Source organism: Streptomyces sp. NPDC044003, assembly GCF_056435185.1.
Genome location: NZ_JBWKFA010000008.1, coordinates 1 through 56,330, shown reverse-complemented (window position 1 = coordinate 56,330; position 56,330 = coordinate 1). Strand labels below are relative to the sequence as shown.

Here is a 56,330-nt window from a genome sequence, read left to right as displayed (position 1 = left end):
GAGGCCTTCGTGCCCTTCTTGGCGTACGTGACGACGGCGTCGACGCCCTTGGCGGCCATGAGGAGCGGGTACTGCTGCGAGGTGGCCGCGATCTTCCCGTCCTTGACGGCCGCGGTGCCGGTGCAGCCGCCGTCGACGGAGACGATCAGGACGTCCTTCTCCCGGCCCTTGGCCTTGAGCGCGGTGTACGCGCCGAGTGCGGCGGGTTCGTTGATGGTGTAGACGACGTTGACGTCGGGCGCCTTCTGGAGGCAGTTCTCCATGGCCGTCTGGCCCTTGGCCTGGTCGCCGCCCGTGTCCTGGGAGCAGACCACGGACGGGTCGCCCGCCGGGACGCCGAAGCCCTTGAGGAAGCCGTCGTGGCGCAGCTGTCCGACGGCGACGCCCGGCGCGAGGTCCAGGGTGGCGATCTTCGCGGGCTTGCCGGCCATGGCGGCCTTGGCGTACCGGCCGATCAGCTCGCCGGCCTTGAGGTTGTCGGTGGCGAAGAGCGCGTCGGCGGCGTCCTGCGGGTCGGTGGGGCTGTCGAGGGCGATCACGAGGACGCCCTTCTTCCGGGCCTGCTCGATGGCGGGGACGATCGCCTTGGAGTCGTTGGGCGTGATGAGGATGCCCTTGACGCCCGCGGCGACCATGTTCTCGATGGCCGTGACCTGGCCTTCGTTGTCTCCGTCGAACTTTCCGGCCGCCGTGGACAGTTCGGCGCCCGACTTCTTCGCGGCCTGCTCGGCTCCCTCCTTCATCTTCACGAAGAACGGGTTGGTGTCGGTCTTCGTGATCAGGCCGACCTTCACCGTGCCGTTGCCGCCGTCGGAGGCGGAGCCCTTGGCGCCCTCGCCGCAGGCGGTGAGCAGCAGGGCGGCCGACGCGGTGGCGGCGACGAGGGTCAGGTGCGTACGGAAGGTGCGCTCGGTGCGCTTCATGGCGCGGCTCCTCAGGGATGCAGGGGTGTCGCTGAAGACTCATGTCATCGATGACTTATGTCAACGTTGACATCGACTGAGCCAGGATGATGGACTCCGCCGCGAGCAACGTCAATGCCCCCTACTCGTGACGAGTTGGCAACGGAGGCTTCCGGATGAGCCGCTGGAAAGCACCGCACACCACCCTTCTCGCGGCGGCGCTCGTCGCCGCGAGCATCCCCCTCACCGCACCCTTCCCCGCCCGTGCCGCCACCCCGGCCAGGCCCGCCGCCCTGGCATCAGGGCCGGTCAATCCCGGTTTCGAGACCGGTGACCTCACCGGCTGGACCGTCACCGACGGCACCGCCTTCGGGCCCGGCGCCGTCAGCACCGCCACCACCTACTGGGGCGGCCCCTTCCACCACCGGGGCGGCCACCACCTCTGGGGCTACGCCGCCGCGGGCGACGACGCCACCGGCACCCTCGCCTCCTCCAGCTTCGCCGCCCCCACCCGCCTCAGCTTCCTCGTCTCCGGCGGCTGGGACCCCGAACGACTCCAGGTCGCCCTCGTCAGGGACGGCGACGGCGCCCGGCTGCTCACCCAGACGGGCATTGACGACGAGGCGTACATGCGCGTCGTCTGGGACACGACGCCCTGGCGCGGCCAGGCCGTCCACCTCGAAGTCGTCGACCGCAAGACCGGCGGCTGGGGACACATCAACCTCGACGACGTCCGCGTCGGCGACGCCGCCACACGTGACGACAACGGCCTCACCTTCCGCACTCTCGGCCAGGCCAACCAGCCCACCGCCACCAGGGACCACACCGCCGACCCGCTGCGACCCCAGTTCCACTACACGCCCTACCAAGGCTGGATCAACGACCCCAACGGCCTGATCCAATGGCGCGGCCGCCACCAGCTCTTCAGCCAGCACTATCCGGGCGCCCCCAAGTGGGGCCCGATGCACTGGGCGCACGCCGACAGCCCCGACGCCGTCCACTGGCGCGAACTGCCCGTCGCGCTCACCCCGCCCGCCCCGGCGGCCCCCGCCGACAACAGCGGGATCTTCAGCGGCAGCGCCGTCGACGACGACGGCATCCTCACCGTCGCGTACACGCGGTTCACCGACACCGCCGCCCACCCCGGCGCCACCCCCGAGACCGTCGAGATCGCCACCAGCACCGACGGCACCGCCTTCACCCCCGGCACCGAGGTCATCTCCCAGCCGCCGCCCGGCTCCACCGCCGGCTTCCGCGACCCCAGGCTCTTCCGCGACCCCGTCGACGGCCGCTGGAAGATGGCCGTCGGCTCCGGCGATGCCGGCCGCGGCAAGGTGCACCTGTACGCCTCCGACGACCTGCGCACCTGGACGTACAGCGGCGTCCTCGCCGAGGGCGACGGCACCACCGGCGCGATGTGGGAGTGCCCCGACCTCTTCCCGCTCGACGGCAAGTGGGTCCTGCTGTACTCGACCAACGAGGGTGGCCAGTCCCTCCAGAGGTACGCCGTCGGCGCCTACGACGGCAGCCGCTTCACGGCCGAACGCCACGGGATCCTCGACGGCGGCGGTGACATCTACGCCGCCCAGAGCTACCGGGACGACGTCGGCCGACGGCTCATGACCGCCTGGATGAGCGACTGGAACGCCATGGAACCCACCCGGATCGGTGGCTGGGCCGGCGCCCAGGCCCTCCACCGCGAACTCTTCCTGACCGCCGACGGCAGGCTCGGCCAGCGGCCCGTCGCCGCCGTCGACACCCTCGCCTCGGGACCCTCCATCATGGTCAAGGACAAGACGGTCCAGGGGAGTTGGCGCATCGGACGCGGCGACGCCGTCCGGCTGAGGACCGTCCTCGACCTGACCCGCACCACCGCCGACACGGTCACCCTCCGCCTCAAGGCCTCCACCGCCGAAGCGACGGTCCTCCGGTACGAGAAGACCACCGGCACCCTCACCCTCGACACCACCGACGCGGGGTACGGCACCCCCGCCACGTACACCACCCACGCCGTCCCCGCCGCCGACGGCACCCTCGCGCTCGACGTCCTCGTCGACCGCTCCTCGGTCGAGGTCTTCACCGGTGACGGTGCGGCGCTCACCGCCAGGACGTACCCGCGCTACCGGGAGTCCGACGCGGTCGAGTTCACGACGGGCTCCGGCCAACTGCGCCTGAAGGGCGCCACCTTGACCCCGCTCGGCTCGGCCGTCCTGACCGACTGAGCTCCGTCCCCACCGAAAGGCACCCCCGCATGACCGCGACCCGCCGCCCCGTGGCCGTACTCGGCGAATGCGTCGCCGACGCCTTCGTCGCCCCCGCCGGGACCGAAGGCCCCGGCCTCCGGCTCGACGTACTGCCCGGCGGCGGGCCCGCGAACACCGCCGTCGCGCTCGCCCGCCTCGGCACCCCCACGCACCTCGTCGCCCGCCTCTCCGGTGACGTCTTCGGCGGCCTCTTCCGCCGCCGCCTCGCCGAGTCGGCCGTCCGCACCGACCTCTGCCCCGCCGCCGGCGAACCCAGCACCCTCGCCGTCGCGGGCCTGGGCCCCGACGGCGCCGCCGAGTACTCCTTCCACGCCGAGGCCACCGCCGACTGGCAGTGGACGCGCGAGGAACTGGCCCCTGTCGCCGCAGCGGACCCCGCCGCCCTCCACACCGGCTCCCTCGCCCTCGTCCGCGCCCCCGGCGCCGCGGCCGTCGAGGAACTGCTCGCCCGGCTGCGCCCCACCACCACGATCTCCCTCGACCCCAACGTCCGCCCGCTCCTCGTCGACCCTGCCGCCTACCGGGCCCGCCTCCCGCGCTGGTGCGCCCTCGCCGACCTGCTGCGCCTGAGCGAGGACGACCTCGCCCACCTCCATCCCGGGCTCGCCCCCGAGGACGCCTGCGACAGCTGGCACCGTGCGGGCGTCCCCCTCGTGGTCGTCACCCTCGGCGGGGCCGGCGCCCTCGTCTCGTACGACGGGAAGCGCGAGTACGTCCCCGCCCCGCCCGTCCGGGTCGTCGACACCGTCGGCGCGGGCGACGCCTTCACCGCGGGCCTGCTGCACCGTCTCCACGAGGCCGGGGTCCTCGGCGGCCGCCTCGACGCCCTCACACCGCCGCTGCTGAGCGAGGCCGTCGCGTTCGGCACCGCCGTCGCCGCCGCCACCTGCGCCGTGCGCGGCGCCAACCCTCCGTACGCGCACCAGTTGGCGGGGGCCATGACCTGAGAGGTAATCGACCCCCGCCGCGCCGACCGGCAGGGTGATCACACCGGGACGGCAACGGCCTCCCGGCGATCGGACGAGAGGGCAGGAACATGGGTACGGGTCGGCGTGGTCTGGTGGGCATCGCGATGGCGACCGCGGTCGTGGCGGCGGCGGTCACCGTGACGACGGCGCAGGCGCAGCCGGGCGGGGTCACGGACGCCGTCCGGAGCGACTGCCCGGTGGCGCGGGCGAAGGTCGACCGGCTGGAGGGACGGATCACCCCCAACGCCTGCGCGTTCCTGCAGCGGCAGATCACCTTCGGGGAGCTCCCGACCGGGACCCCGCCCGCGTACGGCGACCTTGGTCACCCCCGGGTCCGGGCGTACCTCGACATCTTCGACCCGGAGGCCACCCTCTGGGAGGCCGGCGGCGAGCCGCAGCGCGGGCGCACCGCGATCGGCACCTCCATCACCGGCTCCCTCGCCCTCGCGCCGAGCCTCACCTACCGGGGCACCGACGTCGTCGCCGACGGCAGCACCGTGATGTTCGGCCAGTGGAACGAGGTCACCCTCAAGGGCCGGACCGTCGCCTACCCCCAGATCGCCCGCAACGTCCTCGGCGACGAGGGCCGCACCCTCCAGGCCCGCCGTTACTACGACCGGGCCGTCCTCTTCCGGGACACCCTGCCCGGGGCCGCACCCGCCCCCCTCTTCGAGGGCATCGCCGACAGCGGCGAGCGCGGCGCCGGCACCCCCGCGGGCCTCGGCGCCGAGGAGGTCCCGGACCGCCTCGCCGCCTGGAACACGGAGGACGTCGACGCCCTGCTCGCCCGTACCGCCGGAGCGCGCCTCTCCGGCCCCGGGCTCGACACCCCGCTCACCACCGAGGCCGGCAAGCGGGCCTACCTGGAGCGGCTCTTCGCCACCGCCGACCTCCACCTCAAGGCCGGCCAGGTCGCCGAGGGCACGGCCACGACCTACGTCGAATGGCACGGCACCGTCTCCGGAGCCAAGGGCACCGGCATCCCCTTCGGGATCGTGGAGCGCTTCGGCCCGGCGGGGGAGTGGGAGCTGTACTTCGACACCCTCCCGCTGGTCGCCGACGCCGACACGATCCGCACCCTCTTCAGGAAGCTGGCGTCGTAGGGCCGGTCCGCACGGCCCCGACGGTGCGCCCGGCCCGGACCGCCGGGGCCGTCGAGTGCGGCAGCAGGTCTCCCGGGCGCTCCGGGCGCAGGACCTCCACCGCGACCTCCTCGCGGAAGCGGTACGGGCGGTGTGCCAGGACCCCCGCCAGGTTCCGCCGCACCCGGGACATCTCCGCCCGTACGGTCACCGTCCGCGTACGGTCGCCGAACACGTCGTCGGCCAGCTCCGCCGCCGTCCGGCCGTCGCGGTGCAGCGCCAGTACATAGAGGAGCTCCGCGTGCCGGGGGCTGAGCTCCTGCTGCCAGCTGCCCGCCGCCCCCGAGACGGCCACCGTCCAGCGGCGCGGCCGGCTCAGGTCCAGGACCACCCGGCTCGCCGCCTCCTCCGAGCCCGGCTCCTCGGGCCGGGACTCCTCCTCGACCCGCAGCAGCCAGCCGCCCGGCAGCGGCTCCACCGCGCACACCCCGAGCGAGGGCAGCCAGACCCGGCCGGCCCGGAACGACTTCGGCAGCGGGATCCGGTCCACCGGCGCGAGCCCGGTCACCGCCGCCGTCCAGCCGTGGTCGTCCACCGCGACGGCCCGGCCGCCCACCCGGCACAGGATCGGCGCCGCCACCGCCCGCAGCCGCTCGATCGACCGGTGGTGCCGCTCCCGCATCTCGGCCTCGGCGAGCTGTGCCACCGAGCCGACCAGGGCCAGCATCGCCGGATGGAAGCTGGACGCGGGACCGGACACGTCCAGGATCCCGAGGAGCCGCTGGTCGCGCGGGTCGTGCACGGGCGCGGCGGCGCAGGTCCAGTTGTGCAGCGACTGCACGTAGTGCTCGGCGGAGTGCACCTGCACCGCACGGCCCAGGGCGAGCGCCGTGCCGACCGCGTTCGTCCCGGTGGCGTGCTCGGCCCAGGCCGCGCCCTCCTCCAGACAGATGCCGTGCGCCTTCCGCAGCACGGAGAGGTTCCCCTGGCGCCACAGGACCCGGCCGTGCTCGTCGGTGACCACCATGATCTGGAGGGAGGCGTCGGCGATGCCGGCGATGCCCCCGCTCAGCGTCTGCATCACCTCGGACAGGAGCGTGCTCCTGCGCCGCTGCTCCAGCTCGTCCCGCTGGAGCAGCACGCTGCTGGTGCTCTGGTCCGGGTCGAGGCCGAGCCGGGCCATGCGCTGCCAGGACGCGTCGATCACCGCGCGGGGCGCGATCGGGGGCCTGCGGCCCGCCAGGGTCTCCTCGCGCACCCGATGCAGCAGCCGGGTGGCCTGGGCGGCGTCCATGGCGGCCAGCCGCTTCATGTCGAGCTGCGTGTTGTTCATCGGTCTCTCCCAGCCACCCGGGGTGCTGTATCGGTTCTGCACGGGGCAGATGTCCGGAGTGTCGGTGCCCATCGTGCCGTCCGGGACCCCCCGGCGAGGCCCGGTTCGGGTAATCCTGCAACCCTTTGCAACTCTGGCGATCGACCGGCCCCCTGGGCGAGGCTGGTGCGAGCGGCGGGTGGTGCCGTGTCGGCGCAGCACCACCCCCGCTTTTCCGCGCGTGCCGGCCTGATGAGACACCCCCTCAGGTCCACCCCTGGTACGCGCGGCACACCACTTCCCGGCTCAGCACACGACCCGCGCCCGCTCCACGAGCGCCCGCAGGTCCAGCGTGTGCGGGAGCGTCCCGAACGCCGCGCCGCCGTCCCCGCCGAGCCGCGCCGCGCAGAACGCGTCCGCCACCTCCGGCGGAGCCCACCGCACGAGCAGCGCACCCTGGAGCACCAGTGCGAGGCGCTCCGTGAGCCGCCGCGCCCGCGCCTCGATCCCCTCCAGGTCCGCCAGTTCGACGAGCAGACCCCGGATCGCCCGGTCGAGGCGGTGGTCGGCGCCCCGCACCGCCCCCACCTCCCGGAGCAGCGCGTCGAGCGCGGCGGGCTCGGTCCGCAGCACCCGCACCACGTCGAGCGCCTGCACGTTCCCCGAGCCCTCCCAGACCGAGTTGAGCGGCGACTCCCGCAGCAGCCGGGGCATCCCCGACTCCTCCACGTACCCGTTGCCGCCCAGGCATTCGAGCGCCTCCGCCACCATCGGCGTACACCGCTTCGTCACCCAGTACTTCGCCGCGGGAACGGAGATCCGCAGCAGCGCCGACTCCTCCGGGGTCCCGGCGTCGTACGCCGCCGCCAGGCGCATGCCGAGGACCGTCGCCGCCTCCGACTCCAGGGCCAGATCGGCGAGTACGTTCCGCATCAGCGGCTTCTCGACGAGCAGCCCGCCGAAGGCCGAACGGTACGAGGCGTGGTGCACGGCCTGCGCCACCGCCTGCCGCATCAGCGCGGCCGAGCCGAGCACACAGTCGAGCCGGGTCGCCGCGACCATGCCCATGATGGTCCGGATCCCGCGCCCCTCCTCGCCGACGCGGTGCGCCCAGGTCGTCCCGTCGAACTCCACCTCGGCGGAGGCGTTCGACCGGTTGCCCAGCTTGTCCTTGAGCCGCTGGATCGCGAAGGCGTTGCGCGAGCCGTCCGCCAGCACCCGGGGGACCAGGAAGCAGGTCAGCCCCGCCGGGGCCTGCGCGAGGACCAGGAAGGCGTCCGACATCGGCGCCGAACAGAACCATTTGTGCCCCGTCAGGACGTACTCCCCGTCGGCCGCGAGCGGCCGGGCCTCCGTCGTGTTCGCCCGGACGTCGGAGCCGCCCTGCTTCTCCGTCATCGCCATGCCGAGCAGCGCCCCCGGTTTCTCCGCGACCGGACGCAGCTCCCGCTCGTACACGTGCGAGAGCGCCGCCGGCTCCCAGACCGCCGCGAGCTCCGGCTCGGCGCGCAGCGCGGGCACCGCCGCATGCGTCATCGACACGGGGCAGCCGTGCCCCGCCTCCGCCTGCGAGGCCACCAGGAAGCCGGCGGCCCGCCGCACATGACCGCCCGGCCGGCCCCACGCGTGCGTGAGCCCGGCCGACACGGACCGCCCGAGGAGCCGGTGCCAGGCCGGATGGAACGCGACCTCGTCGATCCGGTGCCCGTACCGGTCGTGGGTGAGCAGCCGGGGCGGATTCGCGTTCGCCTGCTCGCCCCACTCCCGTACCTGCGCCGAACCGGTCGCCCGGCCGAGCAGCGCCAGCTCCTCACGCGCCTCCGTCAGGAGCTCCGGCGCGAGGTGCCGCTCGACCGCCTCCGCGAGGGCCCGATCGCTCGTGAAGACGTCATATCCGACCAGGGGAGGAGCCTGATTGGTCACGGTGTGGGTGCTCGCTGCCATGCCGATACGGTAAGCAGGTGCAGGCAGCAAGCGAAACACCCGAACGGCCCGAGCGGCGGCCCTGGAGCAGACTCCACCGCGCGCGCGTCCTCTACCGCAACGTCTCGAAGCGGAAGATGGTCTGGCTGCTCCTCAAGGACACCGTCAACTCGTGCATCGAGTACCGGATCCTCGGCCTCGCCGCCGAGGCCGCGTTCTTCACCCTGCTGTCCCTGCCACCGCTGCTGCTCGGCCTGATCGCGGTCCTCGGCTACGCCGACGACTGGACCAACACCGACACCGTCGCCAGCATCCGGGAGAACATCCTCCACGCGGCCGGCACGGTCCTCTCCGACCGGGGCGTCCACCAGATCGCCGAGCCCCTCCTCGACGACATCACCCAGGGCAAACGGCCCGAGCTGATCTCCCTCGGCTTCGCCATCGCCCTCTGGTCGGGATCGCGCGCGGTGAACGTCTTCATCGACACCATCACCGTCATGTACGGACTCGACGGGCGCCGAGGCATCGTCAAGACCCGGCTCCTCGCCCTGCTCCTCTACATCATCGCGCTGCTCATCGGAGCCGTCGTGCTGCCCCTCGCGGTCGTCGGCCCCGACCGGGTCGTCGAGCTCGTCCCCTGGGGCACCGAGGTCGTCGCCGTCCTCTACTGGCCGGTCGTCATCCTGCTCTCCATCGCCTTCCTCACCACGCTCTACCACGTGTCCGTGCCCGTCAGATCGCCGTGGATCGAGGACATCCCCGGCGCCCTCGTCGCGCTGGGGATGTGGGTCCTCGGCAGCTTCCTGCTGCGCATCTACCTGACCAGCCAGGTCGAGGGCCCGACCATCTACGGCTCCCTCGCCGCCCCCATCGCCGTCCTCCTCTGGATCGGCATCTCGGCCTTCGCGGTCCTCGTCGGCGCCGCCGTGAACGCCGCCATCGACCGCGTCTGGCCCTCCGTCGCCACCGCCGCCGCCCGCGAGGCCAACGAACGGGCCCGCGCCGTCCAGGCCGCCGAACTCGTCGCCCGCGTGCGGGCCGAGGCCGAGGACGTCGACGAGGACGACCCGGACATGCCCTCCGAGTTCCCCGAGCGCTGGTCGAAGTTCCTGCCCCCGGACGACGTGAAGTCCCGCCTCCACTCGGGCTGGGAGAAGGACTGACGCACCTCGGGCCGCCCTGGGGCCTGTCTGACCAATCCCGTCGGATCAGGCCCTAGGCTCGAAGGATGTACGAGGAGCGCCCCGCCCTGCTCGACGGGGCCGTGCTGTGGACCCGCACCGCGGCCGCGGGCCCCACGGCGGAACGGCCCGTCCTGCCCGACGGCTGCATGGACCTGATCTGGGCCGACGGGAGCCTCCTCGTCGCCGGGCCCGACACACGCGCGTACGTACCCGGGGAGTTCGCCGCACGGTACGCGGGCATCCGCTTCGCCCCCGGGGACGCCCCCGGCTTCCTCGGCGTCCCCGCCCACGAACTCCGCGACCGGCGGGTCGCCCTCGGCGCGCTGTGGGGCGAGGCGGAGGCCCGGCGGCTCGGCGAGCGGATCACCGACGCCCCCGACCCGGCCGCCGCCCTGGAGGAGCTCGTCCTGCGCCGGGCCGCCGACGACTTCGCGCCCGATCCGCTGCTGCGGGCCGTCGTGGCGCGCCTCGCCGCCGGCCGGGCGGTCGCCGAGACGGCCGAGGCGGTCGGGCTCGGCGCCCGGCAGCTGCACCGGCGTTCCCTGGCCGCCTTCGGCTACGGCCCGAAAACCCTCGCGCGCGTGCTCCGCCTCCAGCGCGCGCTCGCCCTGGTCCGGGCCGGGGTCCCGTACGCGGAGGCCGCCCTGCGCGCGGGCTGCGCCGACCAGGCCCACCTCGCCCGCGAGACCCGGGCCCTGGCGGGGACCACCCTGAGCGCCTACGCGGCTTCTGTGTCCGCGAACAGCGAGACCCCGCTGCCGTCCGGGTCGAGCACCACCGCGTAACGCTGCCCCCACACGGCGTCCCAGGGCTTCAGACGCCCCCGGTACCCGGCGGCGACCAGCTCCTCGTACACCGCGTCCACCTCCGCCGGGGAACCGCAGCGGAAGGCGAGCTCGACCCGGTTGCCGCCCGCCGGGCGCGTCCAGTCGGGGTCGAAGGAACGGACGACGTCCTCCGTGTCCCAGGCCATCCGCAGCCCGCCGGGCAGCGCCGCCTCCACGTGCGGGGCGGACTCGGCGCCGGCCGGGACGTCCAGGCCGAGGCGCCGGTAGAAGGCGAGCGAGGCGGCCATGTCGGAGACGACGAGACCGACGAGGTCGAAACGGGGCGTGATGCGGGGTGCTGTGTCCATGACGGCACGGTAGGCACGGGGCGCGCGGCCGGTCTTGTACGAATCGGACGCAGGTCCCCGTTGCCTCCCGCGGTGTCCGGCCCGGGGGCTACGGTCGGGCCATGAGCACGCGCGCGTACGGACGGACGTCCTGGCCCTGGGCCGCGGCGGCCGTCCTGCTGTTCTGGCAGACCTGGTTCCTCTTCCACGTGTACGCCACCGAGCACTCGGGCGTGCGCTGGGACTGCGACTCCGAGGGCTGCGGCACGAACGACCTCGCGGGCGCGGCGATCCCCTTCGGGGCGGCCTCGGCGCTCGCCGCCGCCGTGCTCGCCGCCCCGTACCTGGGCCTCGGCGGTGCCGGTGTCGGCCTCCTCCTCGCGGCCTTCGGGCTCCTCGTGCGCCGCGAGGACGACCACGCGCTCCTCGCCGCCTACGGCCTCGCCGCGCTGGGCGTCGCCCTCGTCCTGGCCGGAGCGGTCCGGGCCGTACGCCGCGGGCCGGCGGCCGAGGAGGACGACGGGCCCCCGCGCCCGCGTGGCCGCCCCCGGATCCCCGCCCTGCTGCGCCGCCTCGTCGCACCGGCCACCCTGGTCGCCGCCGTCCCGGGGACCCTCGCGGCCACCGGGCTGGTGCACGGTGCCCTCGACGGGCCGCGCTGGATCATGATGCTCGGGCTCAACGGCACCGCCGCCCTGCTCGTCACACTCGGCTCCGCACGGCTGAACCACCGTCCCGGCGTGGCCCGGGGACCCGTTCCCGCCGAGGTGGCCGCCCACGCGCCGGCCCGGCTGAACGCCCTCACCACCCGCGGGACCGCCTTCGTCTTCGACCTGACCGTCCGGCCCGAGCGCGGCGCCCCGTACCGGATCGCGGTCGAGCACCCGCTCGACCTCCAGGACGTCCGCGTGCACCGCGCGGCCCTCGTCCGGCACGACCCCCGCCGCCCCTGGCTCGTCGACCTGCCCCAGGATCCGCCCGCCGCCGAGCTGGCCCGGGCCCGCGCCGCCGCCCGCGCCGAGGACCCGCTCCCCGCCCCGCACCTCTGGTCCCCGCCCCCGGGCGTCCCGGCCCTGCTGCTCACCGGGGTGCTCACGACGGTCCTCGTGACCCTGCTCGCCTGACCGGACGCCCCGGCCGTGGCCTGAAGAAGGGCCCGCACCGTGGCCTGAAAAAACCGTTGGCGCGTGCCGGACCGCTCCGGCTACGGTGCAACCCGTACGCAAGATCGCGAGAAGACGCGATCGCGAAAGACAACAGGAGGTGTGACCGATGGCTGTCGTCACGAAGGGCCTCGCCCACACGCGGATGTTCATCCACACCACCTCCGCGGCCACCGGCTGACCTCACTCTTCCGTCTTTCAGCGCCGGGGCCGCCCCTGTGAAGGGTCCCCCTTGTCTTTCCCGCTTTCCCCCGTCTCGTCTTCTTCTTCCTCTTCTTCCTCGCTCGACGCCCACGGCTGGGACTCCGGCTGGGCCACCGTCTTCGCGCCCTACGCCGCCCAGGGACTCCTCCCGGGGCGCGTGATCCGCGTCGACCGCGGCCAGTGCGACGTCGCCACCGCCGAAGGCGTCGTCCGCGCCGACACGGCGTTCGTCACCCCGCACGATCCGCTGCGCGTCGTCTGCACCGGCGACTGGGCCGCCGTCGACCCCGAGGGCGCCAGCGACCCCCGGTACGTACGGGCGTGCCTGCCGCGCCGTACGGCCTTCGCGCGGTCCACCTCCTCCAAGCGGTCCGAGGGGCAGATCCTCGCCGCCAACGTCGACCACGCCGTCATCACGGTCTCGCTCGCCGTCGAGCTCGACCTCGGCCGGATCGAACGCTTCCTCGCCCTGGCCTGGGAGTCCGGCGCCCAGCCGACCGTCGTCCTCAGCAAGGCCGACCTCGTGCCCGACCCGGTCGGGCTCTCCTACCTCGTCGAGGACGTGGAGACGGTCGCGCCCGGCGTGCAGGTGCTGCCCGTCAGCTCCGCCACCGGAGAAGGCATCGACGTGCTCTCCGCGACCGTCGCGGGCGGCACGACCGTGCTGCTCGGCGCCTCCGGCGCCGGCAAGTCGACCCTCGCCAACGCACTGGTCGGCGAGGACGTGATGGACGTCCAGGCCGCCCGTGACGTCGACGGCAAGGGCCGGCACACGACGACCACCCGCAACCTCTTCGTCCTGCCCGGCGGGGGAGTCCTCATCGACACCCCCGGACTGCGCGGCGTCGGGCTCTGGGACGCCGAGGCCGGCGTCGGCCAGGTCTTCTCGGAGATCGAGGAGCTGGCCGGGGACTGCCGCTTCCACGACTGCGCCCACGAGTCCGAGCCCGGCTGCGCCGTGGCGGCGGCCATCGAGGAGGGCTCGCTGCCCGTGCGCCGTCTGGAGAGCTACCACAAGCTCATCCGAGAGAACCGGCGGATCGTGGCCAAGACCGACGCCCGGGTGCGCTCCGAGATGCTCAAGGAGTGGAAGCGCATGGGCCGGGAAGGCCGTACGGCCATGGAGATCAAGCGCGGAGGCCGGGGCCGGTAGGCCCGGTCCGTTGCCGTCGTGCCGTCGTGCCGTCGTGCCGTCGTGCCGCCGTCCCCGCCCCGATCGTGGTGTCCGAAAACCGCGAGCCGGGGCGGGGCGGCTCCCGCACACTGGGAGCCATGAGGGACGACGACACCCGCTACGAGGCGGTCAGCAGCAGGGACGCGCGGTTCGACGGAGAGTTCTTCTTCGCCGTCCGGACCACCGGGATCTACTGCCGCCCCAGCTGCCCCGCCGTGACCCCCAAGCGGCAGAACATCTCCTTCTACCCGACGGCCGCCGCCGCGCAGGGCCACGGCTTCCGTGCCTGCCGTCGGTGCCGCCCCGACGCCGTGCCCGGCTCCGCCGAGTGGAACGTACGGGCCGACGTCGTCGGGCGCGCCATGCGGATGATCGGCGACGGCGTCGTCGACCGCGAGGGCGTGCCCGGACTCGCCGGGCGCCTCGGCTACAGCACCCGGCAGGTGCAGCGCCAGCTCACCGCCGAACTGGGCGCAGGACCCGTCGCGCTCGCCCGCGCCCAGCGGGCGCACACCGCGCGGCTGCTGCTCCAGACCACCGGGCTGCCCGTCACCGAGATCGCCTTCGCGGCCGGCTTCGCCAGCGTCCGCCAGTTCAACGAGACGATCCGGGCCGTCTACGCCCGCACCCCCACCGCCCTGCGCGCCGAGGCGGGCAGCGGAGCGGGAGCCCGTACCGCGCTCGCCGCCGGGGTGCCGCTGCGGCTCGCCCACCGGGGCCCGTACGCGGCCGACGAGGTCTTCGACCTGCTGGCCGCCGAGGCCGTGCCCCGGGTGGAGGAGGTCGTCGGCACGCCCGGCGCCCGCACCTACCGGCGTACGCTCCGCCTCCCGTACGGCACCGGCGTCGTCTCCGTCGACGAGCGCTCCGTCGGGCGCTGGCTCGAGGCCCGGATCCACCTCACCGAGCTGCGCGACCTGACCACCGCCGTGCACCGGCTGCGCCGCCTCTTCGACCTCGACGCCGACCCGTACGCGGTCGCCGAGCGGCTCGGGTCGGCCGCCGGGCTCGCCGCCGAGGTGGCCGCCCGGCCGGGGGTGCGCTCCCCGGGCACGGCCGAGCCCGAGGAGTTCGCGCTGCGGACGGTCCTCGGCGCCGAGGAGTCGGCCCGGGTCGTCGAGCTCCACGGCACCCCGCTGGCCACCGCCTGCGGCACCCTCACCCATGTCTTCCCTGAGCCGGCGGCCCTGACCGGCCACCCCGTCGCGGGGCCGCTGGCCCGCGCCCTCGTCGACGGAGCCGTACGCCTCGATCCCGGCGCCGACCGCGACGAGGCCGAGCGCGCCCTGCTCGCCGTCCCCGGAGTGAGCCCCGAGGCCGCCGCGCTGATCCGGATGAGGGCCCTCGGCGACCCGGACGTCGCCCTCGTGGACGGGCGGGAGGCGGAGGAGTGGCGCCCCTGGCGCTCGTACGCCACCCGCTATCTGGGCGCGCTGCTCCCGGGGACGTAGTCCTCCAGGCCCCAGCTGTGCACCCGGCGCGGATGGATCCGGATGACCTCCTGGCTGAAGTGCGGGCCCAGCTCGTGCGGGCCCACGAGCAGTTCCGCCTCGCCGCGGATCTCGACGCCCCGCACCCGCCAGGGGCGGACGCTCGCGAGGTCGTCGACGACCAGCGCCACCTTCGGGTTCTGCCGCAGATTGCGCCATTTCTTCGTCCGGCCCATGCGGAGCCCGCCCACCAGGACGGTGCCGTCCTCCTGCGGGAAGAACCCCACCGGATTGGCCTGGGGCTGCCCGGACGGGTCGACGGTCGCCATCCGGGCGAGCTTGCGGCCCTCGGTGAGGTAGGCGAACTCGGTCGCGCTGAAACCCTCGAAATCCCTCATGTGTCCAGGATCGCGCGCAGCTCCCCGATCCGGACCGATCCGAAGGACGCCTGCTAGCCCCAGATCACCGCGCCCGCCCAGGCCCCCACGATCAGCAGGCAGGCGAAGAGCTCGACGAGCACGCTCGTGCCGGCCGCCCGCATCACGGCCCGGGTCGCCGCCCTCGCCTGGCCGTGGCCGCCGAGGCGGAGCCGCTCCGAGAGGTAGATCCCGCCGACGAAGCCGGGGATCGCGCCGACCACCGGGAGCAGGACGAAGCCCAGAACGGCGCCCACCCCCGCGTACGTCACCATGCGCCGGGTGATGCCGACGCCCCGGAAGCGGCGCGGCGGCAGCTGCCAGACGATCACCTGGGTGAGGAGCAGCAGACCGGTCGAGGAGGCGAGGAGGATCCAGGCGAGGTCCGTCCGCTCGTGCAGCGACCACCAGAGCATCGCCGCCCACACCAGCCACGTCCCCGGCACGCCGGGCGCGAGCACCCCGAACAGACCGAGCAGCATCACCGTCGCGATCATCAGGAGCTGCCACACACCCACGCTGCCCAGCGTGCACGACGGCGCGGATTCCCGCAGGTCGCGCGGGGCGTACGGGGTACGGGAGGGGTCAGGCGGCCAGCGGCAGGGCGGCGGCCACGAGATTGCGCTCCTTGCGGCTGATCAGCGGGAAGATCAGCTTCAGGGCGTTCTCGCTGTTCGGGGAGGAGAGGACGAGCGAGGAGTTCAGGATCCGTTCCTTGATCGCCGAGCGGAACAGGCCGTCGCGCGCGATCGTCATCGTGTGCTCGACCGGCTTCGCGAACACCGGATCCGCCCGGAAGATGAAGAGTCGGCGGTCCGTCATCGCCAGGTACATCGGGACCGGCGTCGGTATCACCGCCATCGCGCCACCGCTGAGGACGGCCGACGCCACGCCGAACGCGGCGGTCCGGCGCACCGACACGGTGCTCAGGCCGACGACACACGTCACCTCGACCCGCTCACCGGGCTCCAGCATCGGGGTCACGGTGGCCAGCAGGGCGCGACGGCGTCGTCCGTTCATGGGGGCGGGAACTCCTGAGGAAGAGGGTGCAAGCGGAACCGGCCGCTCACCTTCCCACACCCCCCGGGCTCAGCCGCGGGCGACCCAGTTCCCACACCCCCCGGGCTCAGCCGCGGGCGACCCAGTTCCCACGCCCCCGGGCTCAGCCGCGGGCGACCCAGCCCTTCTCGTACGCGTGCCAGCCCAGCTGCAGCCGGGTCGTCACCCCGGTCAGCTCCATCAGCCCCTTCACCCGGCGCTGCACGGTCCGCAGCCCCAGATCCAGCTGCTTCGCCACGCTCGCGTCCGTCATCCCGGCGAGCAGCAGCGACAGGATCTCCAGGTCCATCACGTCCGGGCCCGGCGCCTCGTCCTCGGTGATCTGCGCGCCCGCCCCGAGCCGCAGCGGCAGCGCCTCCCGCCACACCGACTCGAAGAGGCCCATCAGCGATTCGAGGAGCCCGCTCGCGTGCACGACGATCGCCGCGGGCTCGGCGCCCCGCCCGGTCAGCGGCACCATGGCCAGGGAGCGGTCGGCGACGACCAGCTTCGTGGGGACCCGGTCCGCGACCCTGATCTTCTCCTCGCGCCCGAGCGCCGCCGACAGTTCGAGCAGCCCGGTCGGCAGGGTGAGCACCTCCCGCTCGATCACCACCCGGTAGCGGACCCCGCGCCCGGCCGCCTGCTCCTCGGCGTGGTTCTCCAGGCCGGAGACCGCGATCGGCTTGCCCGTCACGAGGGCGCAGACCTCCTCCTGGGCGCCCAGCTGGAGCTGGAGGAAGCGGTGGGTGACCGCGCTCGCGCCGACGACCACCTCCACCAGGTCGTGCACGGCCGCCTCCTCGGCCTCCGCCCGGTACTCCTCGGCGAGCAGCGCGGCCGCCAGCTCCGCCTGTTCCAGCTCGTGGCGCTGCTGGGTGAGGAGCGCGCCGAGCGCGACCCCGGGCGGCGCGGCGACCCACCGGCCGGTGCGGGCCGAGGACTGGGCCGCGAGCCCTTGCGACTCCAGACGGCGCAGCGCCCGCTCGGTGTCCTGCTCGGGCAGGGCGAGCCGGTGCGCGAGATCGGTGACCTCGGCCGCGCCCAGCGCGACCAGGGCGCGGTACGCGGACTCCTGGCGCTCGTCGAGACCTATCACTCCCAGCATGGATGCCCCACCCCTCGCCGCACCTCCGGCGGGCGTCCCGGATCTTCCAGGGACGTTCGCCGGAGGGATTCGTTCCGTTGGTGACCTGGCGGGAAACGGCCACGGCGTATTCCCGCCTCACCCATCATCCCTGTACCGCCCTCACCTCTGCCAATGTGGCGCCACCGCAGCACCAACAGCCTCCGGCGAGGGGCGTCTTATGCCCATTTTCCGGATTCAGATGGGGAGAGCGATGCGTCCGATTTCGCGCACGGCCCTGGGGGCGGCGACCGCCGTCGTCCTGGCCGTCACCGCGGTCGCGCCGTCCATGGCCGAAGAGCCGCAGGACGACACGGCCGGCAAGCGACCGCTGGTCGGCAGCGAGGCCTCGGCCCGCACCGGCGACGGGGCCGGGACCGCCACGGTGACCCTGGTCACCGGCGATCGCGTCCTGGTCACCCGCGATGCCGAAGGCAACCCGGCGGCCACCGCCCTGCCCCGCGAGGACGGGACCGTCCCCCTGGTCCAGACCCGCCGCTCCGGCCAGGACCTGTACGTCTATCCCGAGGACGCCACCGCCGCGCTCGCCGCCGGACGCGTCGACGAGGAGCTCTTCAACGTCACCGGCCTGATCCGCCAGGGCTACGACGACTCCGCCACCACCACACTGCCGCTCATCGCGGTCTACGGCTCCGACCTCGCCCGCTCCGTCCCCGCCGCCCCCCGCGGCGCCAGGCGCGGCCAGGTGCTCAAGGCCGTCGACGGCGTCGCGCTCAAGGCGGAGAAGAAGCAGGCCGCCACCTTCTGGGCGGAGATCGGCGCCCCGGACGCCCGCTCCGCCTCCGGCATCGAGAAGCTCTGGCTCGACCGCAAGGTCCACGCCACCCTGGAGCAGTCGACGCAGCAGATCCACGCCCCCGAGGCCTGGGCCGCCGGCTACGACGGCAAGGGCACCAAGGTCGCCGTCCTCGACACCGGCGCCGACGCCGAGCACCCCGACCTCAAGGGCCGCATCGTCGCCTCGGAGAACTTCACCGACTCCGACACCACCGGCGACCACCAGGGCCACGGCACCCACACCATCTCCACCGTCGGCGGCTCCGGCGCGGCGAGCGGCGGCAGGAAGAAGGGCGTCGCCCCCGGCGCGGACCTCCTCAACGGCAAGGTCCTCAACGACTCCGGCTCCGGCGCCGCCTCCTGGATCATCGCCGGCATGGAATGGGCCGTCGCGCAGGGCGCCGACGTCGTCTCCATGAGCCTCGGCAGCTCCGTACCCACCGACTGCACCGACCCGATGAGCGTCGCCGCCGAGGAACTCGCCCAGAACAAGGGCACGCTGTTCGTCATCGCCGCCGGCAACTCGGGCCCCACGCACAACACGGTCTCCTCGCCCGGCTGCGCGCCCGACGTGCTCACCGTCGGCGCCACCGACCGCGACGACTCCACCGCCTGGTTCTCCAGCCGCGGCCCGACGATCGTCCACCACACCCTCAAGCCCGAGATCGCCGCGCCCGGCGTCGGCATCTCCGCCGCGGCGGCCGGCGGCCGGGGCGTCTACGCCTACCAGTCCATGTCCGGTACGTCGATGGCGACCCCGCACGTCGCGGGCGCCGCCGCCATCGTCAAGCAGCGCCACCCCGACTGGACCGCCCAGCAGATCAAGTCCGCGCTCGTCGCCTCCGCCGACAGCTCGGTCCCCGGCGACGTCCGCGAGGTCGGCGGCGGCCGCCTCGACGTCAGGGCCGCCATCGACCAGACCGTCCTCGGCGCCCCCGCCGTCCAGGGCGGCACCTTCAACTGGCCGCAGGACAAGAGCGACCGCGCCACGGTCTCCGTGCCGTACACCAACACCTCCGACGCCCCGGTCACCCTCGACCTGGCCGTCGAGAAGGTCACCGGCAACGACGGCTCCGCCGTCCGCTCGACCGTCGCCCGCCTCGGCAGGCACACCGTCACCGTCCCGGCCGGCGCCACCGTCGAGGTCCCGCTCGACCTCGCCCCCGACGCCCGCCTGGAGCGCGCCCAGTACGGCGACGTCACCGGCCGCGTCGTCGCCACCGGCCCCGGCGGCGTCCACGTCTCCACCCCGTTCTCGCTCTACGTCGAGCCCGAGACGGTCACCCTGCGCGTCAAGCTGATCGACCGTCAGGGAAACCCCGCCTCCGGCGCCTCCTCCCTCGACGTGATCGGCACCGACGACGCCACCGGCGAGCGCCGCTTCAACGAAGGAGCCGCCGACCAGGTCTACCGCCTGCGCCCCGGCAGCTACTTCCTCTCCTCCTTCGTCACCACGCCCGACGCGGGCGAGGGCGCCACGCTGAACGACTCGCTCAGCTACCTCGGCCGCCCGCAGGTCGAGCTGAAGAAGGACACCACCGTCGTCCTCGACGCCCGCCGGGCCCACCGGCTGTCGGTGAAGACCGACAAGTCCTCCGAACTCCGCGGCGCCACCCTCGCGTTCGCCCGCTCCTGGGACGACTTCTGGCTGCACGCCGGAACCGCCCAGGGCCCGCGCAGCATCCGCGGCTACTACGCCTCGGTCGAAGGCGGCGCCGACGAGGGCGACTTCGAGTTCGGCAGCTACTGGCGGGCCGCCGCCCCGCAGATCACCTCGCTGACCACCGGCGACGGAATGACCCTGCACCCGCTCACCGCCTCCCTCGGCTCCGACAACCTCGACGGCACCGGCTCGGCCCGCCTCGTCGACGCCGGAACGGGCACGCCGGACGAGCTCAAGGCCGCCGGAGTGCAGGGCCGCATCGCCCTCGTCCGGCTCCCGGACGGCTCCACCGGCGCGGGCACCCTCGCCCGCAACGCCAAGGCCGCCGGCGCCGTCGCCGTCGTCACGTACCACTCGGCCCCCGGCCGCTGGTACCCCTCGGGCGGCTTCACCGGCCTCGGCTTCCCGGTCCTCTCCGTCCCGTCCACGGAGGCGACCGCCCTCCTCGGCAAGCTGGCCGCCGGCGAGGTCACCCTCGCCTGGAAGGCCACCGCGAAGACCCCGTACCTCTACAACCTGGCCTTCCCCGAGGTCGGCGCGATCCGCGACGACGAGGAGTACCGGGTCCACGACGCGCAGCTGGGCCGCACCGACTCGACCTACGGCTCGGCCGGCATCACCACCGACTTCACCGACTTCCCGGCCGCCTACCGCCCCAGCGGCCTCGGCATCTCCTTCGGCTCCCTGGAGACCGTCCCCGCGCCCGGCACCCGCACCGAGTACTACTCCGCCGGTGACACCGCCTGGCAGCAGATGGTCAACAGCAGCTTCCCGTTCGGGGAGATCATGATCGGCGCCCGCCACGCGTACACCCCCGGCGAGCAGCGCACCGAGAAGTGGTACGACGGCGTCATCGCCCCCACCGCGCCGCGCGACACCACCGGCAAGCCGGTCCTCGTCGCCGAACGGCAGGGAAACCTCATCGGTTTCGCCAACGCCATGTGGGGCGACTCCACCCACCATGCCGAGCCCGGGTCCTTCGGCGACATCGGCAATGTGCGCCTGAGCCGTGACGGCGAGCTCCTCGGCGATTCCAGCTGGCCGTTCGGCGTCTTCGAGGTACCGGCCGAAGCCGGGACGTACACGCTCGAACAGAACACCATGAAGATAGGCAGCAAGGTGTGGGCCCGCTCCACATCCGTCAACTCGGTGTGGAAATTCACCTCCAAGCTTGACGAGAGCGTCTATTCTCAGGGCATCCCGATTCTCTTCCCCCGGTACAACCTTCCGGAGGACGGACTCAAGACCCTCGCCGCGACCGACGGCCAGCACATCGGCCTCACCGCGACGGGTCACGCGGGCTACACTCCCGCAGCGCTCACCTCGGCCAAGCTCTCGTACTCCTACGACGGGGGCACGACCTGGACCGAAGCGCAGGTCTCCCAGCAGGGCGACGGCTGGACCGCGACCGTGAACCACGCGGGCGCGACCGGCAGGCAGGTCACCCTGAAGACCGAACTGACGGACGCCAACGGCAACTCCGTCACCCAGACCGTGGTCCGCGCTTACGACGTGCGTTGACCACGCCGGTCCGCCGGGCGTCCTTCCCGTGGGGGGTGGGGTCGCCCGGCGGACCACCCATTTGCGGCAACGGTTTTCCTGATGTCCCGTTTTCCGGCGCCGTGAGCTGTGGACAATAAGGGCATGACTCAGCAGGGGGACAACTGGTGGGACAAGCTCTACGACGACGCGGCGCCGGACACGGCCGCCCCGACGGCCTCGGGTGACACACTCGACGACCACTTCGACACGACACCCCGCGCGGTACCGAGCCGGGTGCCGACCCCGGACCCGGTGACGGCGCCGCCCCGGGTCACCGCACCCCCGCCGCAGACCCCGGCCCCGCCGCCGGAGCCCCCCGCGCCCCCACCCCCGCCACCGGCGCCCCCCGCGCCGAGCGCCCCCCGGCAGGCGCCGCCCGTGGTCGGGGCCGCGCCCTGGGAGGCGCCCGAGGGTGCGGGACCGCGGACCTTCCCGGGCCCGCCTCCGCCCGCCCCCGTGACCGTCGAGACGGACACCGTTCAGGTGCCGGTGTCCGAGGAGCCGGGCCCCGGCCCCGATCCCACCGTCCAGGTCGCCGCGCCGGCCCCCGACCCCGACCTCACCGTCGAGGTGTCCGTGCCCCGGCCCAGGACCGGGTTCGTCGGGAGCCGGCCGCCCACCTACGAGGCCGAGCCCACCGCGCTGCCCGTCGCCCGGCCCGGTGAGCTCGCCGAGCTCGTCGCCGACACCGTCCTCGACGGCGCCCGGTACGGCACCTGCACCCTGCGCGCCGCCTCCGTACGCGGCGACTCCGCCCGCTACCGGGGCGAACCCCGGCGCGACGCCCTGCTCACCGCCCGCTTCGGCCACGACGAGACCGCGCTCGTCCTCGTCGCCGTCGCCGCCGGCTCCCGCGTCGCCGAGGGCGCCCACCTCGCCGCCGCCGACGCCTGCCACTGGATCGCCGAGGCCGTCTGCCGCAGCCACGCCCGGCTCTCCGAGGACATCAGGTCCGGCCGCCGCGGCGACCTCAAGTCCGGACTGCACCGGCTCACCGACCGGACCTACGGCAAGCTGCGGGCCCGCGCCGCCGAGCGGGGCCTCGCCCCCGACGAGTACACGGCGACGCTCCGCTGCCTCCTCGTCCCCGCCGACCCCGCATGCCGCACGCGCGTGTTCTTCGGCATCGGCGGCGGCGGGCTCTTCCGGCTCCGCGACGGCTCCTGGCAGGACCTCGAACCGCTCCTGCCCGAACAGGCCGCCGTCACCGGCGCCCCCGTCGTCGGCTTCGGCTCGACGCCGCCGGTGCCGGAAGCCACCGAGGAGGGGGACAGGTTCACCATGGACCTCGGCATCACCACCGCCCCACCGCTCATCGAGGAGCCCGTACCACCGCCCGCCGAGCCCTTCCGCTTCCGCGCCTCCGTGGCCCGCGCCGGCGACACCCTCCTCCTCGCCTCGCCCGGCCTCGCCGAGCCGATGCGCGGCGAACCCGCCCTCGCCCACGAGCTCGCCGCCCGCTGGGCCGACGCCGAGCCGCCCGGCCTCGCCGCCTTCCTCGCCGACACCCAGCTGAGGGTGACCGGTTACGCCGACGACCGTACGGGGGTGGCGGTCTGGGAGGCGTAACCCGCCGGGCCGTGTGTTGATGGAGCCATGGCCAAACAGAACGTGGCGGAACAGTTCGTCGACATCCTCGTCCGCGCGGGCGTCCGGCGCCTGTACGGAGTCGTCGGAGACAGCCTCAACCCGGTCGTCGACGCGATCCGCCGTACCCGGGCGATCGACTGGATCCAGGTACGGCACGAGGAGACCGCCGCCTTCGCCGCGGGCGCCGAGGCCCAGATCACCGGCAGCCTCGCCGCCTGCGCCGGCTCCTGCGGCCCCGGCAACCTCCACCTCATCAACGGCCTGTACGACGCCCACCGTTCGATGGCCCCGGTGCTCGCGCTCGCCTCGCACATCCCGTCCAGCGAGATCGGCCTCTCCTACTTCCAGGAGACCCACCCCGACCAGCTGTTCCGTGAGTGCAGCCACTACAGCGAACTCATCTCCAACCCGAAGCAGATGCCCCGGCTGCTCCACACGGCGATCCAGCACGCCGTCGGCCGCGGTGGAGTCAGCGTCGTCTCGCTGCCCGGCGACATCGCCTCCCAGCAGGCCCCGGAGAAGTCGGCGGAGACCGCCCTCGTCACCACCCGGCCCACCGTCCGCCCCGGGGACGCCGAGATCGACGTCCTCGTCCGGATGATCGACGAGGCCGACCGGGTGACGCTCTTCTGCGGCAGCGGCACGGCGGGGGCGCACCCCGAGGTGATGCAGTTCGCCGAGCGGATCAAGTCACCGGTCGGCCACGCCCTGCGGGGCAAGGAGTGGATCCAGTACGACAATCCGTACGACGTCGGCATGAGCGGTCTGCTCGGGTACGGCGCCGCCTACGAGGCCACCCACGAGTGCGATCTGCTGATCCTGCTCGGTACCGACTTCCCGTACAACGCCTTCCTGCCCGACGACGTCAAGATCGTGCAGGTGGACGTCCGGCCCGAGCACCTCGGCCGCCGCTCCCGGCTCGACCTGGCCGTCTGGGGCGACGTCCGCGAGACCCTGCGCTGTGTGATCCCGCGCGTCCACGCCAAGAACGACCGCCGTTTCCTCGACAAGATGCTGAAGAAGCACGCCGACGCGCTGGAGGGCGTCGTCAAGGCGTACACCCGCAAGGTCGAGAAGCACGTCCCGGTGCACCCCGAGTACGTCGCCTCCGTCATCGACGAACTGGCCGACGACGACGCGGTGTTCACCGTCGACACCGGCATGTGCAACGTCTGGGCGGCCCGCTACCTCTCGCCCAACGGGCGCCGCAGGATCATCGGCTCGTTCAGCCACGGCTCCATGGCGAACGCCCTGCCGCAGGCGATCGGCGCCCAGTTCACGGACCGGAACCGCCAGGTCGTCTCGCTCTCCGGCGACGGCGGCTTCTCGATGCTGATGGGCGACTTCCTGACCCTCGTCCAGTACGACCTGCCCGTGAAGGTGATCGTCTTCAACAACTCGTCCCTCGGGATGGTCGAGCTGGAGATGCTGGTGGCCGGACTCCTCTTGTACGGGACGACGAACAAGAACCCGGACTTCGCCGCGATCGCCCGCGCCGCCGGTGCCTACGGCGTACGGGTCGAGAAGCCCAAGCAGCTCGCGGGCGCGCTCAAGGACGCCTTCAAGCACAGGGGACCGGCCCTGGTCGACGTCGTCACCGACCCCAACGCGCTCTCCATCCCGCCGAAGATCAGCGCCGACATGGTGACCGGCTTCGCGCTCTCCGCCGGCAAGATCGTGCTGGACGGGGGAGTGGGGCGGATGCTCCAGATGGCCCGCTCCAATCTGCGCAACGTACCCAGGCCCTGAGCGGTGTCCGGAAAGCCCCACCTCATGAATGCGGACGGTGACACGGGGCATGCATCCCCGTGAGCCTGTTCGACGCGACCTGTGGGTGGGGGATATGGCCGGGGAGGCACGACAGCCGACTCAACTGCTCAGAAAGGTGGGATGCGCGGATCTCACCGCGGTGCCGGAGGTGCGACATGCCCTGCGTGAACTGCTGCGGAAGTGGGGCGGACCGGGCGCCTCCGACGTGGCCGAACTGCTCACCAGCGAACTGGTGACCAACGCCCTGGTCCATACCGAGCACGGGGCCGTCGTCACCGCGACGGTCGTTCCCGAGCAGTTGAGGGTCGAGGTCCGGGATTTCGTGCCCGGACTCAAGCAGCCGCCCGTACCGCCCGCCGACGACGGTACGCACGGCCGGGGACTCGTCCTCGTCCAGGCCCTCGCCGACTCCTGGGGAGTCGAGGACCACGGGGTGGGCAAGGTGGTGTGGTTCGAACTGAACGGCGGGGCCGCCTGAGAGGCGGCCCCGCCGGATTCCTTCGTCCCGCGCTCAGCCGAACTGCTGCTCCAGATCCTTGAGCTTGCGCTCCAGGGAGTCGAGACGCGGCAGCGCCTGGGTGTCGTCCTCGGCGGTGAGGTCCACCGTCCGGGACTCGCCGGGCCGGGGCTCATCGCCCCTGACGGCTTGCAGGGAGGGCCGGTGTCGAAGCGGCAGCTGTCCGGGGTCCGCTATGGCGGGCTCCGCGACGGCGGCCTGCACGGCGGCCGTCGCGGAGCCCGAACCACTGCCCGCACCCGGGCCCGGGCCGGTGCCGGATGCGGCGCCCAGCGCCGCCATCTCGACCTGGCGTCCGCCGCCGCGGCCGAGCCCGAAGGCGCGGTGCTGACGGTTGATCGCCTTGAGTCTCGCCCGGTCCAGCTTGACCTGGTCGCGCCGGCGGAGCCGGTTCTGCTCCTTCTCCTTCCGGTCCTCGCGCACCTCGTCGACCGCCTCGTCCAGGGTCCGTACGCCCTCCAGGAGCATCAGCGACCAGGCCGCGAAGGTCTCCCTGGGCGCCCTCAGCCAGCGCACGATCCGGATCTGCGGCAGCGGACGGGGCACCAGGCCCTGCTCGCGGAGCGCGGCCCTGCGGGTCTGCTTCAGCGCCCGGTCGAAGAGGACCGCCGCCGAGAGGGACATGCCCGCGAAGAAGTGCGGAGCCCCGTCGTGGCCCATGCCGCGCGGTGCGTGCACCCAGTTGAACCAGGCCGCCGCGCCCGCGAACAGCCAGACGAGCAGGCGCGAGCCGAGGGCCGCGTCGCCGTGGCTGGCCTCGCGGACCGCGAGCACCGAGCAGAACATGGCGGCGCCGTCGAGGCCGAAGGGTACGAGGTACTCCCAGCCCCCGGCGAGGTTCAGGTTCTGCCGGCCGAAGCCCACGAGGCCGTGGAAGGAGAGCGCCGCCGCGACGGCCGCGCACAGGAAGAGCAGCCCGTACGAGGCGAATCCGTAGACGGCCTCCTTGCGTCTGCGACGCTCCTCGCTGCGTTCCCAGGAGTCGTCGGCCGCGGCCTGGTCACCGGCGCGCTTCCCGCGCGCGAGCACCGCCACCGCCGTCAGGACTCCGGCCACCATCACGCCGCCCGGAAGCAGCCAGTCCAGCGATATGTCGGTCAGTCTCATGCGGTGTCCCTTGCATCGCAGTAGGGCGTTTGGCGGCCCATACTGGCCGACCCCGTGGGGCGCTCAAGGGGTTTCCGGGCAAGAGCACGCCATTGGGGTCGCGGGACATACGAATAGGTGCGATCTGGTCGAACGCTCTTACGGGGAACGGGATGTGAGTTCGATTTACGCCACTCGGACGGGTGGCGTAATCCCTCGGGACCCTCAGGCGGTCGCCGTCAGCCGGCGGACGCGCTCGGCGTCACAGGTGCGCGGGCAGGTGAGGCAGGTGTCCTCGGGGCGCAGGGTGTAGAAGAAGCAGCAGGTGGCCCGGTCGCGGGTGGTGCGCCGAGTGTCGTCCGGCCCCTCGGACCCCGCCAGCTCGCGGAAGCCCGCCCCGCCCGCGTACGGCTTGTACGGCTTGGGGGTGCCCGGCAGGAGCAGTTCGAGCTCGGCCGTCGCCCGCGGCTCCTCGCCGAGCAGGGCCCCGATGTACCAGAGGCCCTCGACGATCTCGTCCGTGGCCATCCCCCACAGGGCCCGGCGGCCGCGCCGCATCCGGGGCCCGAAGCCGCCGAGGACGGCCTCGAAGTGCTCGGCGAGCGAGACGCGCACCTCGGCCCGCAGCGCCTCCTCGTCGGCGACGACCCGGGCGCCGGGCAGGGCGGACGCGGGGTCGTCCGGCAGGCAGGCGAACTCCTCCACGCGGACCGCGAGACGGCCGAGCGCGCGCTGGAAGGCCACGTTCCGGGCGGGCAGGCGGGGTACCCGGCGGTCCAGGAACCAGGGGACGGTGACGAGGAGACAGGCCGGCCAGGCGTACCGGTGCAGTCCGAAACCGGCGACGACGTCGGGGCGGGCCCGGGCGCCGTAGTCCCGCAGTACCTGCGCGTCGTCCCAGGCGAGGAAGGCGTCGAGGCCGGGGCCGCCGGCCGCGAGCTCCTCCGCGCCGACCCAGCCCGCGCCGCGCGGCAGCCGCTCGCCCCGGGCGGGTTCCTCTATGCGCAGACCGGGAAAGACCTCGGCGAGCCGGGCGTAGGAGGCCGCGACGGGCGAGGTGAGGGGCGTGGGCAACAGGGCGGGGACGGTCATGCGGACCACCGAATCGCGAGCGTTGGCAGGTTAGCCTTACCTTACCCGATGAGGGGTGGGCTCTCACCACCCGAGAACCCCTCCCACCTGCGGCGGCAGCCCGTATGCCCCGGATGTCGGTCCGTTCGCCTATGGTGCACAGGGGACCCGGGCGACGCGAGCCGGGCCCGGCACGAGGCCGCAGGAGGACCCGGGTGGAGCAGGGCGCAGCGCGCGAGCGGGCGACGGAGAGACCGTCCCCGCCCTTCGGCGACGCCACAGGTCGTCCCGGCGCGTCCGTACGGGTGCCCGAGCAGGCGCGGGGCACGGAGGCGGCCCGGGGCGAGCACACCCACGACGAGCCCGCCCCCCTCGGCCCCCGCACCGTGCAGCGGCACTCCGTCCGCGGCCAGGTCCTCGAAGCCCTCCGCACCGCCCTCGTCGGCGGCGAGCTCCGCCCCGGCGAGGTGTACTCCGCGCCGGCCCTCGCGGAGCGCTTCGGCGTCTCCGCCACCCCCGTGCGCGAGGCCATGCAGCGCCTCGCCGTCGAGGGCGCCGTCGAGGTCGTGCCGAACCGCGGCTTCCGCGTCACCGAGCGCACCCCCCGCGAGCTCGCCGAGCTCGCCGAGGTCCGCGCCCTCATCGAGGTCCCCGTCATGCTGCGGCTCGCCCGCACCGTCCCGGCCGCCCGCTGGGCCGAGCTCCGGCCGCTCGCCGAGGCGACCGCGGCCGCCGCGGCCCGGGGCGACCGCGCCCACTACGCCGAGGCCGACCGGGCCTTCCACCGGGCGGTCCTCTCCCTCGCGGGCAACGAGCAGCTGCTCGCCGTCGCCGACGACCTCCACCGCCGCTCCCAGTGGCCCCTGATCAGCGCCCCCGCCGTCAGCCACGGCGTCCTCGTCGCCGACGCGGCGGAGCACACGGCCCTGCTCGACGCCCTGGTCGCCCAGGACCTGTCCGTCGTCCAGGCCTTGGTACGAGAGCACTTCACCGGATCGGATTCGTGAGCACGTTCCGGACCTGGCGGTCGTCCGGGTCCGGTTCCGAAGGCACTTCACCGGCTGGAGCCCTGAGCACGCCCCGGACCCGGCGGTCGCCCGGGCCTCGGTTCCGGAGGCACTTCACCGGTTGGATCCCTGAGCACGTCCTGGACCCGGCGGTTGTCCAGGCCCCGGTTCCGGGGGCAGTTCACCGGTTGGATCCCTGAGCACGTCCTGGACCCGGCGGTTGTCCAGGCCCCGGTTCCGGGGGCACTTCACCGGATCGGAGTCCTGAGCCTCCCGGGCGACTAAGGTCGAAGACGTCAGCCGTCCGCACCGCGTCGCCCGTGAGGTGTCCCATGACGTCCGCGACCTCGTCCCCGGCCTGGGACGGTACGGAAGCCGAGGCCGTCGCGCTGCTCGGCTGGCTCACCGATCCCGAGGCGCCCCGGCTCTGCCTCGTCACCGGCGCCCCCGGCAGCGGCAAGACGGCCCTCCTCGGCTGGCTCGCCGCGTACGGCCGCCGCTCCGGCCGGGCCCGCCGCCGCACGGCCCGGATGCTCGTCCCGCTCGCCGGGCAGAGCGCGCTCGGCGCGGCCTGGACGATCGCCGACCGTCTCGGCGTGGTGGCCCGCTCGCCCGGCGACCTCGTCCACGCCCTCGCGACCAGCGATCCGCGGCCCGCCGGCCGGACCGTCCTCCTCCTCACGGATCTGCACGCCGCGGCCGAACCCGCCGCGCTCACCCGGCTCATCGCGGAGCTCGCCGGCGTCGGCCGGATCCGGCTCGTGGTGGAGGCCCGGAGCGGCACCCCGGCCCCCGCCGCCCTGCGTGCCGAACGCCGGGTCACCGTCGTCGACCTCGACGGCGAGCCCGAGACCGCCGACGGCGCCGCCGCGGAGCCGGCGGTGCCGCTGCCGGACCTCTCCGACCCGGCGGCCGTCTGCGCGGCCGACCCGCTGCTCGTCACCACGGCGTACGTCACCGGCGCCGCCCTCGCCGGGGTGCCCGGCACCCTCGACGGGCCCGAACCGTCCGGCCGGCCCGGTGAGGGCACCGCCGACGAGCACGGCGGCCTGCGGGCCGCGTGGATGCGCGCCGGCCAGTCGCTCTGCCGCGAACAGGCCCCGGCGGAACGGGCGTTGGTGCTCCTCGCCGCGCTCGGCGACGGCGCCGACCCCCGGCTCCGCCCCGCTCTCGCCGAGCTCGCGGACGGCGCGCCCTGGCGGGTCCGGTGGGCCCGGCACCGCGGCGACCTCAACCCGCCCTGGCCGGGCCCGGTCACCGTGCTCGGCGCGGCCGGCGGCCCGCTGGAGGGCACCCTCCTCGTCGGCGACCCCACCGGCACCGTACGGCTGCTCCACGAGGCCGACGCGAGCCCCGTCGGGCGCCTCGCGCACAGCGTGCCCGGCCGGATCACCGCGCTCGCGCCCGCCCCGGACGGGACGGTGCTGCTCCTGGACGACCGGGGCCGGCTGCACGCCGTACCGGGAAGGGCGCCCCGGCCCCCGTATCTGGAGCGGCTCACCGCGGCGGTCTCGGCGACCCTGGCCCGCCACCCGGGCACCGCCCTCGCGGCGATCGCGGGCTCGGTGGTGGTGGGGGACCGACTGGGCTCCGTCCACGCCTTCGGCCTGACGGGCCTTCACCAGTCGGCCTCGCACAGCGGCCGGGTCACCGCCGTCGCGGCGGTCGAGTCCGAGACCCCGTTCGTCTGCTCCGGCGGCGCCGACGGGAGCGTCCGGCTCTGGATCCCGGGCCGCGACACGCGCCCCGAACCCCTCGTCGAACGCCCCTCGCCGGTCGTCTCCCTGCACGCGACCGAGACCCCGCACGGGCCGCTGGTCGCCGCGGCCTGGGCCGACGGCCTCGTCGAACTCCACCGACCCGAGGGCGGCCCGACGCTCTCCTTCCGGCCGGGCCCCCCGGTCCGCGCGGTCGCGGTCACGGGCGCCGGGTCCCTCCTCGTCGGAACCGACGACAGCCTGGTCTGTCTCGCACCCAAGGAGGAGTGACGAGACGTCACCAGGCCTTCATCGCCCATGACTTCAGGTCGCCGCCCGAGGCGTCAGCTGGGCCGACAGCCAGGTCGGGACCCCGCCGAGGAGCTGGAAGAGCCGTCTCGCCTCGGCGCGCAGACGGCCCGCCTCCGGTTCCGTCTCCGTGGTCGCAAGGGCCGTGAGCGCCGGAGCCGTGCCGACCAGATAGCCCAGCTCCTCACGGATCCGCAGGGACTCCGAGAAACCGTGCCGCGCCTCCGCCAACTCCCCCTCGCGCAGGGCGAGTCCGGCGAGGTGCCGCCAGGTGAAGGAGAGCAGGAGCGAGTCCCCCTGCGCGGTCGCCCCGGCGTGCGCCCTGCGGTACGCGGCGCGGGCCGCCTGCGGGGAGTCGCCGAGGTTCTGGGCGACGAGCCCGCGCCGGAAGTCCAGGAGCGGCCGCCCGTCGGCGGAGGGGCTGATCAGCGCCGCCGCCCGGCCGAGCGCCATCCGGGCCTCGTCGGCCCGGTCGCGTACGCCCAACAGCGTGGAGGCGTAGGCGAGATAGCCGCGTTCGCAGGCCGCGGCCCCGCGTTCCTCGTCGGTGCCGGCCACCGCCTCGGCCGCCCGGAGCGCCTCCTCGGCGTCGGCCCAGCCCTTCTCGGTGTAGAGGCAGCGCTCGATGAGCAGCGCGGCCCTTTCCAGTGCGGCTGCCGGCCGGTCCGCGTGCGGCGCAAGGAGCGCCGCCGCGTCCGTCCAGCAACCTCGGGAGCGGAGCCGCCATATGGCGGTCTCCACGGGTGTCTCCTTGCCGTAGGCGAGGGACGGATCTTCGCCACCCCTTGATTCGGAACCAGACATGGCGGTATCCGCCACATTGCCCTCCCCGAGCGCGCCATTGAGCTGTTGAGTAGGACGGCATCTCAGCACGAACGGCAGCACCCGGCCAAGGGGTCGGGTGAAAGAATTCACAAACTCGCGCCGGGACGGAGACCCCCGCCCCGATCCGGCGCGACGGACCGCCGGCACGCCGATCGGCCCGTGATCACGCCGGTGATCAGGCCCGGACCCGGTCCGCGGGACGCGTCGCGCGGGAGACGCCGAAGGCCCCGGCACCACTCCTCCGGACTCGCCCGAAGGAGTGAATGGCCGGGGCCCCGAACCGTTCGAACCGGCTCTCGCGGCTCAGCTCATCCGCAGCGCGAGGAAGAAGTCGAGCTTGTCCTCCAGACGGGAGAGATCACGGCCCGTGAGCTGCTCGATCCGGCCCACCCGGTAGCGCAGCGTGTTCACGTGCAGGTGGAGGCGGGTCGCACAGCGGGTCCAGGAGCCGTCGCAGTCCAGGAACGCCTCCAGGGTCGGGATGAGCTCCGCCCGGTGGCGCCGGTCGTAGTCCCGCAGCGGGTCGAGCAGCCGGGCCGTGAAGGCCCGCCGCACGTCGTCCGGCACGAACGGCAGCAGCAGCACGTGCGAGGCCAGCTCGTGGTGCCCCGCGGCGCAGACCCGGCCCGGACGGGCGGCGGCCACCCGGCGGGCGTGCCGCGCCTCCTCCAGGGCCCCGCGCAGGCCCTCCGCCGAGTGCACGGCCGCGCTGACGCCCAGCGTGACGCGCCCGTCGTCGGAGAGGCCCGAGGAGAGCGGAGCCCGTACGGAGGCGAGCAGCGCGTCCGCATGCAGCCCGAGGGCGGGCGCCGGGCCGTCGTCCTCGCTCTCCGGCAGCGGCCCCGCGGCCAGCGGGACCAGGGCGATCGCCTCGTCGCCGCTGTGCGCGACCGCTATCCGGTCGGCCGACTCGGCGCCGATGGTCGCCGGGTCGACCAGGATCTCCTCCAGGAGCGCCTGGGCGACCGGCCCGCCGTCCACGGGGGCCTGACCGGCCTCCTGCTCCCACTCGACGCGGGCGACGACCACCTGCCAGTGCGGGGCCGTGCCGAGCCCGGGCAGCAGCACCGGGGCGGCGACCCGCAGCCGGGCGGCGATCTCGGCGGGCGCGGCGCCCGTCTGCACGAGCTCCAGGACCTCCTGGGCGAGCCGGCGCCGTACCGTACGGGCCGCGTCGCGCCGGTCCCGCTCGACGGCGATCAGCTGGGTGACGCCCTGGAGGAGGTCGAGCCGGGCGGCGGGCCACTCCCCGGCGTCCGCCTCGACGGCGAGCAGCCAGTCCGACAGGACCGTCTCGCGCACGTCCCGGGAGGCGGGCGCGGCGCCCCGTCCGGTGTTGCGGATCGGGAAGAGCGAGTACGTGGCTCCGGCGACGTTCAACCGGTGCGGGCCGCGTCGGCCGGTGCGGGTGGCGGCCAGGTGCTCACCGGCCAGGGTGGCGGCGAGCCCGGCCTCCAGGGGCTCTCCCGCGCCCGCGATCTGGCGGCCGGTGGGGGAGAGGACCCAGGCCCGCAGGTCCAGGTCGGAGCCGAGGAGGTCGAGGACGACCTCGGGTCCGCCGCCCGCGGGTCCCGAGGTCATGAGCCGCCGGTGGCGGTCGACGACGGCCGCCAGGTCGCCGGCCCGCTCGCCGGAGACCTGTCGAACAACATGCTCGGTGATCGTCGCGAACGCAACGGACTCGTTCACAGCGAAGAGCGGAAGCCGGTGGCGCAAACACGCCGCCACGAGATCGTCGGGGATGTCGCCGAGCTCGGCCTCGCCGGCGGCGAGGGCCGCCACTCCGGCCGAGGCCAGGATCCGGACGAAGGGCTCGGCGTCGGCCGGTTCCGTACGCCAGGCGAGGCCGGTCAGCACCAGCTCGCCGCCGGACAGGTACCGGCTGGGGTCCTTGAGGTCCGTGGTCATCACGCCTCGGACGGTCCGGTCCAGCTCGTCCTCGCCGCCGAGCAGGCGCAGCCCGAGCGCGTCGTTCTCCAGCAGTGCGCGCAGCCGCATCGTGTCGCCGCCGTTCCTTCGTTCGGTGATGGTGGGTGTCGCGTTGTCGACGGTGGGGTGGTGCCACCGTTTCCAGGGGGAAACGGCGAGGGTTCTGTTCCCCGCCTTTCGTTCGAATCTACAAGACGACGACGGGGACCGGCCAACTCCTTCATGTTTTCGGTGACTGCACCCGGGCGATCGTGGCTTGTGTACTAGGCCACACACCGCGTGAACAGCACATGAACACGATGTCGAGGGCCGGCCGTCCCCCCGGACCCACTAGCTCGACCCCCGATCACCAGAATCACTAGAAGAGAGCCACCATGGACTTCCTTCGCCCCGCCAGCTGGGAGGAGGCGCTCGCCGCCAAGGCCGAGCACCCCACGGCCGTGCCCATCGCCGGTGGTACCGACGTCATGGTCGAGATCAACTTCGACCACCGGCGCCCCGAGTACCTCCTGGACCTGAACCGTATCGAGCTGCTGCGCGAGTGGGAGGTCGGCGAGGAGAACGTCCGCCTCGGCGCCTCCGTTCCGTACACGCAGATCATGGAGAACCTGCGCGCAGAGCTCCCGGGTCTGGCGCTGGCCTCGCACACGGTCGCCTCCCCGCAGATCCGCAACCGCGGCGGCGTGGGCGGCAACCTCGGCACCGCGTCGCCGGCCGGCGACGCCCACCCGGCCCTGCTCGCCGCGGGCGCCGAGGTCGAGGTCGAATCGGTGCGCGGCAACCGCTTCATCCCGATCGACGAGTTCTACACGGGCGTGAAGCGCAACGCGCTCCAGCCCGACGAGCTGATCAAGACCGTCCACATCAAGAAGGCGGACGGCCCCCAGCAGTACTCCAAGGTCGGCACCCGCAACGCGATGGTCATCGCCGTCTGCGCCTTCGGCCTGGCCCTGCACCCGGAGACCCGGACCGTGCGCACCGGCATCGGTTCCGCCGCGCCGACCCCGATCCGCGCCAAGGAGGCCGAGGCCTTCCTGAACGCGGCTCTGGAAGAGGGCGGCTTCTGGGACAACGGCAAGATCATCACCCCCTCGATCGCGAAGCAGTTCGCCGACCTCTGCTCGGCCGCCGCCAACCCGATCGACGACGTCCGCGGCACCGCCAAGTACCGGCGCCACGCCGTCGGCATCATGGCTCGCCGCCAGCTCGGCTGGACCTGGGAGCAGTACCGCGGCGCCGGCCGCACGCTTGAGGGAGCTGCATAACCATGCGCGTCAATTTCACGGTCAACGGTCGTCCGCAGGAAGCCGACGACGTCTGGGAGGGCGAGTCCCTCCTCTACGTTCTGCGTGAGCGCCTGGGTCTGCCCGGCTCCAAGAACGCGTGCGAGCAGGGCGAGTGCGGTTCCTGCACCGTCCGTCTCGACGGCGTGCCGGTCTGCTCGTGTCTCGTCGCCGCCGGCCAGGTCGAGGGCCGCGAGGTCGTCACGGTCGAGGGCCTGGCGGAGTACGCCAAGGAGCGCGAGGCGCACGGTGGTTGCGCCACCGGCGCCTGCGGCACCTCGGTCGACGCCGCCAAGAAGTGGGAGGCCAAGCCCCAGGACTCGCAGACCGGTGAGGGCATCGAACTCTCCCCGATCCAGCAGGCGTTCATCGACGCCGGCGCGGTCCAGTGCGGCTTCTGCACCCCCGGTCTGCTTGTCGCGGCCGACGAGATGCTGGAGCGCAACCCGTCCCCGACGGACGCGGACATCCGCGAGGCGCTCTCCGGCAACCTCTGCCGCTGCACCGGTTACGAGAAGATCCTCGACGCGGTCCGCCTCGCGGCTGCTCGCCAGGAGCGTCAGGGAGAGGCGGTCTGACGATGGCTCAGAACACACTTCCGGTGGGTACGCCCACCGACGTCACCCAGAACCACGTCAAGGGCGGCATCGGCGAGTCCACGCTCCGCCCGGACGGCACCCTCAAGGTCACCGGTGAGTTCGCGTACTCCTCGGACATGTGGCACGAGGACATGCTGTGGGGCCAGATCCTGCGCTCCACCGTCGCGCACGCCGAGATCGTGTCCATCGACACCTCCGAGGCCCTCGCGATGGACGGCGTCTACGCCGTCCTGACCCACGAGGACCTGCCGGCCGCGAAGAACTACGGCATGGAGTTCCAGGACACCCCGGTCCTCGCCTACGGCAAGGTCCGTCACCACGGTGAGCCGGTCGCCCTCGTGGCCGCCGACCACCCGGAGACCGCCCGCCGCGCCGCCGCGAAGATCAAGATCGAGTACCGGGAGCTCCCGGTCATCACGGACGAGGCCTCCGCCCTCGCCCCGGACGCGATCCTGGTCCACGAGAACCGCGACGACCACCACTCCGGCCACGTGCCGCACCCGAACATCGTGCACCGCCAGCCGATCATCCGCGGCAACGCCGACGAGGCCGCCAAGCGCGCCGACGTCATCGTCAAGGGCGAGTACACCTTCGGGATGCAGGACCAGGCCTTCCTCGGCCCCGAGTCCGGCCTCGCCGTACCGGCCGAGGACGGCGGCGTCGACCTGTACGTCGCCACCCAGTGGCTGCACTCGGACCTCAAGCAGATCGCCCCCTGCCTCGGCCTGCCCGAGGAGAAGGTCCGGATGACCATGGCCGGTGTCGGCGGCGCCTTCGGCGGCCGCGAGGACATCTCCATGCAGATCCTCGCCTCCATCCTCGCGCTGCGCACCAACAAGCCGGTCAAGATGGTCTACAACCGGTACGAGTCCTTCTTCGGGCACGTCCACCGGCACCCGGCGAAGCTCTACTACGAGCACGGCGCCACCAAGGACGGCAAGCTCACGCACATGAAGTGCAAGATCGTGCTGGACGGCGGCGCGTACGCGTCGTCCACGGCCTCGGTCGTCGGCAACGCCTCCTCCCTCTCGGTCGGCCCGTACGTCATCGACGACGTCGAGATCGAGGCGATCGGCCTCTACACCAACAACCCGCCCTGCGGTGCCATGCGCGGCTTCGGCGCGGTCCAGGCCTGCTTCGCCTACGAGGCGCAGATGGACAAGCTCGCGGCCAAGCTGGGCATGGACCCGGTGGAGCTGCGCCAGCTCAACGCCATGGAGCAGGGCACGATCATGCCGACCGGCCAGGTCGTGGACTCGCCGGCCCCGGTCGCCGAGCTGCTGCGCCGGGTCAAGGCCCGCCCGATGCCGCCGGAGCGCCAGTGGGAGACCGCCGGCGAGGGCGCGGACGTCCGCGCGCTGCCGGGCGGCCTGTCCAACACCTCGCACGGCGAGGGTGTCGTACGGGGCGTCGGCTACGCCGTCGGCATCAAGAACGTCGGCTTCTCCGAGGGCTTCGACGACTACTCGACCGCCAAGATCCGCATCGAGGTCATCAACGGCGAGGCCGTCGCGACCGTCCACACCGCCATGGCGGAGGTCGGGCAGGGCGGCGTCACCATCCACGCGCAGATCGCCCGTACCGAGCTCGGTGTCCAGCAGGTCACCATCCACCCCGCGGACACGCAGGTGGGCTCGGCCGGTTCGACCTCCGCGGGCCGCCAGACGTACATGACCGGCGGCGCCATCAAGAACTCCTGCGAGATCGTCCGCGAGAAGGTCCTGGAGATCGGGCGGCGCAAGTTCGGCTCGTACCACCCGGCCTGGGCCAACGCCGAACTCCTCCTGGAGGGCGGCAAGGTCGTCACCGACGGCGGCGAGGCCCTCGCCTCCATCGCGGACGTCCTGGAGGACCAGGCCGTGGAGGTCGAGGAGGAGTGGCGCCACCGGCCCACCCAGGCCTTCGACCTCGTCACCGGCCAGGGCGACGGCCACGTCCAGTACGCCTTCGCCGCGCACCGCGCGGTGGTCGAGGTGGACACCGAGCTCGGTCTCGTCAAGGTCATCGAGCTGGCCTGCGCCCAGGACGTCGGCAAGGCGGTCAACCCGCTCTCCGTGGTCGGCCAGATCCAGGGTGGCACCACCCAGGGCCTGGGCGTCGCGGTGATGGAGGAGATCATCGTCGACCCGAAGACCGCGAAGGTGCGCAACCCCTCCTTCACGGACTACCTGATCCCGACGATCCTCGACACGCCGACCATCCCGGTCGACTACCTCGAACTGGCCGACCCCAACGCGCCGTACGGCGTCCGGGGCATCGGCGAGGCCCCGACCCTGTCGTCCACCCCGGCCGTCCTCGCGGCGATCCGGGCGGCGACGGGCCTGGAGCTCAACAAGACGCCGGTCCGCCCCGAGGCGCTCACCGGCACCCTCTAGGACTCTCCGGGCGGTGTGTGCCTCCCAGGAACGTCACACTTCCGCCGCCCGCACCGCCCGGAGCACTCCCCCCTGGGGATACCCGCATCACCGCAGTACCCGCTTCACCTCAGTACCCGCTTCACGGCAGTACCCCGTTCGTCTCGGGCCGTCCCCCGGGTCGTGCAGCCAACGAAATATCCCAAATCCCGCAGATTCAACGTCAGAGCTTCGAAGTCTGATGCGGGTGCCCCTTTGAACCTTGGGAGTAGGCCCCATGACCCAGTCGTCTGTGGAGCCCAAGACCGCCTCGGAGGACGCGGGCTCCGGCTCCAACGTCCCCGCCGGCCGTTCTTGGCTCGACCGGTACTTTCACATCTCGGAGAGAGGATCCACCGTCGCGACGGAGATCCGCGGCGGCGTCACCACCTTCATGGCGATGGCGTACATTCTCCTGCTCAACCCGATCCTCCTCGGGGGCCCGGACGTCGACAAGCACGTCCTCGCCACCTCCGCCGTCATCACGGCGACCGCCTTCGCGGCGGCGGTGACCACTCTGCTGATGGGCTTCGTCGGCAAGGTCCCGCTCGTCCTCGCGGCGGGACTCAGCGTCTCCGGTGTGCTCGCGACCCAGGTCGTGCCCCAGATGACGTGGCCCCAGGCCATGGGCATGTGTGTCGTCTACGGTGTGGTGATCTGCCTTCTGGTGGTCACCGGTCTCCGTGAGATGATCATGAACGCGATTCCGCTGCCGCTCAAGCACGGCATCACCATCGGCATCGGCCTCTTCATCGCGCTGATCGGCTTCAACAAGGCCGGCTTCGTCGGCGCCGGTCCCCAGTTCGGTCCGCCCATCACCATGGGCTCCGGCGGCGAGCTCATCGGCTGGCCCGTACTGATCTTCGCGGTCACCCTGCTCGCCATCTTCGCCCTCCAGGCCCGCAAGATCCCGGGCGCGATCCTCATCGGCATCGTCGGCGGCACCATCATCTCGCTGATCGTCAACGCGGTCGCCGACATCCCGGCCAAGGGCCCGGGCTCCTGGGCCAACGGCGCCCCCGAGCTCAAGGGCAGCGCGGTCTCCAGCCCGGACTTCTCGCTCTTCGGCGACGTCTCCTTCGGCGGCTGGGGCGACGTCGGCTACATCACCGTCGGCGTCATCGTCTTCACCCTCGTCCTCGCCGGCTTCTTCGACGCCATGGCCACCATCATCGGCGTCGGCACCGAGGCCAACCTCGCCGACGACAAGGGCCGGATGCCCGGCCTCTCCAAGGCGCTGTTCATCGACGGCGCGGGCGGTGCGATCGGCGGCGTCTCCGGCGCCTCCGGCCAGACCGTGTTCGTGGAGTCCGCCACCGGCGTCGGCGAAGGCGCCCGGACCGGCCTCTCCTCGACGGTCACCGGCCTGTTCTTCGCGGCCTGCCTCTTCTTCACGCCGATCACCCAGATCGTGCCCCGTGAGGTCGGCTCCGCCGCCCTGGTCGTCATCGGCGCGATGATGATGATGAACGCCAAGCACGTGAACTGGGGCGACAGCTCCGTCGCGATCCCGGTCTTCCTGACCGTCGTCCTGATGCCCTTCACCTACAGCATCACCCCGGGTGTCGCGGCCGGCGTCATCGCCTACACCGTCATCAAGGTGGCGCAGGGCAAGGCGCGCGAGGTCGGTGCCTTCATGTGGGCCCTGACCGCGATCTTCATCGTGTTCTTCGCCCTTCACCCGATCGAGGGTTGGCTCGGCGTCAGCTGACACCCGACAATCACCCTCCGTACACACCCAAGGAGACCGACATGCTGGACATCGCCGAAGAGCTGCACCGGTGGGTCGAGCAGGGACGCACGTTCGCCGTCGCCACCGTGGTGGCCGTCGGTGGCAGCGCGCCCCGGCAGCCGGGAGCCGCACTCGCCGTCGACAGCGACGGCACGGCGATCGGGTCGGTCTCCGGCGGGTGTGTGGAGGGCGCGGTCTACGACCTGTGCGTCCAGGCCCTCGAAGACGGCAGGACCGTCGTCGAGCGCTTCGGCTACAGCGACGAGGACGCCTTCGCGGTCGGCCTGACCTGCGGCGGCATCATCGACATCCTCGTCACCCCGGTGCGCGGCGGGGTCTTCCCCGCCGCGCTGGCCGCCGCCGTCGCGGGGGAGGCGGCGGCCCTGGCCCGGATCGTGGACGGACCGGCGGACCTGTTGGGGCAGGCGCTGCTGGTCCGTCCCGACGGCTCGTACGAGGGGAAGCTCGGCGGCCACCCCGAGCTGGACCGCACCGCGGCCGGCGAGGCCCGCGCGATGCTCGACGCCGGCCGCACCGGCACCGTGGAGATCGGTGAGGACGGCAGCCGCTGCGGACAGCCGCTGACCCTCCTGGTCGAGTCCTCCGTCCCCGCCCCCCGCATGATCGTCTTCGGCGCCATCGACTTCGCCGCCGCCCTCGTCCGGGTCGGCAAGTTCCTCGGCTACCACGTCACCGTCTGCGACGCGCGGCCGATCTTCGCGACCCCCGCCCGCTTCCCCGAGGCCGACGAGATCGTCGTCGACTGGCCCCACCGCTACCTGGAGTCGACCGAGGTCGACGGCCGGACCGTGCTCTGCGTCCTCACGCACGACGCCAAGTTCGACGTGCCCCTCCTCCAGGCCGCCCTCAGGCTTCCCGTCGCCTACATCGGCGCGATGGGCTCCCGCCGCACCCACGAGGACCGCAACGAGCGGCTCCGCGAGGTCGGCGTCACCGAACTCGAACTCGCCCGCCTGCGCTCCCCGATAGGCCTCGACCTCGGCGCGCGCACGCCCGAGGAGACCGCCCTCTCGATCGGCGCCGAGATCGTCGCCAACCGCCGCGGCGGCAGCGGCCTCTCCCTCACGGGCGCCCACACCCCGATCCACCACGACGGACCGCGCGAACCGGACGGACGCATAGGTTCGGTCGCATAGCTCCGTTCCCCGGACCGCGCCGGTACCGGCGGATAGATTCTGGGCGTGGATCCGCTCACTCCCGAAGACCCGACGCACGTAGGCCCGTACCGTCTCATCGCCCGTCTGGGGGCGGGCGGGATGGGCCTCGTCTATCTGGGCCGCGACGACGTCGGCCGTACGGTCGCCGTCAAGGTCGTCCAGTCCGAGTACGCCGCCCAGCCGGAGTTCCGCAGACGCTTCGCCCGCGAGGTGGCGGCCGCCCGGAGAGTGGGCGGGAGCTGGACCGCGGACGTCCTCGACGCGGACACCGAAACCGGGGTCGCGGTGCCCTGGGTCGCCACCCAGTACATCGCCGGTCCCGACCTGACCACCGTGGTCGCCCGGGACTTCGGCCCGTTGCCCGAGCACTCCGTCCGCGTCCTCGCCAACCGCCTCGCCCTCGCGCTGCGCGTCGTGCACGCGGCCGGCCTGATCCACCGCGACCTCAAACCGTCCAACGTCCTGGTGACGGTGGACGGGCCCCGCGTCATCGACTTCGGCATCGCCCGCGCCATGGACAGCCTGGCCGGGGACAGCCTGCACACCCGCACCGGCATGCTGATCGGCTCGCCCGGCTTCATGTCCCCGGAGCAGGTCCGCGGCCTCGAACTCACCCCCGCCAGCGATGTGTTCTGCCTCGGGGCCGTCCTCGTGTACGCCGCCACCGGACGCCTCCTCTTCGGCGCCACCGACACCGGTCTGAACGCCCACCTCTTCCGGGTCGCCGAGGAGGAGCCCGACCTCACCGGCGTCCCCGAGACACTGCTCGGCCTCGTCCGCGCCTGTCTGGAGAAGGACCCGGCCGCACGGCCCACGCCCGAGCGGATCGCCGCCCTGACCGACGGGGACGACGGCGGGGTCTGGCTGCCGGGTGAGGTCCTCGTCCAACTGGGGCGGCACGCGGCCCGGTTGCTGGACTACGTGCCGGCGGCGCGAGCCGGGACGCCCACCGCGCAACCCGTGACGGAGACGGCACCCCGGAGCCCGGCCCCCGCACCCGCCCCGGCGCCCGCACCCGCCCCGGCACCCGACCCCGCGTACACCCCGACGGCTCCGGCCCACGAGGTCGTCGCCCCGCCGCCCCGCCGACGGCGGGGCCTGGCCGTGCTCGTTCTCGCGCAACTGGCGGTGCTCCTCGGGGCCATGGCCCAGGACCCGTTCCACTTCGCCATCGGCCGCAAGAGCCCGGAGTCGTTCGCCTTCGCGGTCTCCTTCGCGGCACTGCTGCTGCTCGGCGGACACCTCGCCGACCGCCTGGGCGGCCGACGGACGCTGTTCGTCGGCCTGACGGGACTCGCGGCGGCCTGCGTGCTCGGCGGCTCGGCCGGCGCGTTCGCCCCCGCCGCGCTGATCACGGCCCGCGCCCTCCAGGGCGGGTTCGGCGCGCTGGTGACGGTCGCGGCGCTGACCCTGGTGGCCACCGGTTTCCCCGAACCAAGGGCACGGATCAGGGCCTTCGGCGTCTACGCCACGGCCGGCATCGGCGGGCCGGTCGTCGCGCTGCCCCTGACCGCCGAGCTGAACCGGGGCCCGGTCCTGGGCGTCGTCGCGCTCCTCGCCCTGATCGCCCTGGCCGGGGCACGTACCCTGCCGGACGACCGTCCGGACCGCACCGGCACCCGCTTCGACCTGCCCGGAGTCCTGCTCGGCACCTTCGGGACCGCCCTGCTCCTCCACGGCTCCGTCGAGGCATGGCCGGACTGGGGCGCCCCCCTGGCCGTGGGCCTGCTCTCGGGAGGAGCGGTGCTGTTCGCGGCCTTCCTGGGGTGGCAGAGCGCCGCGTCGCACCCGCTGCTGCCCCCGTACGTCCTCAAGGACCGCAGCCGGCTGGGCGGTGTCCTCACGATGCTCCTCGTGGGCGTCGGCATCCTGGCCCTCCTGCCGCCCCTGACGGTCATCCTGACGTGGGAACTCGGGTACTCCGGGCCCCTGGTCGCACTGGCCATGCTCCCCATGGTCGCCACGGTCGCCGTCGGTGCCACCCAGGTCGCTCCGCGACTGCTGGGCCGTGGCGTGGCGCCCCGCGCCCTCGTCGTGGCGGGCCTGGTGATCACCCCGCTCGGCGTGGCCCTGACCATCGTCGCCCTCGAGAGCGGCGGCGGATACGCCGTCCTGCTCCCCGCCATGTTGCTCGCGGGCTTCGGGATCGGTCTGGCCTTCACGCCGCTCTTCGCCGCCGCGGTCGGCCCCGGCCTCGGCGGGCACAGCGGCGCGGCCGCCGCCGCCCTCCTCACGGCCCAGACGCTGGGCACGGGCTTCGGCGCGGCACTCGTCGGCGACTACGACGGGCCGCCCTGGTGGGCCATCGGATTCCTGCTGCTCGCGGGTCTCGTCGCAGGCCTGATGGTGACCGCCAGGACCCGCGCCTGATCCCGCTCTACATGCCGAGCAGGCCGCGGAGGTGGGCGCAGGCGGCCGACTCCGTGTCGTGCTCGGCGACCGGTTCGTACGCGCCCCGTTCGTACACCCCGGTCTCCCAGCCGCCGCCGCCCGGCCGCGTCCGCAGATAGACGAAGTCGGGCGGGGTGGGCGCCGGTTCGTGGACGCCCTCGATCCAGTAGTACGCGGCGGGCACCCCGGCCTCCCGGAGTGCCCGCTCCAGCGCGCTGCGGTCGGTCACGCGGGGACGCGCACCAGGTAGCCGTTGTCGAGCAGCCACTTCACGTTGAGGCGCTGGCCCTCGCCCGGGTTCAGGAACGCCGGGTCCAGCTTGATCTGGCGGCCGCCGCCCGGCTGCTCGAACCAGGGCGCGATGGAGCCCTCCCAGACGACGAAGGTCCTCGTCACCTCGTACAGGTGGTAGTCGCAGGGGAAGGCCGCGTCACGGGTGTTGAGGTTCTGCGGGGGCAGCGCCCGCTCGGCGTAGGCGTCGCCGGCCGGGGCCAGGTAGGAGCCGTACTCCGAGCCGAAGCGGTCCAGACGCTCGCCCTCCTCCAGGAGCTCCGGCGCCTTGTCGACGGTGCCGTTGACCTCGGCGAAGCCGTCGTTCGGCGGGTACTTCCAGCTGCCGGTGTCGGCCGGGCCCTCCCAGTACTTCTTCAGGAAGTCGGCGGAGGAGAGCTGCCCGGTCCGGTGGTAGCGGTTGAGGAGCGGGCCGACCGGCTCCTGCCACTTCTTCGGCAGGAACTGCGGGCCGAGCCGCTTGTCGCCCTCGAACTCCCCGGTGCAGGGGGCCGGGGGAGCGGCGACGGGCTTCTCGGCGGGGGCGGCCTGCGCCGCGGGGGCCGCGGCGAGGGCGGCGGTGACGCCCATGGCGGCGAGGACGGCACGGATCCTGAGGACGGTACGGCTGCGCTCCACGCGGAGGCTCCCTGGGATGGGGGTCAGTGGCGCGGCACACAGTAGTGGATCACCTGCGCAGAGTGATCGAACGCGGGACGGAATCAGGCCACGCGTTGCGCCTGGGGGCCCGCTCAGGCCTTGCGGAGGCCGCTGAGCAGCAGTTCGGCCAGCTGTTCGTACGCCTCGGCGTCGGCGAGACCCGTCGCCGCGGCCACCTGGCGGCGCTGGATGCGGACCATCACCGAGGAGATGACGTCGGCCGCGAAGGTCACGTGCACCTCGCGGAACACCCCGGCCCGCACGCCCTCCTCGATGAGCTGCTGCACCCGGCCCGCCGCCGCGCGCGTGTTCCGCTCGTACACCTCGGCCGCCGGCTCGAAGGCCGCCACGTCGTCGAAGAACTCCGGCGAGACGGGCGCCAGCTCGGCCGAAACCGCCCGCAGATAGGCGGCGAGCCGCTCGGCCGGGTCCGTCGCGGCGGCGAGGACCGCCTCGACCCGGGCCGTGGCGCGCCGGAAGAAGTGCACGACCGCCGCCCGGACCAGCTGCTCCTTGCTGCCGGCCAGGCCGTACAGGGTCCGCTTCGAGCAGCGCAGCCGCGCGGCGAGATCGTCGAGCGTCAGCCGGGCGAAGCCCTCGCCGACGAGGAGGGCGACGAGCTCCTCGAAGAGGGCGGAGCGGCGCGCCGCTCCGCGGCCCGTCAGCTTGGGGGCGTCGGCGGCGGAGGTCTCGATCACCCCGCCAGTATTCCAGGCCGGCCCGCCAGGGGGTTACGGCGGCACCCTTCTGCGCTACGCTAACCGGTACTGCAGTACCTGCCCCAGTACCACTTTGCGCGCCGCTGGAGTCGCCATGGATGTCGACCGCCTGCTTCCCACCCCCGAGGCAGCGGACCTCATCGCCCTCACCCGGGAGATCGCCGACAAGGAGCTCTCTTCGCGGGTGGACGAGCACGAGGCCGCCGAGAGCTATCCCGAAGGGCTCTTCTCGACCCTCGGCGAGGCCGGGCTCCTCGGCCTCCCGTACCCCGAGGAGTACGGCGGCGGAGGCCAGCCCTACGAGGTCTACCTCCAGGTCCTGGAGGAGCTCGCCGCGCGCTGGGCCGCCGTCGCCGTCGCCACCAGCGTCCACACCCTCGCCAGCCACCCCCTCCACACCTTCGGCACCCCGGAGCAGAAGGAGCGCTGGCTGCCCGCGATCCTCGAGGGCCGGACCATCGGCGGCTACAGCCTCTCCGAGCCGCAGGCCGGCTCCGACGCCGCGGCCCTCACCTGCAAGGCCGAGCGTCAGGACGACGGCAGCGGCTACCGGATCACCGGCACCAAGGCCTGGATCACCCACGGCGGCAAGGCCGACTTCTACGCCCTCTTCGCCCGTACGGCCCCCGGCAGCCACGGGATCTCCTGCTTCCTCGCGCCCGGCGCCACCGAGGGCCTGAGCTTCGGCGCGCCCGAGCGCAAGATGGGCCTCCAGGCCGTGCCGACGACGGCCGCGTACTGGGACGGTGCCCTCATCGAGGAGGGCCGGCGGATCGGGGACGAGGGCCAGGGCCTCCAGATCGCCTTCAGCGCGCTCGACAGCGGCCGCCTCGGCATCGCCGCCTGTGCGACGGGCCTCGCCCAGGCCGCCCTCGACGCCGCCGTGGCGTACGCCAACGAGCGCACGACCTTCGGCCGCCGGATCGTCGACCACCAGGGCCTCGGCTTCCTTCTCGCCGACATGGCCGCCGCCGTCGACGCGGCCCGCGCCACCTACCTGGACGCGGCCCGCCGCCGTGACCTCGGCCGCCCCTTCAGCCGCCAGGCCAGCGCGGCCAAGCTCATCGCCACGGACACGGCCATGAAGGTCACCACGGACGCCGTCCAGGTCTTCGGCGGCTACGGCTACACCCGGGACTTCCCGGTCGAGCGGTACATGCGCGAGGCGAAGATCATGCAGATCTTCGAGGGCACCAACCAGATCCAGCGGCTCGTCATCAGCCGGGGGTTGGCGACGGCCCAGCAGCACGCGCGGTAGCCGCCCGCAGCGTCGTGTACGCGGCCCAGGCGTCCAGGAGCGGTGGCATCGCCGACCGCCGGCGCCCGGGCCCGTGCGTCACCGCGTACCGTACGGCCGCCGGGGTGGCGTCCGGGAACGCGGAGCGGAGCAGGGCGACCGCCCCCGTCACGAAGGGCGCGGCGGCGCTCGTACCGCTCAGGAGGACGGGGCGGCCGTCGAGGCCCACGCCGGGGACGCGGTCGCCGGGAGCACCGACTCCGTTGCGGCCGATCGAGACGCCCCGGTTGGAGTGGGGCAGGGGGCGTCCGGCGTGGTCGTACGCGACCACCGGGATGACCCACGGGTGGTCGGTGAGCGGGGAGGAGCCCGTCCGGCCCTGGTTCCCGGCGGCCACCACGACGATCACGCCCCGGTCGGCGGCGTGATCGAGCGCCGCGTCCAGGGCGCGGTCGCGGACACCGGAAGGCGCGGGCTGGGCCAGGCTCAGGTTCAGGACATGGGCGCCCGCGTCGACGGCCTCCGTGATCGCCTCCGCCAGCTCCGCCACGCGGACGCCGGCCAGACAGGTCGCTGGGCCGCCGTCGGCCGGATGATCCGCGAAGAGGGGCCGGGACAGCAGCGTGCAGCGGGGGCACACGCCCCGGTCCCCGGCGAGGAGCGCGGCGACGGCGGTGCCGTGGGCGCAGCACACGTCCGCGCGGGCGCAGGATCCCGTCCCGGCGGCCGCCTTGGCGGCCGGACGCAGTTCCCGGACCGGACGGCCCGCGAAGGCGGGGTGGTTCGGGGCCACGCGGCCGTCGATCACGCCGACCACGACCGAGGACCGGCCGGAGGTGCGCGCCATGAGCGGCGTGAGCCCGACCAGGTCCAGGGGGTCCATGCGTACCTCTCTCCGCCCCTGCCGGGGGACTCCTGCCGGGGGACTAGTAGGTGTACAGGTGGCCGAACGGGTCTATGGGGCCGAGCGGGTCGCACTCGTGGTGACACGTCTCCGAGCAGAGGTTCAGGCAGTCGCCCGCTTCGTAGGAGGGGCGGTCCTGGCACACGTCGGCGCAGATGTTCGAGCACAGCGTGTCGCAGTGGGTGTCGATCTGCGGACGGAGCAGGTCACCGGGGGCGGCGGGCCGGGCGGGCCGTGCGGCCGGGAAGGTCGGGGCAAATCCTGGCAGGCTCATGGCGACTCCAGCGGGGAGGAGCCGGTCGCCCGGCCTTGCCGGGGCCGGGCGAGCGTTCTCGTGGACACTACTCGTGCGCGGATCCGAATCCGGGGACGCCCCTCAGGCGTCACCACCACGGATCCTCCGAGCAGAACGCCTTCAGGCACTTCCTCACGCACGTGCGGAAGTCATGGCTGCCCTTGCAGTTGTTGCGGCAGACCGGGCCCAACTCCAACTCGCAGAGGGCGTCCTGAGGACGGACCAGATCGCCGGTCCGTGTGTCACGCGTCGGTGGTTCGACGGCAAATCCGGGGATGCTCATGTCCGTTCGCCTCCTTCTCTCTTCCTTCTCTCTGTCGCCCGGGCCGGCGTTGCCCGGGTCAGCGGACGAAGTACTCCTGGAACGGTGTCACCGGGAAGGGGAAGTACCCGGCGAGACCCACGCGGACGAAGTACTTCTCGACCACGTTGGTCTGGAGGTTGGTGTAGGAGAAGACGACCGTGATGACGGGCTGCGACCGGGTGCTGAGCCGGGAGGGACCGGCTTCCACCGAGGAGAGGACGCAGCCCTCCGCGCGCTTCTCGTTGGTCTTCTGGTACATCTCCTGGCACCGCACCGTCAGATAGTTGAGGACCCGGCCGACCGGGTCGGTGCCGGCGTTGTCGCTGAGCTGGAGCAGCCGGTCGAGCAGCGCTCCGACGCCCTTCTCGAACTCCTTGCGGGGGGTGCCCTGGGGGCGGTCGATCGCTCTGATGAGTTCCTTGCGGTCGAAGCCCCAGGTCTTCACCACGCCGACGACGGGGACGGAGAGCCCCTGGCAGGCACTCGGGGGCGCGATCGGGCCGAGCGCGCCGACCACCACGGCGAGGTCGCGCCCGTCGTTCACCGGACGCAGCGCCTCCACCAGCTCGTCGAGCCCGGTGGGGTCCGTGGCCTCCAGGATGTAGGTGTCGACGCCCTGGACGGACAGGACGAAGCACATCTGCCGGGCGAGATAGCGGTTCTCCGGGGCGGAGAGCACGCGGTACATCGCGGCGGCGTCGGTGCTGTCGGTATGCCCGCCGGCTCCCGCCACCTGGAAGAACTCGTGCTGGATCGAGACGTTGGGGAAGACGGCACGGACGCGGCCGAGCACGTAGACGTAGTCGCCGTCGCCGTCGTCGGCTTCCCCTCCGCCGCCGGGGGAGGCGGCCGCGGTACAGCCGCAGGACGACTGGACGACGGTCGGATCGTCGGCGTGCACGGGGCCGGGATCGCGCAGGGGCCCGAGATCCTCCGCCGCGAGCACGGGGTCGGGCGGAGCGGGCTGGGCGTCGTTCTCCGGCGAGAGGCCCGCGGCGGGGGCGGTGTCGACGATCTCGGGGTTCATCAGTCACTCCTCACACGCACTCTGTCGGGACGTCAGGAGCGTGGGCGCTCACGGGGTCCGTCCATCGGGCAGGTGCCGCGCACGGTGCTCGGAGGTACCGGCACGGCGGCTCAGCGGTCCGGCCCGCCACCGATCGTCATCCACCGGTTCAGCGCCTCGGCCCGGCGGCCGCAGCCACCGCAGGGGCGGATCCCCACCGCCGATGTCACCCGGGCGACGGCGTCGCCCAGGCCGATCTCCGTATCCTCACCGCCGGGCCGCGCGAAGCCGGGGATGCGGACCCGATGCCGGGGGCCGTCGTGGCGACGGCTGTCACGGGAGCCGTGTGCCGTCCCCTTCCGGGCCTCACCCCGACTGCCCGTTGAGTGGTCAACCATCCTGCTCACATCCCGGACTTGGGCCGTTCGGCGCCGACGGCGCGCTCCCACCCCCTTTCATGCTCCTCCCGAAGGGCGCCGCCCGCACGCCGACTCGGGCTCGCGCGCCGACCAAGGAGCGTGGCGCAGTCGAGTCCGGCTCTTCCCGGGCTACTTGCCGAGCGCCGCGACGCCGGCCCGGGCGAACTTCTCGTCGAGGTCGCCGGACGGGGCGCCGGCGACGCCGATGCCCGCGATCGGGGCGCCCTTGGCGGTGACGGGGGCGCCGCCGGCGAGGAAGAGGGTGCCGGGGATGTCCTTCAGGGTCGGGGCGTTGGTGAGGCGCTTGGCGAGCTCGGAGGTCGGCGCGTTCCAGGAGACGGCGGTGTACGCCTTCTTGACGGCCGACTCGTAGGACTGCGGGCCCGCGCCGTCGCCGCGCAGGGTGACGATGGTGTTGCCGTTGCGGTCGACGACCGCGACGGAGACACGCTGGTTCTCCTTCTCGGCGGCGTCCAGGGTCGCCTGTGCGGCCTTCGTGGCCGCCTCGATCGTCAGGTGCGTGGAACGGGCCGTGTTCTTCTTCTCGGCGTCCGCCTTCGCGGTGGCGGCGGCCGGCGCGGCCGCCGTGTCCTCGCCGGTGGCGCTCGCGGAGTAGGCCCCGAAGCCGCCGAGGGCGAGGGCGGCGACGATCGCGCCACCGGTCACGGCACGGGTGCGCGAGGAGGCCTTCTTCACGTGCTTCATGGGATCTGCTCCAGTGAACTCGGGGAACCGCGGGGGCCGTCGGGATGCCGTGGCCCGTTCTGCTCTCCATCCTGGTGCCGTACCCTGCCGCCGTCCGTCGTCGTCCCGGCTGCACCCGGTTCCCCGGGCGGTGGACCCCGGGGTCATCCGATCGGTTGACCCTCCTCCGCCCACCGCGCGGCCAGTTCGGTGAAGGCCCCGGCCGCCGCGCTCCGGTAGCCGGCCGCGCGCCGGAGGAGGACGACCTCCCGGGACGGCAGCGCGGGGGAGAGTGGGACCGGGCTCAGCCAGGGGTGGTCCCGGGTGACGGCGTCGGGCAGGACGGTGGCCAGCGCGGTGCGCCGGACGATCTCGGTGAGCGCGGTCACGGAGTTGGCCTCCACCGCGATCGCCGGCCGGACGCGGTGCTCGGAGACGTACGCGTCGATGTGCAGCCGGGTGGCGAAGTCGGCGCTGAGGAGCGCCAGGTGATGGTCGTTCAGTTCCCCGGCCCGCACCGGTTCCGTACGGCCCGCGAAGGGATGGCCGGGGCCCACGACGAGACCGAGGGTCTCCGTGAACAGTTCCGTGGCCTCGACGCCCGGGAGGTGCTCGCCGTGGAAGGCGATGCCGAGATCGAGCCGGTCGGCGAGGAGTTCGGCCTCGATGCGGTCCTGCGGCAGCTCCCGCACCTCCACGCCGATGCCCGGATGGCGGGTGTGGAAGCCCGCGACCAGGGGGCCGGTGAGGTACGCGGTGAACGTGGGCGTGACCGCGAGCCGGAGGTGGCCCCGGGACAGGTCGTGCACGTCCAGCACGGCCCGCTCGCCCGCCGCCAGGTCCCGCAGGGCGCGCCGGGCGTAGCGCGCGTAGGTCTCCCCGGCGTCGGTGAGGCGCACGGTGCGGCCGGTGCGGTCCAGGAGCTGCGCCCCGAGGGCCTTCTCCAGCTGCTTGATCTGCTGGGAGAGCGTGGGCTGGGCGATCCGCAGCTCTTCGGCGGCGCGGGTGAAGTTCGCGTGCTCGGCGACGGCGAGCAGATAGCGGAGATGACGGAGTTCCGGCTGCATACAGCCGACTATAGATCTCATCTATTGCTGAGATCGACAGCAGGTCTTGGACGCTATAGGTCCTGGTCGTGCACGGTAGGGACATGCCCCACTTCGCCGAGGGAATCGCCCGCTTCCAGCGGGAGGTCTTCCCTGCCAAGGCCGGCCTCTTCGCCCGCCTGGCCACCGCCCACCGGCCCGGCACGCTGTTCATCGGCTGCTCGGACGCCCGCGTCGTACCCGAACTGATCACCCAGACCGATCCCGGCGAACTCTTCGTCATCCGCACCGCGGGCAACCTCGTCCCCGCCCACACCCCGGGCACCGACGGAGTCACCGCCGGAGTCGAGTACGCCGTCACCGTCCTGGGCGTCCGGGACATCGTCGTCTGCGGGCACTCCGCCTGCGGCGCGATGACCGCGCTCGCCGAGGGCCACGACCTGAGCGCCGCGCCCGCCGTCGCCGCCTGGCTGCGGCACGCCGACGCCTCCCTCGCCCGCGCCGCCGCCGGCGGGACGGTCGACGTGACCGCCGGGACCGTCGACGCCGCCCGCGGGACCGTCGACGTGGCCGCCCTGGTCCGGGAGAACGTCGCCGCGCAGCTGGCGAACCTGGCCACCCATCCCTCGGTGGCCCGCGCCCTCGCCGCAGGCGAAGTACGGCTGCACGGCTGGGTCTTCGACATCTCCGACGGCACCGTCGAGGAACTCCCCGCCACGGCGCGCCCCGCGCTCGCCGCCTGATCCCCCTCCGTAAGAACCCTTCAGGAAAGGACGTACCTCTCATGGTGCACGCCCAGTTCGACCCCACCGCCCGCCGCGCCCTCGCGATCGCCGCCGTCGACGCCAAGATCCGCAAGGACCTGAGCTGGCAGCAGATCGCGGACGCCGCCGGCCTCTCCGTCGCCTTCACCACCGCCGCCGTCCTCGGCCAGCACGCCCTGCCGGAGGAGTCCGCGAAGGCCGTCGCCGAGCTCCTCGGCCTGGACGAGGACGCCGTGCGCCTGCTCCGGACGATCCCCACCCGAGGCTCGCTCGACGGCGCCGTCCCCACCGACCCGACCGTCTACCGCTTCTACGAGATGCTGCAGGTCTACGGCACCACGCTGAAGGAGCTCGTCCACGAGCAGTTCGGCGACGGCATCATCTCCGCGATCAACTTCAAGCTGGACGTGAAGAAGGTCGCCGACCCCGAGGGCGGCGAGCGCGCCGTCATCACCCTCGACGGCAAGTACCTGCCGACCAAGCCCTTCTGACGGTCGATCAGCCTGTGGCGGAGGCCTGGCTCTCCTCGGCGCCGAGGAGAGCCAGGGAATCGGCCCACAGGGCGTCGAGGCGGCCCGGGTCGTCGTACAGCTTGGCGAACAGGACCCGGCCCTCGAGGAGGGCGACCAGGGCCCGCGCGGCCGCGTCGGTGTCGGCGACCGTGACCTCGCCGCTCGCGCGGGCCTCGGCCACGGTTCCCGCGACCAGGGCCACCTGCTCGTCGAAGATCTCCCGCAGCCGCTCGCGGACGCTCTCCGTCCGGGTGCTCAGCTCCAGGGCCAGGTTCCCGAGGAGACAGCCCGTGACCGTGCCGCAGCTCTCCCGGCCGGCCCGCAGCTCGGCCTCCGTGAACTCGTACAGGCGTCGCAGCCGCCGGAGCGGAGGGACGTCCCCGCCGAGCGCGCGCGTCCACTCGGCGCGCTGCCCCGCCCAGTGCTCCTCGACGACGGCCAGGGCCAGCTCCTCCTTCGACGCGAAGAAGTAGTAGAAGCTGCCCTTCGGCACACCGGCCGCCGCGCAGATCTCGGCCACGCCCAGGGCGGAGTAGCCGCGCGACAGCATCAGCGTCCTCGCGGCGGTCAGGATGCGCTCGCGCGCGTCACTCGTTCGCCCCATGGCGAGAGTGTACGACCGGTCGACTATCCGCCGTCCCGGCCGTCCGGCATCCCCTTCCAGGGGTGCGGCCTGCGGTTCTATGGTGGGCGGCGCAGATCGCGCGGACCGCGCGGTCCTCCGCGGGCACGCGCCCGATCCGGCGGCCAACCCGGCGGCAGGGTCGCACCCGCACGACACGAACGAGGAGTTCCATGGACATCGCCGGCTCCGCCGCTCTCGTCACCGGCGCCGCTTCCGGCCTCGGCGCCGCCACCGCCGCCGCGCTCGCCGCCCGTGGCGCCACCGTCTACGGCCTGGACCTGGACAAGGCCGTGGCCGCCGCAGGGCCGCTGCCCGAGGGCGTCCGGCTGCTCGCCGCGGACGTCACCGACGAGGACCAGGTCCGCGAGGCGCTCGCCGCGATCGACGCCGACGGCGCCGAGCTGCGGCTCGCGGTGAACTGCGCGGGCATCGCCCCCTCCGCCCGCATCCTGGGCCGCAAGGGACCGCACGACCTCGACCTGTTCCGTGCGGTGCTCAACGTCAACCTGCTGGGCACCTTCAACGTGATGCGGCTCGCCGCCGAGGCCATCGCCCGCCACGAGCCCGACGAGCACGGGCAGCGCGGCCTCGTCGTCAACACCGCCTCCATCGCGGCCTTCGAGGGCCAGGTCGGCCAGATCGCGTACGCCGCCTCCAAGGCGGGCGTCGCCGGGATGACCGTCACCGCCGCGCGCGACCTGGCCCAGTTCGGCATCCGGGTCGTCACCATCGCCCCCGGCATCGTCGACACCCCGATGATGGCCGGCTTCGGCGAGGACGTCCGGGCCGGTCTGGCCGCGAGCGTCACCTTCCCGCAGCGCCTCGCGCGCCCGGAGGAGTACGCCCGGCTCGTGACGATGATCGCCGAGCACGACTACCTCAACGGCGAGACGATCCGCATGGACGGCGCCCTCCGCATGAGCGCTCGCTGAGCCTCCGTACCCTAGAGAGTGCACTCGGTGCCGGATTCTTCCGGCACCGAGTTCCACGCGGACCCCGTCTGGGTGTTAGGTTCGGGCCATGGGAACAGCGTCGACGAACTCCACGAAGCCCGCGATGCGGGACTCCCTCATCGCCGCGGCCTTCCAGCTCTTCCTGGAGCGGGGCTACGAGCAGACCACCGTCGACGACATCGTCACGCTCGCGGGCGTCGGCCGGCGGTCCTTCTTCCGGTACTTCCCGTCGAAGGAGGACGTGGTCTTCCCCGACCACGAGCAGTGCCTCGCCGACATGACCCGCTTCCTCGCCGCGAGCGCCGACTCCGACGACCCGGTCGTCCGCGTCTGCGACGCCGCCCGGCTCGTCATGCGGATGTACGCGGAGAACCCCACCTTCTCCGTGCAGCGCTACCGGCTCACCCGCGAGGTGACCGGGCTGCGCACGTACGAGCTGTCGGTGGTCTGGCGGTACGAGAAGACCCTCGGTGACTACCTGCGCACCCGCTGGGCCGACCGCAAGGACGGCACCCTGCGCGCCAACGTCGTCGCGGCGGCCGTGGTCGCCGCCCACAACCACGCCCTGCGGCACTGGCTGCGCTCGGGCGGCGAGGGCGACCCGCTGGCCGAGGTCGACGGGGCCCTGGAGTTCGTGCGCGGCACCTGGGCCACCGGCCAGGCCGTGGACGCGCCGGCCGAGGAGGCCGAGGACGTCGTCGTGGTGATCACCAAGCGGTCCACCCCCATGTGGCGCGTGGTGCGCGAGGTGGAGTCGAGCCTCGGCGAGAGCTGAGGGGATCACAGAAGGGCCACAGGGTTCTCAGTATCTCGAATTGAGGGAACTCAGGTCTTTATTTGATGGCACTCAGTGCCATATCTTTGCTCCATGCACGGTCGAGCCGCCGAGTGCAAGGAGAAGGCATCGTGTTCCACACGGGACTGAGGAGCGGGACCGCCATCCAGGTCGAGGATTCGGCCCCCGACTCCGAGCTGTACTTCCAGCGCTGCCGCTGGTGCCACACCACCACGTTCCAGCGCCTGCTCTGTCCGACCTGCGGGTCGACCGACCTGGCGCCCGAGCTCAGCGACGGCGAGGGCGTGATATCCGTACGCCGCGGGGTCGCCGCCGCCGATGCCGACCTCTGGCCGGTCCATATGACCGAGGGCTTCGTGGTCCGCTGCCGCGTCGACGGTCCGCCGCACGCGGTGCGCCCGGGAGTCAGGGTCAAGGTCTCCGGCACCGCGGTCTCCGGGCGCAGGCCGGTCGTCCGGCTCTGCGAGGAGGCCCCGCTCGACGGCTGGTACTGAGCGCGAACACGACGAAGGGGCGGGTGGCACTCTGTGCCACCCGCCCCTTCGTCGTGGGTGAGGTCAGCGCGCGCCGATCTCGTCCGTCAGCTGCGGCAGCACCTCGAAGAGGTCGCCGACCACGCCGTAGTCGACCAGGTCGAAGATCGGGGCCTCGGGGTCCTTGTTGACCGCGACGATCGTCTTCGAGGTCTGCATGCCGGCCCGGTGCTGGATCGCGCCGGAGATGCCCGCCGCCACGTACAGCTGCGGCGAGACCTGCTTGCCGGTCTGGCCGACCTGGTTGGAGTGCGGGTACCAGCCGGCGTCGACGGCGGCACGGGAGGCGCCGACGGCCGCACCGAGCGAGTCGGCCAGCTTCTCGACGACCGCGAAGCCCTCGGCCGCGCCGACACCGCGGCCGCCGGAGACCACGATCGCGGACTCGGTCAGCTCGGGGCGGCCGGTGGAGACGCGCGGGGTGCGCGAGACGACCTTGGCGGCGTTGCCGGTGAACGCGACGGTGACGTTCTCGACCGTACCGGCGGCCGGGGCGGCCTCCGGGGCGGCGGAGTTCGGCTTGACGGTGATGACCGGCACGCCGTGCGAGACCGTCGACTTCACCTGGTACGAGGCGGCGAAGACGGACTGGGTGGCGACCGGGCCGTTCTCGCCGGCCTCCAGCTCCACGGCGTCGGTGATCAGGCCGGAGCCGAGGCGGAGCGCGACGCGGGCCGCGATCTCCTTGCCCTCGCCGGAGGAGGTCACCAGGACGGCGGCCACCCCCTTGTCCTTCGCGATCTGGGTGAGCGCGTCGACCTTCGGGACGACGAGCTGCTCGGCGAACTCGGCGCCGTCCGCGACGTACACGGTGGCCGCGCCGTACTCGCCGGCCGTGGAAGCGATCGAGGCGGCGGCCTCGCCGGCGCCGAGGACGACCGCGGTGGGCTCGCCGATGCGGCGGGCCAGGGTCAGCAGTTCGAGGGCCGGCTTGCGGACCGCACCGTCGGCGTGGTCCACGAGAACCAGGATCTCAGCCATGATTCCTTGCTCCTGAGGTGGTGTGACGGTGGGTCAGATGAACTTCTGGGTGGCGAGGAACGCCGCGAGCTGCTTGCCGCCGTCGCCCTCGTCCGTGACGATCGTGCCCTGCGTACGGGCCGGGCGGGCGGCCGCCGAGTCGACCAGGGTCCACGAGCCGGCGAGGCCGACCTCGTCGGCGTCGATGTCCAGGTCTTCCAGGTCCAGCTCCTCGACCGGCTTCTTCTTGGCGGCCATGATCCCCTTGAAGGAGGGGTAACGGGCCTCGCCGGACTGGTCGGTGACCGAGACGACGGCCGGCAGCGGGGCCTCCAGGTGCTCGGTGGCGGCGTCGCCGTCACGGCGGCCCTTCACGAGACCGTCCTCGACGGAGAGCTCCGAGAGCAGGGTGACCTGCGGCAGGCTCAGGCGCTCGGCGAGCAGCGCGGGCAGCACGCCCATCGTGCCGTCGGTCGAGGCCATGCCGCAGACGACCAGGTCGAAGCCGGTCTTCTCCAGGGCCTTGGCCAGGATCGCGGAGGTGGCGATGACGTCGGAGCCGTGGATGTCGTCGTCGTTGACGTGGACGGCCTTGTCGGCGCCCATCGACAGCGCCTTGCGCAGGGCGTCCTTGGCGTCGTCCGGGCCCACGGTGACGACGGTGACCTCGGCGTCGTCGGACTCCTCCGAGATGCGCAGGGCCTGCTCGACCGCGTACTCGTCGAGCTCCGAGAGCAGCCCGTCGACGGCCTCGCGGTCGGTCGTCAGGTCGTCGGCGAAACCGCGGTCGCCGGTCGCGTCGGGGACGTACTTCACACAGACAGCGATCTTCAGGGTCACGGCCTGTCTCCTTTCGAGAGGCTGGTGGTTACGGGAGGTTGCGGGCCATGACGATGCGCTGGACCTGGTTGGTGCCTTCGTAGATCTGGGTGATCTTGGCGTCGCGCATCATGCGCTCGACGG

50 protein-coding genes (1 of these 50 running past the window's edge) are annotated in these 56,330 nt (G+C 73.2%); 26 read left to right on the top strand and 24 right to left on the bottom strand.

Annotation, left to right across the window (positions count from 1 at the left end):
• Positions 1–923 carry the 5' portion of a substrate-binding domain-containing protein gene (locus AC07AW_RS28535; protein ID WP_478818324.1) on the bottom strand. The gene continues 100 nt to the left of window position 1, outside the view, so only the first 923 of its 1,023 coding nucleotides appear in the window; it begins with the start codon at positions 921–923; its stop codon lies off the left edge, out of view.
• A gap of 155 nt (positions 924–1,078) precedes the next feature.
• Here AC07AW_RS28535 and AC07AW_RS28530 point away from each other — a divergent pair, with 155 nt between their 5' ends.
• The 3 genes from AC07AW_RS28530 (at position 1,079) to AC07AW_RS28520 (ending at position 5,237) form a co-directional block, all read left to right on the top strand.
• Complete coding sequence (locus AC07AW_RS28530; protein WP_478818323.1) at positions 1,079–3,124, top strand: glycoside hydrolase family 32 protein; 2,046 nt, start codon at positions 1,079–1,081, stop codon at positions 3,122–3,124.
• 29 nt (positions 3,125–3,153) lie between these two features.
• A complete protein-coding gene (locus AC07AW_RS28525; RefSeq protein ID WP_478818322.1) occupies positions 3,154–4,113 on the top strand; it encodes a carbohydrate kinase family protein in 960 nt (319 codons plus the stop codon).
• 89 nt (positions 4,114–4,202) lie between these two features.
• Positions 4,203–5,237, top strand: coding sequence for a hypothetical protein (locus tag AC07AW_RS28520; protein WP_478818321.1), 1,035 nt, complete (start codon positions 4,203–4,205; stop codon positions 5,235–5,237).
• On the opposite strand, the gene AC07AW_RS28515 is transcribed toward AC07AW_RS28520, so the two are convergent.
• A complete protein-coding gene (locus AC07AW_RS28515; RefSeq protein ID WP_478818320.1) occupies positions 5,218–6,549 on the bottom strand; it encodes a helix-turn-helix domain-containing protein in 1,332 nt (443 codons plus the stop codon). The two genes, AC07AW_RS28520 and AC07AW_RS28515, sit on opposite strands and share 20 nt — an antisense overlap.
• A 285-nt stretch (positions 6,550–6,834) precedes the next feature.
• Positions 6,835–8,472, bottom strand: coding sequence for an acyl-CoA dehydrogenase family protein (locus AC07AW_RS28510; RefSeq protein ID WP_478818319.1), 1,638 nt, complete (start codon positions 8,470–8,472; stop codon positions 6,835–6,837).
• Positions 8,473–8,489: 17 nt separating this feature from the next.
• Between AC07AW_RS28510 and AC07AW_RS28505 the strand changes: the two genes are divergently transcribed.
• Positions 8,490–9,614, top strand: a complete 1,125-nt coding sequence (locus AC07AW_RS28505) for a YihY/virulence factor BrkB family protein (protein ID WP_478818318.1) — start codon at positions 8,490–8,492, stop codon at positions 9,612–9,614.
• A gap of 65 nt (positions 9,615–9,679) precedes the next feature.
• A complete protein-coding gene (locus AC07AW_RS28500; protein ID WP_478818317.1) occupies positions 9,680–10,420 on the top strand; it encodes a helix-turn-helix domain-containing protein in 741 nt (246 codons plus the stop codon).
• Here the strand turns inward: AC07AW_RS28500 and AC07AW_RS28495 are convergent.
• Positions 10,354–10,770: a VOC family protein gene (locus AC07AW_RS28495; RefSeq protein ID WP_478818316.1), complete on the bottom strand. Its 417-nt coding sequence runs from the start codon at positions 10,768–10,770 to the stop codon at positions 10,354–10,356. The two genes, AC07AW_RS28500 and AC07AW_RS28495, sit on opposite strands and share 67 nt — an antisense overlap.
• A 101-nt stretch (positions 10,771–10,871) precedes the next feature.
• Here AC07AW_RS28495 and AC07AW_RS28490 point away from each other — a divergent pair, with 101 nt between their 5' ends.
• From AC07AW_RS28490 to AC07AW_RS28480, 3 genes are all read left to right on the top strand, one after another.
• Entirely contained in the window at positions 10,872–11,873 is a 1,002-nt protein-coding gene (locus AC07AW_RS28490; protein WP_478818315.1) for a hypothetical protein, read from the top strand.
• Between the two features lie 271 nt (positions 11,874–12,144).
• Positions 12,145–13,269, top strand: a complete 1,125-nt coding sequence (gene rsgA, locus AC07AW_RS28485) for a ribosome small subunit-dependent GTPase A (RefSeq protein WP_478818314.1) — start codon at positions 12,145–12,147, stop codon at positions 13,267–13,269.
• A 119-nt stretch (positions 13,270–13,388) separates the two neighbouring features.
• On the top strand, positions 13,389–14,741 hold the full coding sequence (locus AC07AW_RS28480; RefSeq protein WP_478818313.1) for a DNA-3-methyladenine glycosylase 2 family protein: 1,353 nt from the start codon (positions 13,389–13,391) through the stop codon (positions 14,739–14,741).
• Here AC07AW_RS28480 and AC07AW_RS28475 read toward each other — a convergent pair.
• The 4 genes from AC07AW_RS28475 to AC07AW_RS28460 form a co-directional block, all read right to left on the bottom strand.
• Positions 14,711–15,118: a PPOX class F420-dependent oxidoreductase gene (locus tag AC07AW_RS28475; protein WP_478818312.1), complete on the bottom strand. Its 408-nt coding sequence runs from the start codon at positions 15,116–15,118 to the stop codon at positions 14,711–14,713. The two genes, AC07AW_RS28480 and AC07AW_RS28475, sit on opposite strands and share 31 nt — an antisense overlap.
• 53 nt (positions 15,119–15,171) lie before the next feature.
• Complete coding sequence (locus tag AC07AW_RS28470) at positions 15,172–15,654, bottom strand: DUF456 domain-containing protein (RefSeq protein WP_478818311.1); 483 nt, start codon at positions 15,652–15,654, stop codon at positions 15,172–15,174.
• A 67-nt stretch (positions 15,655–15,721) separates the two neighbouring features.
• Positions 15,722–16,156: a hypothetical protein gene (locus tag AC07AW_RS28465; RefSeq protein WP_478818310.1), complete on the bottom strand. Its 435-nt coding sequence runs from the start codon at positions 16,154–16,156 to the stop codon at positions 15,722–15,724.
• A 142-nt stretch (positions 16,157–16,298) separates the two neighbouring features.
• Positions 16,299–17,282 (bottom strand): helix-turn-helix domain-containing protein, encoded by a 984-nt coding sequence (locus AC07AW_RS28460; protein ID WP_478818309.1) that lies wholly within the window; start codon positions 17,280–17,282, stop codon positions 16,299–16,301.
• Between the two features lie 232 nt (positions 17,283–17,514).
• Here AC07AW_RS28460 and AC07AW_RS28455 point away from each other — a divergent pair, with 232 nt between their 5' ends.
• From AC07AW_RS28455 to AC07AW_RS28440, 4 genes are all read left to right on the top strand, one after another.
• The gene (locus tag AC07AW_RS28455; RefSeq protein ID WP_478818308.1) at positions 17,515–21,282 is read left to right on the top strand and encodes a S8 family peptidase; all 3,768 of its coding nucleotides are present in this window, start codon (positions 17,515–17,517) and stop codon (positions 21,280–21,282) included.
• 123 nt (positions 21,283–21,405) lie between these two features.
• Positions 21,406–22,872: a protein phosphatase 2C domain-containing protein gene (locus AC07AW_RS28450; protein WP_478818307.1), complete on the top strand. Its 1,467-nt coding sequence runs from the start codon at positions 21,406–21,408 to the stop codon at positions 22,870–22,872.
• Positions 22,873–22,899: 27 nt separating this feature from the next.
• Positions 22,900–24,642 (top strand): pyruvate dehydrogenase, encoded by a 1,743-nt coding sequence (locus AC07AW_RS28445; protein WP_478818306.1) that lies wholly within the window; start codon positions 22,900–22,902, stop codon positions 24,640–24,642.
• Positions 24,643–24,691: 49 nt separating this feature from the next.
• Positions 24,692–25,141 carry an ATP-binding protein gene (locus AC07AW_RS28440; RefSeq protein ID WP_478818305.1) on the top strand — a complete coding sequence of 150 codons (450 nt, stop codon included), beginning with the start codon at positions 24,692–24,694 and terminating at the stop codon, positions 25,139–25,141.
• Between the two features lie 33 nt (positions 25,142–25,174).
• On the opposite strand, the gene AC07AW_RS28435 is transcribed toward AC07AW_RS28440, so the two are convergent.
• Both AC07AW_RS28435 and AC07AW_RS28430 read right to left on the bottom strand, forming a co-directional pair.
• On the bottom strand, positions 25,175–26,287 hold the full coding sequence (locus tag AC07AW_RS28435) for a DUF2637 domain-containing protein (protein ID WP_478818304.1): 1,113 nt from the start codon (positions 26,285–26,287) through the stop codon (positions 25,175–25,177).
• 204 nt (positions 26,288–26,491) lie between these two features.
• Positions 26,492–27,358 carry a (2Fe-2S)-binding protein gene (locus AC07AW_RS28430; protein WP_478818303.1) on the bottom strand — a complete coding sequence of 289 codons (867 nt, stop codon included), beginning with the start codon at positions 27,356–27,358 and terminating at the stop codon, positions 26,492–26,494.
• 194 nt (positions 27,359–27,552) lie between these two features.
• Between AC07AW_RS28430 and AC07AW_RS28425 the strand changes: the two genes are divergently transcribed.
• Together AC07AW_RS28425 and AC07AW_RS28420 are read left to right on the top strand one after the other, a co-directional pair.
• Positions 27,553–28,344: a GntR family transcriptional regulator gene (locus AC07AW_RS28425; RefSeq protein WP_478818302.1), complete on the top strand. Its 792-nt coding sequence runs from the start codon at positions 27,553–27,555 to the stop codon at positions 28,342–28,344.
• A gap of 332 nt (positions 28,345–28,676) precedes the next feature.
• Positions 28,677–30,332 carry a hypothetical protein gene (locus AC07AW_RS28420; protein WP_478818301.1) on the top strand — a complete coding sequence of 552 codons (1,656 nt, stop codon included), beginning with the start codon at positions 28,677–28,679 and terminating at the stop codon, positions 30,330–30,332.
• 33 nt (positions 30,333–30,365) lie between these two features.
• Here AC07AW_RS28420 and AC07AW_RS28415 read toward each other — a convergent pair whose 3' ends face one another.
• The gene (locus tag AC07AW_RS28415) at positions 30,366–31,154 is read right to left on the bottom strand and encodes a hypothetical protein (RefSeq protein ID WP_478818300.1); all 789 of its coding nucleotides are present in this window, start codon (positions 31,152–31,154) and stop codon (positions 30,366–30,368) included.
• A gap of 324 nt (positions 31,155–31,478) precedes the next feature.
• Positions 31,479–33,173 (bottom strand): PucR family transcriptional regulator, encoded by a 1,695-nt coding sequence (locus tag AC07AW_RS28410; protein WP_478818299.1) that lies wholly within the window; start codon positions 33,171–33,173, stop codon positions 31,479–31,481.
• A 305-nt stretch (positions 33,174–33,478) separates the two neighbouring features.
• On the opposite strand from AC07AW_RS28410, the gene AC07AW_RS28405 reads away from it, so the two are divergent.
• The 6 genes from AC07AW_RS28405 to AC07AW_RS28380 all read left to right on the top strand — a co-directional run bounded on the left by AC07AW_RS28405 (position 33,479) and on the right by AC07AW_RS28380 (position 42,659).
• Positions 33,479–34,369 carry an FAD binding domain-containing protein gene (locus AC07AW_RS28405; RefSeq protein WP_041131867.1) on the top strand — a complete coding sequence of 297 codons (891 nt, stop codon included), beginning with the start codon at positions 33,479–33,481 and terminating at the stop codon, positions 34,367–34,369.
• 2 nt (positions 34,370–34,371) lie between these two features.
• On the top strand, positions 34,372–34,965 hold the full coding sequence (locus AC07AW_RS28400) for a (2Fe-2S)-binding protein (RefSeq protein WP_478818298.1): 594 nt from the start codon (positions 34,372–34,374) through the stop codon (positions 34,963–34,965).
• A 2-nt stretch (positions 34,966–34,967) separates the two neighbouring features.
• A complete protein-coding gene (locus tag AC07AW_RS28395; RefSeq protein WP_478818297.1) occupies positions 34,968–37,361 on the top strand; it encodes a xanthine dehydrogenase family protein molybdopterin-binding subunit in 2,394 nt (797 codons plus the stop codon).
• Positions 37,362–37,617: 256 nt separating this feature from the next.
• A complete protein-coding gene (locus AC07AW_RS28390) occupies positions 37,618–39,090 on the top strand; it encodes an NCS2 family permease (RefSeq protein WP_478818296.1) in 1,473 nt (490 codons plus the stop codon).
• A 41-nt stretch (positions 39,091–39,131) separates the two neighbouring features.
• Positions 39,132–40,268 (top strand): XdhC family protein, encoded by a 1,137-nt coding sequence (locus tag AC07AW_RS28385; protein WP_478818295.1) that lies wholly within the window; start codon positions 39,132–39,134, stop codon positions 40,266–40,268.
• Between the two features lie 45 nt (positions 40,269–40,313).
• A complete protein-coding gene (locus tag AC07AW_RS28380; protein WP_478818294.1) occupies positions 40,314–42,659 on the top strand; it encodes a bifunctional serine/threonine protein kinase/MFS transporter in 2,346 nt (781 codons plus the stop codon).
• 7 nt (positions 42,660–42,666) lie between these two features.
• Here the strand turns inward: AC07AW_RS28380 and AC07AW_RS28375 are convergent, their stop codons facing one another.
• The 3 genes from AC07AW_RS28375 to AC07AW_RS28365 all read right to left on the bottom strand — a co-directional run bounded on the left by AC07AW_RS28375 (position 42,667) and on the right by AC07AW_RS28365 (position 44,308).
• Entirely contained in the window at positions 42,667–42,909 is a 243-nt protein-coding gene (locus AC07AW_RS28375; RefSeq protein ID WP_478818293.1) for a hypothetical protein, read from the bottom strand.
• Entirely contained in the window at positions 42,906–43,541 is a 636-nt protein-coding gene (locus AC07AW_RS28370; protein ID WP_478818609.1) for a TNT domain-containing protein, read from the bottom strand. The genes AC07AW_RS28375 and AC07AW_RS28370 overlap by 4 nt, the downstream gene beginning before the upstream one ends.
• Positions 43,542–43,702: 161 nt before the next feature.
• Positions 43,703–44,308 (bottom strand): TetR/AcrR family transcriptional regulator, encoded by a 606-nt coding sequence (locus tag AC07AW_RS28365; protein ID WP_478818292.1) that lies wholly within the window; start codon positions 44,306–44,308, stop codon positions 43,703–43,705.
• A 115-nt stretch (positions 44,309–44,423) separates the two neighbouring features.
• Here AC07AW_RS28365 and AC07AW_RS28360 point away from each other — a divergent pair, with 115 nt between their 5' ends.
• On the top strand, positions 44,424–45,587 hold the full coding sequence (locus AC07AW_RS28360) for an acyl-CoA dehydrogenase family protein (protein ID WP_478818291.1): 1,164 nt from the start codon (positions 44,424–44,426) through the stop codon (positions 45,585–45,587).
• On the opposite strand, the gene AC07AW_RS28355 is transcribed toward AC07AW_RS28360, so the two are convergent.
• The 5 genes from AC07AW_RS28355 to cynR all read right to left on the bottom strand — a co-directional run bounded on the left by AC07AW_RS28355 (position 45,547) and on the right by cynR (position 50,245).
• Positions 45,547–46,449 carry a S8 family serine peptidase gene (locus tag AC07AW_RS28355; protein WP_478818290.1) on the bottom strand — a complete coding sequence of 301 codons (903 nt, stop codon included), beginning with the start codon at positions 46,447–46,449 and terminating at the stop codon, positions 45,547–45,549. The genes AC07AW_RS28360 and AC07AW_RS28355 overlap by 41 nt on opposite strands.
• Before the next feature lie 43 nt (positions 46,450–46,492).
• A complete protein-coding gene (locus AC07AW_RS28350) occupies positions 46,493–46,744 on the bottom strand; it encodes a hypothetical protein (protein WP_478818289.1) in 252 nt (83 codons plus the stop codon).
• Positions 46,745–47,106: 362 nt separating this feature from the next.
• Positions 47,107–48,096: a cyanobactin maturation protease PatG family protein gene (locus AC07AW_RS28345; protein ID WP_478818288.1), complete on the bottom strand. Its 990-nt coding sequence runs from the start codon at positions 48,094–48,096 to the stop codon at positions 47,107–47,109.
• 527 nt (positions 48,097–48,623) lie between these two features.
• Positions 48,624–49,190: a GlcG/HbpS family heme-binding protein gene (locus AC07AW_RS28340; protein ID WP_478818608.1), complete on the bottom strand. Its 567-nt coding sequence runs from the start codon at positions 49,188–49,190 to the stop codon at positions 48,624–48,626.
• 152 nt (positions 49,191–49,342) lie between these two features.
• A complete protein-coding gene (cynR, locus tag AC07AW_RS28335; protein ID WP_478818287.1) occupies positions 49,343–50,245 on the bottom strand; it encodes a transcriptional regulator CynR in 903 nt (300 codons plus the stop codon).
• 83 nt (positions 50,246–50,328) lie between these two features.
• Between cynR and AC07AW_RS28330 the strand changes: the two genes are divergently transcribed.
• Both AC07AW_RS28330 and cynS read left to right on the top strand, forming a co-directional pair.
• The gene (locus AC07AW_RS28330) at positions 50,329–50,967 is read left to right on the top strand and encodes a carbonic anhydrase (RefSeq protein WP_478818286.1); all 639 of its coding nucleotides are present in this window, start codon (positions 50,329–50,331) and stop codon (positions 50,965–50,967) included.
• A 41-nt stretch (positions 50,968–51,008) separates the two neighbouring features.
• A complete protein-coding gene (cynS, locus tag AC07AW_RS28325; RefSeq protein WP_478818285.1) occupies positions 51,009–51,479 on the top strand; it encodes a cyanase in 471 nt (156 codons plus the stop codon).
• Positions 51,480–51,486: 7 nt separating this feature from the next.
• Here cynS and AC07AW_RS28320 read toward each other — a convergent pair whose 3' ends face one another.
• Positions 51,487–52,104 (bottom strand): TetR/AcrR family transcriptional regulator, encoded by a 618-nt coding sequence (locus AC07AW_RS28320; protein ID WP_478818284.1) that lies wholly within the window; start codon positions 52,102–52,104, stop codon positions 51,487–51,489.
• Between the two features lie 191 nt (positions 52,105–52,295).
• On the opposite strand from AC07AW_RS28320, the gene AC07AW_RS28315 reads away from it, so the two are divergent.
• The 3 genes from AC07AW_RS28315 (at position 52,296) to AC07AW_RS28305 (ending at position 54,368) form a co-directional block, all read left to right on the top strand.
• The gene (locus tag AC07AW_RS28315; protein WP_351188045.1) at positions 52,296–53,057 is read left to right on the top strand and encodes an SDR family NAD(P)-dependent oxidoreductase; all 762 of its coding nucleotides are present in this window, start codon (positions 52,296–52,298) and stop codon (positions 53,055–53,057) included.
• Between the two features lie 88 nt (positions 53,058–53,145).
• Complete coding sequence (locus tag AC07AW_RS28310) at positions 53,146–53,853, top strand: TetR family transcriptional regulator (protein WP_478818283.1); 708 nt, start codon at positions 53,146–53,148, stop codon at positions 53,851–53,853.
• 131 nt (positions 53,854–53,984) lie between these two features.
• Positions 53,985–54,368, top strand: a complete 384-nt coding sequence (locus AC07AW_RS28305; protein WP_478818282.1) for a zinc ribbon domain-containing protein — start codon at positions 53,985–53,987, stop codon at positions 54,366–54,368.
• A gap of 63 nt (positions 54,369–54,431) precedes the next feature.
• On the opposite strand, the gene AC07AW_RS28300 is transcribed toward AC07AW_RS28305, so the two are convergent.
• The 3 genes from AC07AW_RS28300 to AC07AW_RS28290 all read right to left on the bottom strand — a co-directional run.
• Positions 54,432–55,388 carry an electron transfer flavoprotein subunit alpha/FixB family protein gene (locus AC07AW_RS28300; protein WP_478818281.1) on the bottom strand — a complete coding sequence of 319 codons (957 nt, stop codon included), beginning with the start codon at positions 55,386–55,388 and terminating at the stop codon, positions 54,432–54,434.
• Between the two features lie 33 nt (positions 55,389–55,421).
• A complete protein-coding gene (locus AC07AW_RS28295) occupies positions 55,422–56,207 on the bottom strand; it encodes an electron transfer flavoprotein subunit beta/FixA family protein (protein ID WP_478818280.1) in 786 nt (261 codons plus the stop codon).
• Between the two features lie 28 nt (positions 56,208–56,235).
• Positions 56,236–56,330, bottom strand: a 95-nt coding sequence (locus AC07AW_RS28290) for an acyl-CoA dehydrogenase family protein (protein ID WP_132919430.1), incomplete at its 5' end; no start/stop codon positions are given.

Excerpts from the sequence above, each read along its gene's own strand:
- AC07AW_RS28530 (WP_478818323.1), top strand. The coding sequence starts at position 1,079 with ATGAGCCGCTGGAAAGCACCGCACACCACCCTTCTCGCGGCGGCGCTC.
- AC07AW_RS28525 (WP_478818322.1), top strand. The coding sequence starts at position 3,154 with ATGACCGCGACCCGCCGCCCCGTGGCCGTACTCGGCGAATGCGTCGCC.
- AC07AW_RS28520 (WP_478818321.1), top strand. The coding sequence starts at position 4,203 with ATGGGTACGGGTCGGCGTGGTCTGGTGGGCATCGCGATGGCGACCGCG.
- AC07AW_RS28515 (WP_478818320.1), bottom strand. The coding sequence starts at position 6,549 with ATGAACAACACGCAGCTCGACATGAAGCGGCTGGCCGCCATGGACGCC.
- AC07AW_RS28510 (WP_478818319.1), bottom strand. The coding sequence starts at position 8,472 with ATGGCAGCGAGCACCCACACCGTGACCAATCAGGCTCCTCCCCTGGTC.
- AC07AW_RS28500 (WP_478818317.1), top strand. The coding sequence starts at position 9,680 with ATGTACGAGGAGCGCCCCGCCCTGCTCGACGGGGCCGTGCTGTGGACC.
- AC07AW_RS28495 (WP_478818316.1), bottom strand. The coding sequence starts at position 10,770 with ATGGACACAGCACCCCGCATCACGCCCCGTTTCGACCTCGTCGGTCTC.
- AC07AW_RS28490 (WP_478818315.1), top strand. The coding sequence starts at position 10,872 with ATGAGCACGCGCGCGTACGGACGGACGTCCTGGCCCTGGGCCGCGGCG.
- AC07AW_RS28480 (WP_478818313.1), top strand. The coding sequence starts at position 13,389 with ATGAGGGACGACGACACCCGCTACGAGGCGGTCAGCAGCAGGGACGCG.
- AC07AW_RS28475 (WP_478818312.1), bottom strand. The coding sequence starts at position 15,118 with ATGAGGGATTTCGAGGGTTTCAGCGCGACCGAGTTCGCCTACCTCACC.
- AC07AW_RS28465 (WP_478818310.1), bottom strand. The coding sequence starts at position 16,156 with ATGAACGGACGACGCCGTCGCGCCCTGCTGGCCACCGTGACCCCGATG.
- AC07AW_RS28460 (WP_478818309.1), bottom strand. The coding sequence starts at position 17,282 with ATGCTGGGAGTGATAGGTCTCGACGAGCGCCAGGAGTCCGCGTACCGC.
- AC07AW_RS28455 (WP_478818308.1), top strand. The coding sequence starts at position 17,515 with ATGCGTCCGATTTCGCGCACGGCCCTGGGGGCGGCGACCGCCGTCGTC.
- AC07AW_RS28450 (WP_478818307.1), top strand. The coding sequence starts at position 21,406 with ATGACTCAGCAGGGGGACAACTGGTGGGACAAGCTCTACGACGACGCG.
- AC07AW_RS28445 (WP_478818306.1), top strand. The coding sequence starts at position 22,900 with ATGGCCAAACAGAACGTGGCGGAACAGTTCGTCGACATCCTCGTCCGC.
- AC07AW_RS28440 (WP_478818305.1), top strand. The coding sequence starts at position 24,692 with ATGCATCCCCGTGAGCCTGTTCGACGCGACCTGTGGGTGGGGGATATG.
- AC07AW_RS28435 (WP_478818304.1), bottom strand. The coding sequence starts at position 26,287 with ATGAGACTGACCGACATATCGCTGGACTGGCTGCTTCCGGGCGGCGTG.
- AC07AW_RS28430 (WP_478818303.1), bottom strand. The coding sequence starts at position 27,358 with ATGACCGTCCCCGCCCTGTTGCCCACGCCCCTCACCTCGCCCGTCGCG.
- AC07AW_RS28420 (WP_478818301.1), top strand. The coding sequence starts at position 28,677 with ATGACGTCCGCGACCTCGTCCCCGGCCTGGGACGGTACGGAAGCCGAG.
- AC07AW_RS28415 (WP_478818300.1), bottom strand. The coding sequence starts at position 31,154 with ATGTCTGGTTCCGAATCAAGGGGTGGCGAAGATCCGTCCCTCGCCTAC.
- AC07AW_RS28410 (WP_478818299.1), bottom strand. The coding sequence starts at position 33,173 with ATGCGGCTGCGCGCACTGCTGGAGAACGACGCGCTCGGGCTGCGCCTG.
- AC07AW_RS28405 (WP_041131867.1), top strand. The coding sequence starts at position 33,479 with ATGGACTTCCTTCGCCCCGCCAGCTGGGAGGAGGCGCTCGCCGCCAAG.
- AC07AW_RS28400 (WP_478818298.1), top strand. The coding sequence starts at position 34,372 with ATGCGCGTCAATTTCACGGTCAACGGTCGTCCGCAGGAAGCCGACGAC.
- AC07AW_RS28395 (WP_478818297.1), top strand. The coding sequence starts at position 34,968 with ATGGCTCAGAACACACTTCCGGTGGGTACGCCCACCGACGTCACCCAG.
- AC07AW_RS28390 (WP_478818296.1), top strand. The coding sequence starts at position 37,618 with ATGACCCAGTCGTCTGTGGAGCCCAAGACCGCCTCGGAGGACGCGGGC.
- AC07AW_RS28385 (WP_478818295.1), top strand. The coding sequence starts at position 39,132 with ATGCTGGACATCGCCGAAGAGCTGCACCGGTGGGTCGAGCAGGGACGC.
- AC07AW_RS28370 (WP_478818609.1), bottom strand. The coding sequence starts at position 43,541 with ATGGGCGTCACCGCCGCCCTCGCCGCGGCCCCCGCGGCGCAGGCCGCC.
- AC07AW_RS28360 (WP_478818291.1), top strand. The coding sequence starts at position 44,424 with ATGGATGTCGACCGCCTGCTTCCCACCCCCGAGGCAGCGGACCTCATC.
- AC07AW_RS28355 (WP_478818290.1), bottom strand. The coding sequence starts at position 46,449 with ATGGACCCCCTGGACCTGGTCGGGCTCACGCCGCTCATGGCGCGCACC.
- AC07AW_RS28350 (WP_478818289.1), bottom strand. The coding sequence starts at position 46,744 with ATGAGCCTGCCAGGATTTGCCCCGACCTTCCCGGCCGCACGGCCCGCC.
- AC07AW_RS28345 (WP_478818288.1), bottom strand. The coding sequence starts at position 48,096 with ATGAACCCCGAGATCGTCGACACCGCCCCCGCCGCGGGCCTCTCGCCG.
- cynR (WP_478818287.1), bottom strand. The coding sequence starts at position 50,245 with ATGCAGCCGGAACTCCGTCATCTCCGCTATCTGCTCGCCGTCGCCGAG.
- AC07AW_RS28330 (WP_478818286.1), top strand. The coding sequence starts at position 50,329 with ATGCCCCACTTCGCCGAGGGAATCGCCCGCTTCCAGCGGGAGGTCTTC.
- cynS (WP_478818285.1), top strand. The coding sequence starts at position 51,009 with ATGGTGCACGCCCAGTTCGACCCCACCGCCCGCCGCGCCCTCGCGATC.
- AC07AW_RS28320 (WP_478818284.1), bottom strand. The coding sequence starts at position 52,104 with ATGGGGCGAACGAGTGACGCGCGCGAGCGCATCCTGACCGCCGCGAGG.
- AC07AW_RS28315 (WP_351188045.1), top strand. The coding sequence starts at position 52,296 with ATGGACATCGCCGGCTCCGCCGCTCTCGTCACCGGCGCCGCTTCCGGC.
- AC07AW_RS28310 (WP_478818283.1), top strand. The coding sequence starts at position 53,146 with ATGGGAACAGCGTCGACGAACTCCACGAAGCCCGCGATGCGGGACTCC.
- AC07AW_RS28300 (WP_478818281.1), bottom strand. The coding sequence starts at position 55,388 with ATGGCTGAGATCCTGGTTCTCGTGGACCACGCCGACGGTGCGGTCCGC.